The 57,337-nt window shown below is 69.1% G+C and carries 52 protein-coding genes, 1 tRNA gene and 1 riboswitch (2 of these 54 only partly in view); of the genes, 20 read left to right on the forward strand and 33 right to left on the reverse strand.

The features are described from left to right. The 3 genes from GV790_RS13255 to GV790_RS13265 form a co-directional block, all read left to right on the forward strand. A protein-coding gene (locus GV790_RS13255) for an aldehyde dehydrogenase family protein (protein ID WP_163813651.1) crosses the window boundary here: on the forward strand, positions 1-211 show its 3' portion. The gene continues 1,394 nt to the left of window position 1, outside the view; only the last 211 of its 1,605 coding nucleotides appear in the window; its start codon lies off the left edge, out of view; its stop codon occupies positions 209-211. After that, positions 212-1,045, forward strand: a complete 834-nt coding sequence (locus GV790_RS13260; RefSeq protein ID WP_163813652.1) for an SDR family oxidoreductase — start codon at positions 212-214, stop codon at positions 1,043-1,045. Between the two features lie 425 nt (positions 1,046-1,470). Beyond that, the gene (locus tag GV790_RS13265) at positions 1,471-2,355 is read left to right on the forward strand and encodes a LysR family transcriptional regulator (protein ID WP_163813653.1); all 885 of its coding nucleotides are present in this window, start codon (positions 1,471-1,473) and stop codon (positions 2,353-2,355) included. A gap of 15 nt (positions 2,356-2,370) precedes the next feature. Here GV790_RS13265 and GV790_RS13270 read toward each other — a convergent pair whose 3' ends face one another. Beyond that, positions 2,371-3,774 carry an amidase gene (locus GV790_RS13270; RefSeq protein ID WP_178127851.1) on the reverse strand — a complete coding sequence of 468 codons (1,404 nt, stop codon included), beginning with the start codon at positions 3,772-3,774 and terminating at the stop codon, positions 2,371-2,373. Positions 3,775-4,000: 226 nt separating this feature from the next. Between GV790_RS13270 and GV790_RS13275 the strand changes: the two genes are divergently transcribed. After that, positions 4,001-6,049: a serine/threonine-protein kinase gene (locus GV790_RS13275; protein ID WP_163813654.1), complete on the forward strand. Its 2,049-nt coding sequence runs from the start codon at positions 4,001-4,003 to the stop codon at positions 6,047-6,049. Between the two features lies 1 nt (position 6,050). On the opposite strand, the gene hpt is transcribed toward GV790_RS13275, so the two are convergent. The 4 genes from hpt to GV790_RS13295 all read right to left on the reverse strand — a co-directional run bounded on the left by hpt (position 6,051) and on the right by GV790_RS13295 (position 10,363). Next, the gene (hpt, locus tag GV790_RS13280; protein ID WP_163813655.1) at positions 6,051-6,611 is read right to left on the reverse strand and encodes a hypoxanthine phosphoribosyltransferase; all 561 of its coding nucleotides are present in this window, start codon (positions 6,609-6,611) and stop codon (positions 6,051-6,053) included. A gap of 103 nt (positions 6,612-6,714) precedes the next feature. Continuing rightward, positions 6,715-7,764 carry a tRNA lysidine(34) synthetase TilS gene (gene tilS / locus GV790_RS13285; RefSeq protein ID WP_163813656.1) on the reverse strand — a complete coding sequence of 350 codons (1,050 nt, stop codon included), beginning with the start codon at positions 7,762-7,764 and terminating at the stop codon, positions 6,715-6,717. After that, positions 7,761-8,885, reverse strand: a complete 1,125-nt coding sequence (locus GV790_RS13290) for a zinc-dependent metalloprotease (protein WP_228815228.1) — start codon at positions 8,883-8,885, stop codon at positions 7,761-7,763. Before GV790_RS13290 ends, tilS begins: the two co-directional genes overlap by 4 nt. A 14-nt stretch (positions 8,886-8,899) precedes the next feature. Beyond that, positions 8,900-10,363 (reverse strand): D-alanyl-D-alanine carboxypeptidase/D-alanyl-D-alanine-endopeptidase, encoded by a 1,464-nt coding sequence (locus GV790_RS13295; protein WP_178127868.1) that lies wholly within the window; start codon positions 10,361-10,363, stop codon positions 8,900-8,902. Between the two features lie 199 nt (positions 10,364-10,562). Between GV790_RS13295 and GV790_RS13300 the strand changes: the two genes are divergently transcribed. Further along, entirely contained in the window at positions 10,563-11,054 is a 492-nt protein-coding gene (locus GV790_RS13300; protein ID WP_014348688.1) for an inorganic diphosphatase, read from the forward strand. Positions 11,055-11,203: 149 nt separating this feature from the next. On the opposite strand, the gene GV790_RS13305 is transcribed toward GV790_RS13300, so the two are convergent. Then, positions 11,204-12,025, reverse strand: a complete 822-nt coding sequence (locus GV790_RS13305; protein WP_163813657.1) for a crotonase/enoyl-CoA hydratase family protein — start codon at positions 12,023-12,025, stop codon at positions 11,204-11,206. A gap of 102 nt (positions 12,026-12,127) precedes the next feature. On the opposite strand from GV790_RS13305, the gene GV790_RS13310 reads away from it, so the two are divergent. Both GV790_RS13310 and GV790_RS13315 read left to right on the forward strand, forming a co-directional pair. Continuing rightward, positions 12,128-12,601 carry a YbaK/EbsC family protein gene (locus tag GV790_RS13310; protein WP_163813658.1) on the forward strand — a complete coding sequence of 158 codons (474 nt, stop codon included), beginning with the start codon at positions 12,128-12,130 and terminating at the stop codon, positions 12,599-12,601. 126 nt (positions 12,602-12,727) lie between these two features. Next, positions 12,728-13,198 (forward strand): flavin reductase family protein, encoded by a 471-nt coding sequence (locus GV790_RS13315; protein ID WP_228807083.1) that lies wholly within the window; start codon positions 12,728-12,730, stop codon positions 13,196-13,198. A gap of 188 nt (positions 13,199-13,386) precedes the next feature. Here GV790_RS13315 and GV790_RS13320 read toward each other — a convergent pair whose 3' ends face one another. Then, a complete protein-coding gene (locus GV790_RS13320) occupies positions 13,387-14,706 on the reverse strand; it encodes an aminotransferase class V-fold PLP-dependent enzyme (RefSeq protein WP_163813660.1) in 1,320 nt (439 codons plus the stop codon). Between the two features lie 45 nt (positions 14,707-14,751). After that, positions 14,752-14,865, reverse strand: a riboswitch (SAM riboswitch). A 203-nt stretch (positions 14,866-15,068) separates the two neighbouring features. Between GV790_RS13320 and GV790_RS13325 the strand changes: the two genes are divergently transcribed. Both GV790_RS13325 and GV790_RS13330 read left to right on the forward strand, forming a co-directional pair. Beyond that, positions 15,069-18,995 carry a Pls/PosA family non-ribosomal peptide synthetase gene (locus GV790_RS13325; protein ID WP_163813715.1) on the forward strand — a complete coding sequence of 1,309 codons (3,927 nt, stop codon included), beginning with the start codon at positions 15,069-15,071 and terminating at the stop codon, positions 18,993-18,995. Continuing rightward, positions 18,992-20,341 carry a M1 family metallopeptidase gene (locus GV790_RS13330; protein WP_163813661.1) on the forward strand — a complete coding sequence of 450 codons (1,350 nt, stop codon included), beginning with the start codon at positions 18,992-18,994 and terminating at the stop codon, positions 20,339-20,341. The genes GV790_RS13325 and GV790_RS13330 overlap by 4 nt, the downstream gene beginning before the upstream one ends. A gap of 7 nt (positions 20,342-20,348) precedes the next feature. On the opposite strand, the gene GV790_RS13335 is transcribed toward GV790_RS13330, so the two are convergent. The 3 genes from GV790_RS13335 to GV790_RS31085 all read right to left on the reverse strand — a co-directional run bounded on the left by GV790_RS13335 (position 20,349) and on the right by GV790_RS31085 (position 21,253). Continuing rightward, positions 20,349-20,537: a hypothetical protein gene (locus tag GV790_RS13335; RefSeq protein ID WP_163813662.1), complete on the reverse strand. Its 189-nt coding sequence runs from the start codon at positions 20,535-20,537 to the stop codon at positions 20,349-20,351. Between the two features lie 76 nt (positions 20,538-20,613). Next, entirely contained in the window at positions 20,614-21,057 is a 444-nt protein-coding gene (locus tag GV790_RS13340) for a DUF2752 domain-containing protein (protein ID WP_163813663.1), read from the reverse strand. A 34-nt stretch (positions 21,058-21,091) separates the two neighbouring features. Further along, positions 21,092-21,253 carry a glyoxalase superfamily protein gene (locus tag GV790_RS31085; protein ID WP_228806764.1) on the reverse strand — a complete coding sequence of 54 codons (162 nt, stop codon included), beginning with the start codon at positions 21,251-21,253 and terminating at the stop codon, positions 21,092-21,094. A gap of 350 nt (positions 21,254-21,603) precedes the next feature. Here GV790_RS31085 and GV790_RS13350 point away from each other — a divergent pair, with 350 nt between their 5' ends. Both GV790_RS13350 and GV790_RS13355 read left to right on the forward strand, forming a co-directional pair. Beyond that, positions 21,604-22,656, forward strand: coding sequence for an alpha/beta fold hydrolase (locus tag GV790_RS13350; protein ID WP_163813664.1), 1,053 nt, complete (start codon positions 21,604-21,606; stop codon positions 22,654-22,656). A 157-nt stretch (positions 22,657-22,813) separates the two neighbouring features. Then, positions 22,814-23,734 carry an NADP-dependent oxidoreductase gene (locus tag GV790_RS13355; protein ID WP_163813665.1) on the forward strand — a complete coding sequence of 307 codons (921 nt, stop codon included), beginning with the start codon at positions 22,814-22,816 and terminating at the stop codon, positions 23,732-23,734. A 412-nt stretch (positions 23,735-24,146) separates the two neighbouring features. On the opposite strand, the gene GV790_RS13360 is transcribed toward GV790_RS13355, so the two are convergent. Further along, positions 24,147-24,503, reverse strand: coding sequence for an Rv2640c family ArsR-like transcriptional regulator (locus GV790_RS13360; protein WP_163813666.1), 357 nt, complete (start codon positions 24,501-24,503; stop codon positions 24,147-24,149). Positions 24,504-24,602: 99 nt separating this feature from the next. Here GV790_RS13360 and GV790_RS13365 point away from each other — a divergent pair, with 99 nt between their 5' ends. Then, on the forward strand, positions 24,603-25,076 hold the full coding sequence (locus GV790_RS13365) for an ArsI/CadI family heavy metal resistance metalloenzyme (RefSeq protein WP_163813667.1): 474 nt from the start codon (positions 24,603-24,605) through the stop codon (positions 25,074-25,076). A 14-nt stretch (positions 25,077-25,090) separates the two neighbouring features. Here GV790_RS13365 and GV790_RS13370 read toward each other — a convergent pair whose 3' ends face one another. After that, the gene (locus GV790_RS13370; RefSeq protein ID WP_163813668.1) at positions 25,091-25,618 is read right to left on the reverse strand and encodes a GNAT family N-acetyltransferase; all 528 of its coding nucleotides are present in this window, start codon (positions 25,616-25,618) and stop codon (positions 25,091-25,093) included. 11 nt (positions 25,619-25,629) lie between these two features. After that, positions 25,630-26,367 carry a helix-turn-helix domain-containing protein gene (locus GV790_RS13375; RefSeq protein WP_256673258.1) on the reverse strand — a complete coding sequence of 246 codons (738 nt, stop codon included), beginning with the start codon at positions 26,365-26,367 and terminating at the stop codon, positions 25,630-25,632. A gap of 322 nt (positions 26,368-26,689) precedes the next feature. Here GV790_RS13375 and GV790_RS31090 point away from each other — a divergent pair, with 322 nt between their 5' ends. Further along, a complete protein-coding gene (locus GV790_RS31090) occupies positions 26,690-26,887 on the forward strand; it encodes a hypothetical protein (RefSeq protein ID WP_256673259.1) in 198 nt (65 codons plus the stop codon). Here GV790_RS31090 and GV790_RS13385 read toward each other — a convergent pair. The 3 genes from GV790_RS13385 to GV790_RS13395 all read right to left on the reverse strand — a co-directional run bounded on the left by GV790_RS13385 (position 26,871) and on the right by GV790_RS13395 (position 28,616). Further along, positions 26,871-27,887 (reverse strand): asparagine synthase-related protein, encoded by a 1,017-nt coding sequence (locus tag GV790_RS13385; protein ID WP_163813669.1) that lies wholly within the window; start codon positions 27,885-27,887, stop codon positions 26,871-26,873. The two genes, GV790_RS31090 and GV790_RS13385, sit on opposite strands and share 17 nt — an antisense overlap. A gap of 117 nt (positions 27,888-28,004) precedes the next feature. Then, positions 28,005-28,080 (reverse strand) — tRNA-Thr (locus tag GV790_RS13390). 143 nt (positions 28,081-28,223) lie between these two features. Then, a complete protein-coding gene (locus GV790_RS13395) occupies positions 28,224-28,616 on the reverse strand; it encodes a winged helix-turn-helix transcriptional regulator (RefSeq protein WP_163813670.1) in 393 nt (130 codons plus the stop codon). A gap of 100 nt (positions 28,617-28,716) precedes the next feature. Between GV790_RS13395 and GV790_RS13400 the strand changes: the two genes are divergently transcribed. After that, entirely contained in the window at positions 28,717-29,616 is a 900-nt protein-coding gene (locus GV790_RS13400; RefSeq protein ID WP_163813671.1) for an NAD(P)-dependent oxidoreductase, read from the forward strand. A 4-nt stretch (positions 29,617-29,620) separates the two neighbouring features. On the opposite strand, the gene GV790_RS13405 is transcribed toward GV790_RS13400, so the two are convergent. The 3 genes from GV790_RS13405 to GV790_RS13415 form a co-directional block, all read right to left on the reverse strand. Continuing rightward, positions 29,621-30,853, reverse strand: a complete 1,233-nt coding sequence (locus GV790_RS13405; protein WP_163813672.1) for a DNA polymerase III subunit delta' — start codon at positions 30,851-30,853, stop codon at positions 29,621-29,623. 224 nt (positions 30,854-31,077) lie between these two features. Beyond that, entirely contained in the window at positions 31,078-33,960 is a 2,883-nt protein-coding gene (topA, locus tag GV790_RS13410; protein WP_163813673.1) for a type I DNA topoisomerase, read from the reverse strand. A 295-nt stretch (positions 33,961-34,255) separates the two neighbouring features. Next, on the reverse strand, positions 34,256-34,462 hold the full coding sequence (locus tag GV790_RS13415) for a cold-shock protein (RefSeq protein ID WP_011206895.1): 207 nt from the start codon (positions 34,460-34,462) through the stop codon (positions 34,256-34,258). Between the two features lie 500 nt (positions 34,463-34,962). On the opposite strand from GV790_RS13415, the gene GV790_RS13420 reads away from it, so the two are divergent. Then, on the forward strand, positions 34,963-37,272 hold the full coding sequence (locus tag GV790_RS13420; RefSeq protein WP_163813674.1) for a DEAD/DEAH box helicase: 2,310 nt from the start codon (positions 34,963-34,965) through the stop codon (positions 37,270-37,272). Positions 37,273-37,571: 299 nt separating this feature from the next. Here the strand turns inward: GV790_RS13420 and GV790_RS13425 are convergent, their stop codons facing one another. The 7 genes from GV790_RS13425 to ssd form a co-directional block, all read right to left on the reverse strand. Continuing rightward, positions 37,572-37,925, reverse strand: a complete 354-nt coding sequence (locus GV790_RS13425) for an Rv3654c family TadE-like protein (protein ID WP_163813675.1) — start codon at positions 37,923-37,925, stop codon at positions 37,572-37,574. Between the two features lie 293 nt (positions 37,926-38,218). After that, on the reverse strand, positions 38,219-38,551 hold the full coding sequence (locus GV790_RS13430) for a TadE family type IV pilus minor pilin (protein ID WP_163813676.1): 333 nt from the start codon (positions 38,549-38,551) through the stop codon (positions 38,219-38,221). A 35-nt stretch (positions 38,552-38,586) separates the two neighbouring features. Continuing rightward, the gene (locus GV790_RS13435; protein WP_195020914.1) at positions 38,587-38,787 is read right to left on the reverse strand and encodes a DUF4244 domain-containing protein; all 201 of its coding nucleotides are present in this window, start codon (positions 38,785-38,787) and stop codon (positions 38,587-38,589) included. A 138-nt stretch (positions 38,788-38,925) separates the two neighbouring features. Further along, entirely contained in the window at positions 38,926-39,537 is a 612-nt protein-coding gene (locus GV790_RS13440) for a type II secretion system F family protein (protein WP_195020488.1), read from the reverse strand. A 36-nt stretch (positions 39,538-39,573) separates the two neighbouring features. Beyond that, a complete protein-coding gene (locus GV790_RS13445; protein WP_163813677.1) occupies positions 39,574-40,365 on the reverse strand; it encodes a hypothetical protein in 792 nt (263 codons plus the stop codon). After that, positions 40,362-41,549, reverse strand: a complete 1,188-nt coding sequence (locus GV790_RS13450) for a TadA family conjugal transfer-associated ATPase (RefSeq protein WP_163813720.1) — start codon at positions 41,547-41,549, stop codon at positions 40,362-40,364. The genes GV790_RS13445 and GV790_RS13450 overlap by 4 nt, the downstream gene beginning before the upstream one ends. An 85-nt stretch (positions 41,550-41,634) precedes the next feature. After that, complete coding sequence (ssd, locus tag GV790_RS13455) at positions 41,635-42,735, reverse strand: septum site-determining protein Ssd (RefSeq protein WP_163813678.1); 1,101 nt, start codon at positions 42,733-42,735, stop codon at positions 41,635-41,637. Between the two features lie 357 nt (positions 42,736-43,092). Here ssd and GV790_RS13460 point away from each other — a divergent pair, with 357 nt between their 5' ends. Next, positions 43,093-43,932 carry an HAD-IB family hydrolase gene (locus tag GV790_RS13460; RefSeq protein ID WP_163813679.1) on the forward strand — a complete coding sequence of 280 codons (840 nt, stop codon included), beginning with the start codon at positions 43,093-43,095 and terminating at the stop codon, positions 43,930-43,932. A gap of 528 nt (positions 43,933-44,460) precedes the next feature. Here GV790_RS13460 and GV790_RS13465 read toward each other — a convergent pair. The 5 genes from GV790_RS13465 to GV790_RS13485 are packed head-to-tail and all read right to left on the reverse strand — an operon-like array spanning position 44,461 to position 50,473. Further along, positions 44,461-45,207 (reverse strand): oxidoreductase, encoded by a 747-nt coding sequence (locus GV790_RS13465; RefSeq protein WP_163813680.1) that lies wholly within the window; start codon positions 45,205-45,207, stop codon positions 44,461-44,463. 29 nt (positions 45,208-45,236) lie between these two features. Further along, entirely contained in the window at positions 45,237-46,946 is a 1,710-nt protein-coding gene (locus GV790_RS13470; protein ID WP_163813681.1) for a dipeptide ABC transporter ATP-binding protein, read from the reverse strand. Further along, positions 46,943-47,902, reverse strand: a complete 960-nt coding sequence (locus GV790_RS13475) for an ABC transporter permease (protein ID WP_163813682.1) — start codon at positions 47,900-47,902, stop codon at positions 46,943-46,945. The genes GV790_RS13470 and GV790_RS13475 overlap by 4 nt, the downstream gene beginning before the upstream one ends. 15 nt (positions 47,903-47,917) lie before the next feature. Further along, on the reverse strand, positions 47,918-48,844 hold the full coding sequence (locus GV790_RS13480) for an ABC transporter permease (RefSeq protein WP_163813683.1): 927 nt from the start codon (positions 48,842-48,844) through the stop codon (positions 47,918-47,920). Between the two features lie 24 nt (positions 48,845-48,868). Beyond that, positions 48,869-50,473, reverse strand: coding sequence for a peptide ABC transporter substrate-binding protein (locus GV790_RS13485; RefSeq protein ID WP_163813721.1), 1,605 nt, complete (start codon positions 50,471-50,473; stop codon positions 48,869-48,871). Positions 50,474-50,736: 263 nt separating this feature from the next. Between GV790_RS13485 and acs the strand changes: the two genes are divergently transcribed. The 4 genes from acs (at position 50,737) to GV790_RS13505 (ending at position 55,634) form a co-directional block, all read left to right on the forward strand. Beyond that, a complete protein-coding gene (acs, locus tag GV790_RS13490; RefSeq protein WP_163813684.1) occupies positions 50,737-52,695 on the forward strand; it encodes an acetate--CoA ligase in 1,959 nt (652 codons plus the stop codon). Between the two features lie 187 nt (positions 52,696-52,882). Beyond that, on the forward strand, positions 52,883-54,094 hold the full coding sequence (gene nhaA / locus GV790_RS13495) for a Na+/H+ antiporter NhaA (protein WP_163813685.1): 1,212 nt from the start codon (positions 52,883-52,885) through the stop codon (positions 54,092-54,094). 28 nt (positions 54,095-54,122) lie between these two features. Then, the gene (locus GV790_RS13500) at positions 54,123-54,662 is read left to right on the forward strand and encodes a phage holin family protein (protein ID WP_036532255.1); all 540 of its coding nucleotides are present in this window, start codon (positions 54,123-54,125) and stop codon (positions 54,660-54,662) included. Positions 54,663-54,698: 36 nt separating this feature from the next. Beyond that, positions 54,699-55,634: an alpha/beta fold hydrolase gene (locus GV790_RS13505; RefSeq protein WP_163813686.1), complete on the forward strand. Its 936-nt coding sequence runs from the start codon at positions 54,699-54,701 to the stop codon at positions 55,632-55,634. Between the two features lie 46 nt (positions 55,635-55,680). Here GV790_RS13505 and GV790_RS13510 read toward each other — a convergent pair whose 3' ends face one another. Then, positions 55,681-56,874: a MarP family serine protease gene (locus GV790_RS13510; protein WP_163813687.1), complete on the reverse strand. Its 1,194-nt coding sequence runs from the start codon at positions 56,872-56,874 to the stop codon at positions 55,681-55,683. Further along, positions 56,871-57,337: the 3' portion of an NUDIX hydrolase gene (locus tag GV790_RS13515; RefSeq protein WP_163813688.1), read on the reverse strand. 235 nt of this gene lie beyond the right edge of the window; 467 of the gene's 702 nt are visible here — the last part of the coding sequence; its start codon lies beyond the right edge, outside the window; its stop codon occupies positions 56,871-56,873. The genes GV790_RS13510 and GV790_RS13515 overlap by 4 nt, the downstream gene beginning before the upstream one ends.

Here is a 57,337-nt window from a genome sequence, read left to right on the forward strand (position 1 = left end):
GCCGAACGGTGTGCGCAAATACTGCCGCGCGCAGGCGATCACCAAACCGATCCTGCCCACGCAGGAAAAGGAACTGATCTGGTTCCCGTATCAGGTACCCAAGATCCTGTTCGCGCTCGGCGCGATGCGGGCGGCGGGTGCGCGCGGTCTGCGCCGGCTCGATGTGCCGGCGCTGCTGCGACTCAAGGGCGATTCGAAGGGTGCGGAGTAAATGGCAGACGCGATGAAGATTCGCGGCAAGGTCGTCGTCATCACCGGTGGCGCGCGCGGCATCGGGCTGGCGACAGCGACGGCGTTGCAGGCCCTCGGGGCCAAGATCGCCATCGGCGACATCGATGAGGTGACGGTCAAGGAGTCGGGCAGCAGCCGCGACTTCGAGGTGTACGGCCGCTTGGACGTCACCGATCCGGCCTCGTTCGAGGCCTTCCTCGACGAGGTGGAGCGCACCCTCGGCCCGATCGATGTGCTGATCAACAACGCCGGCATCATGCCCACCGGCAAGTTCGCCGACGAGCCGGATCAGGTGACCCGCCGCATCCTCGACATCAACGTCTACGGCGTGATCCTCGGTTCGAAGCTGGCGCTGGCGCGGATGCTGCCGCGGCGCAGCGGGCACATCATCAATATCGCCTCGCTGGCCGGTGAGACCCACATTCCGGGTCTGGCCACCTACAACGCCAGCAAGCACGCGGTGCTCGGATTCACCGATACGCTGCGCGAGGAGTACCGGGGCACGGGTGTCAGCTTCTCCTCGGTGCTGCCGACGTTGACCAAGACCGAACTCGGCTCCGGGGTCAGCACGCCGAAGATTCTGCGCCCGGCCGAGCCGGAGGAGATCGCCGATGCCATCGCGGAGCTGATCGCTGCGCCGAAGTCGAAGGTCAGGGTCACCGCCGTGGCCGGTGCGATCGCCCAGGTGGTCAATCTGCTGCCGGAATCCTGGGGCGATGGGCTGGCGCGGGCGCTGGGTTCCAACCGCGCCTTCCTCGATGACGTCGATACCGCGCAGCGCAAGGCCTACGAGGAACGCGCGCGCAACGTCTGAGCCGATTGTGGCGCGCGCTACGGCGCCGTGACCGTCCTCGTGACGGGCGCGGCGCCGTTTCGCGTTCTCAGCTGTGGGCGGATTTCGGCGCCCGGCAAACCTGATTGTGAGCAACATCACTGCATGTGCCCTGAGCGCCTCTCCTCGCCACGGGTCGCCGGAGCCGGAGACCCGATCAGGAACACTCGCGTACATGAAACAAGCTCTGACCTCGGCCACATCCGCCCTGGTCATCAGCCCAGGAAGACGACGCTCCAGCGTCCCGGGCCATGCATCCCGGGTACTCGCCGAATCCGATAGTGCGCAACACCATCACAGGCCATATGCTGTGACTAACAAACCTGTTGACCGTTTCGGGCCGAGATTCCGAACTTCCCGGTTTGATTAGGCTGGAAATCCGGCACCAATTCTGATAGCAATAGGCTATGGACCCGCATTTGCGCGACCTGCGGTATTTCGTCGCTGTCGCTGAGGAACTGCATTTCACCAACGCCGCACAGCGGCTGCACATCGCACAACCCACCCTCTCGCGCCAGATCCGCCAGCTGGAACGCCAGCTCGATGTGGTCCTGTTCGATCGCAATCAGCGCAGTGTGGCACTCACCGTCGCGGGCAAGGAACTGCTCGACGGCGCCCGCAAGATCCTCGAGCTCTGGGAAGTCACCAACTCCTCCCTGCAAGAGGCCGGCGAGGTGCTGCGCGTCGGCATCCAATCCACCCTCGGTCGCGGGCTGCTCAACGACCTGGAAAGCGCCAGCGGGCACCGGCTCGCCCTGCACGCCGCCTCCTGGACCGACCCGTCCAGCGGCTTGGCCGGCCGGCAGGCCGATCTGGCGCTGGTCTGGCTACCGCTACCGGATCCGAACCGGTACCGCTGGGAGGTGCTGCGCACCGAAGACCGCTGGGTGCTACTGCCGGAGAACCACCGGCTGGCCGATCAGGACACCATCGACTTCGCCGACCTGATGGACGAGCCGTTCGTGGCGCTGCCGCCCGAGGCGGGCGCGGTCCGCGATTTCTGGCTCGGCAACGACGGTCGCGGCGGGCGTCAGCCCAAGATCGGCGCCGAGGCCGCGACGCCCGAGGACAAGCTGGAGGCCGTCAGCCTCGGCCTCGGCGTATGCCTGCTCGCCGAGAACAACGTGCCGATGTACCGGTGGCCCGGTCTGACCGCCCGCCCCGTCACCGGGCTCGCCCCGTGCGAGCTGGCGGTGGCCTGGCGCGCCGACGACAACCGGCCGACCATCCTGGAATTCGCCGGCCGGGCCGCGCAGGGCGGGTTCGCCGGCAAACCCGCCCTTGCGGTCTGAACCACCGCGACCGAACTAGTCCTGCCCGGACGGCCGATCCGCGGCCGTCCGGGGCCACGGATGCTGCTGCTCCAGCTGAGCCGCCAGCCGCAGCAACGTCGACTCGCTGCCCGGCGGGCCCGCCAGCTGCGCCGCCACCGGCGTCCCGGACTCCGGATGCAGCCCCATCGGCACCGTCATCGCCGGCCACCCGACGAGATTCCACATCGGGGTGAACGGTGAATAGCGCGGGCTGTTGAGGAAATTGGTCAGCCAGCCCTTGGCATGCCAGGCCTTTGCCTGCGGCGGCGGCAGTGCCAGCGCCGGGGTGATCACCACGTCGAAGTTCTCGAAGAACTCGACCAACCTCGCCTCCACCCGTTCGACCTGCGCGGGCCGCACCAGGTTCAGCCGGACGATCAAGCGGCCGAGCGCCAGATGACGACGGGTGCGTTTCTGCAACAGCTGCGGCTGCGGCAGCTCGTCGGCCTCCGGGATCGCCAGCATCGGCCAGCGCAGCATCACCGCGGTCACCGCGTCGCCGTAGGGCAGTTTCACCGAGTCGACCGCGTGCCCGGCCGCGGCCGCCGCCGATCCGGCCGTGCGCGCGGCGGCGGTCCAATGCCGGTCCACCTTGATCAGCGGACTCGGCGCGTTGACGGCGAGCGCGACGCGCAACGGTGCCGCGGCGTCGACGTCGGCCAATTCCGGCCGCCCCGCCATCACCGACAGGGTGAGCGCCGCGTCGGCGACAGTCGTTGCCAGCACACCGTTTTCGGTCATCCCGGCCCACGAGTCCGGCCCGACCTCGGCCGGAACCACCCCGCGCCCCGGCTTGATCCCGACGACGCCGCAGCAGGCCGCCGGGATGCGCACCGAACCAAGACCGTCGTTACCGTGCGCGACCGGAACCAGCCCGGCCGCCACCGCCGCCGCGGCCCCACCCGAGGATCCGCCGCAGGTGCGCTCGGGATTCCACGGGTTGCGGGTGATGCCGTCGGGACCGTCGGTCATGCCCCACAGGCTCAGTTCCGGCACCGTGGTCAGCCCGACGACCACCGCGCCCGCCTCCCGCAGCCGGGAGACCACGGGATGGTCGGCGGTGGCCGGAGCCGGATCGGTGGCAAGCGATCCGTCCAGCACGGTCTCGCCCGTCACCGCGACATTGTGTTTGATCGCCACCGGCACACCGGCCAGCGGCAGCGCGTCCAGATCACGCTTCTCCAGTTCGGCCGCCTCCGCGCGCGCCCGCTCCGCACGCACCACGTCGAAGGCGTATACCTCGGCATTGCCCTCGTCGATCCGGGTCAGCGCGGCGTCCACCTCCGCTGTCGGCGTCGTCGATCCCTCCCGCACCCGGGCCGCGGTCGTGACGACCGGGCCGGGTGGAGTGATCGTGTCATTGCCCGCATGCGAATTCGCGGGCTCGTGTGCCCCCATCGGTGCCCTCCTGCCGTGGCCTGCCCGTCGTCGGGCCCGGCCGCGCTCATCCAGCTCGTAGCCCGACGCGACGTTGCCGAAACCGGGTGAGACACCGTTCCGGTGGACGTATCATTTCCGATTACCGGTCGCCGTCGATGGCGTCGGGTGTGGCGGAGTTTATCGGCAACCCCGTCGGCCGACCAGTGCATGTTTTACGGCATCCACCCAGCAACCCCTCGGGATCATGAGCGCCGAACCGGAAACCACCCCCGACTCCCCTCCCCCAGCGGAATCCTTTGCGGGAGCAGCCTCGCCGGACGTCGACGGCGAGGCGACCACCCAGGCCGATCAGCCGACCCGCACCACGGCCGCGCCCTTCGACATGGCCACCCAGGTCGACGCCGGGCCCGGCAGTGGTTCGGGCACCGGCCCCGGCACCGACGAGGCGCTGGACCGGATCGAGGTCGGCACCAGCATCGGCGATTTCGATCTGCTCACCGGACTCGGCAGCGGCGCCTTCGCCCGCGTCTTCCTGGCCAGGCAGCGTTCGCTGCAACGGCTGGTGGCGGTGAAGGTCTCCGCCGACCACGGCACCGAACCGCAGACGCTGGCCCAGCTCGACCACGACTACATCGTGCGGGTATTCGACCAGCAACTGCTCGAATCCGGCCGGGCACGCGGCTCCCGCCGGCTGCGGTTTCTCTACATGCAGTTCCTGCCCGGCGGCACGCTGCTCGGGGCGCTGCGCTGGGTGCGCGCCACCCCGCCCGAGGAACGCAACGGCAGGCTGCTGCTGGACGCGGTGGACACCGCAATGGAGGAAAAAGGCGAGATCCGGCCCACCGATTCCAGCGTGCGTGCCGAGATCGCCACCCTGAGCTGGCCGGAAACCGTGGCCTGGCTGGGTAGGCGGCTGGCCGAGGCGCTGGACTACGCCGCCTCGCACGGGGTGCTGCACCGCGACGTCAAACCGGCCAATGTCCTGCTCACCGCCGAGGGCGTGCCCAAGCTCGCCGATTTCAACATCAGCTTCAGCCGCAATGTGGAGGGCACCAGCCCGGTGTCGTACTTCGGCGGCTCCCTGACCTACATGTCGCCGGAACAGCTGGAGGCCTGCCATCCCGGCCGCGTACGCGGCGCGGGCGACCTCGACACCCGCGCCGACATCTACTCCCTCGGCGTGCTGCTGTGGGAGCTGCTGACCGGCGCGAAACCCTTCGACGACACCACCGCGGGCGCGGACGACCAAGGCGACGACACCACCCTCGAAGCCATGCTGGAGCGGCGCAGCACCGGCGTCGACGAGTCCGCCCTGGAGCGGCTGCCACCGGATTGCCCCGCCGCGCTGCGCCGAGTCCTGCTCACCTGCCTCGAGCCGGACCGGGACCGGCGCTGGCCCAATGGCGCGACGCTGGCCAGACAGTTCGACACCTGCCTCGATCCGAGGGCCCGCGAACTCGTGGACCCGGCCCCGGACAGCTGGCGGCTGCGGCTGCGGCCGTGGATGGTTCCGGTGCTGCTGCTCGCGCTCGGCGTGCCCAACGCGCTGGCCTCGCTGTACAACATCGAGCACAATCACCAGCTCATCGTCAGCAGGCTCTCGGAAGAGGCGCAGCGCAATTTCGTCATCATCACCGGCATCGTCAATTCGATACTTTTTCCGATGGGCATCGCGGTGGTGCTGTACCTGGCGCGGTATGTGCTGCGGGTGACGCGCGGGCTGCGCAAGGGCAAGCGCTACGACTCGGACACTCTGCGGCGCGCCAGACGCGACACGCTACGGCTGGGCGATCAGGCCGTCGCGGTCGCGTTCACGCTGTGGGTGGTTGCCGGGTTCACCTTCCCCATCGCGTTGCGGCTGACCACCGACGATCTGCCCGCGCGCGGGGTGTGGCATTTCCTCGCCTCGCAGGCGGTCTGCGGCGCCATCGCGGTCGCCTACCCGTTCTTCCTTGCCACCTTCTACCTGGTGCGTTGCGTCTATCCGATCTTCCTCCGGCACGGCGACGTCAGTTCCGAGGACGCGGGCTGGCTGCGCAACCTGGACAAACGCTGCAACGGCTACCTCGCGGTGGCCGCGTCGGTGCCGTTGCTCGCGGTGGCGGGGGTGACGTTCCTGCCGCCCACCGATATCGCGGAGGTGATCGTCGCGGTCCGGGTGCTGTGCGTGGGCGGCATCATCGCCTTCGTCGGCACCTACGTGGTGTTCCGCGCACTCGAAGCCGATCTGCGCGCCTTGGAGCGCGTGGTGTCACCGGGCGATCCGGTGACCAAACGCCTGGCGGCGGCCTAGCTCAGGATTCGCCGCCGTAGACCCTCGGATGCAGGGTGCCGATGTAGGGCAGGTCGCGGTAGCGCTCGGCGTAGTCGAGGCCGTAGCCGACGACGAATTCGTTCGGGATGTCGAAACCGACGTGTGCGACCTCGACCTGGGTGCGCAGCGCGTCGGGCTTGCGCAGCAGGGTGACCACCTCGAGCGAGGCCGGATTGCGGGTGGACAGGTTGCGCATCAGCCACGACAGGGTGAGACCGGAGTCGATGATGTCCTCGACGATCAGCACATTGCGCCCGGCGATGTCCTTGTCCAGGTCCTTCATGATGCGCACCACGCCGGAGGACGAGGTGGACGAACCGTAGGAAGACACGGCCATGAATTCCAGCTGGGTGGGGATCGGCAGCGCCTTGGCCAGATCGGTCATGAAGAAGATCGCGCCCTTGAGCACGCCGATCAGCAGCAGATCACCCTCGGGGGCGTCGGGCGGATAGCGCTTGGCGATCAGGTCGGCCAGTTCCCTGGTCTTGTCGGCAATCTGTTCCTCGGTGATCAGCACCGACGCGATGTCGTCCCCGTACACGTCCGCTGGTTCCCTTCCCTGCGTTGATCCGCGGTGCTCTTGCGGGCCGTCCGTGGTCACGCCGCATTTTCCGGCCGATCGACCGCTGTCGCCGCGGGGCCCGTCACTCGCGCTCGCCCGGGCGAACCCGATCGGTATGCGCGAGTGTCAGCCTGCCACGTTCACGCCCAGCAACCAACCTCGTGCCCGGTTCGCCGCCGCCGACCGCGACTGCGCCCTGGCCACGCCAGGCGGTGACCAGTTGATCGACCGCGTGTAAATGTTTGCCGGTCAGGGCTTTCGCGCCGCCGTCGAGCAGCCAGAACCGGATGGCTCTGCGGCGCAGGGCCGCGGGGGCAGTGGCGAGCGTCTCGCAGGACAAACTCACGTCATGAATGCCGGCCGGTTGCTCCCCCGCGTGGCTCGCCACCCGCAGCAGGTCGCGGGCCAGCTCGTCGAGCACCGCGTTGTCTTCGCGCAGCTGCTCGGCGGTGCGGCCCAGCGCCTCGGCGACGCCGCCGCCGAGTACCTCCTCCAGCAGCGGCAGCACCTCGCTACGCAGCCGGACCCGGGTGAATTCCGGCGAATCGTTGTGCGGGTCCGCATGCGGGGTGAGCCCGAGGTCGGCACAGCACTGGCGAGTGGAGGCGCGCCGCACACCGAGCAGGGGCCTGCCCCACGGCGGGGCGTACGGCGCCATCCCCTGGATGGACCGTGGGCCCGAACCGCGAGCCAGCCCGAGCAGCACGGTTTCGGCCTGATCGTCGAGGGTATGGCCGAGCAGCACCGGCAGGCCCTCGCGGGCGGCGTCCAGCGCCGCATAACGCGCCCGTCTGGCCGCCGCCTCCATTCCGCCCTCGCGGCCCACCTCGACCGGCAGGACATGCGCGGATCGGCAGCCCAGCTGCAGCGCGGTGGCCGCGGCCGTGGCGGCGACCGCGGCCGATCCCGGTTGGAGCCGGTGGTCGACGATCAATGCGTCGACGGCGTCGGCCTCGGCCACCAGCGCCGCCGTCAGCGCGAGCGAATCCGGGCCGCCGGACAGCCCCACCGCGACCTCGCGGCCGACGTCGTATCGGGTCAGCCAGCCGCGCACCGCATGCCGGAGTTCGAGCACCGCGGACGTCTCGGGTAGGCGCACCGCACCGGCCCGCACGGGCTCGAACGCGCTCATCCCAGGACGCGGCTGATCCACCGTTGCGGGTCTTCGATCTCGTCCGGACGCGGCAGCGTCTCGGCGTCGGTCCAGACAGCGTTGAAGCGTTGCATGCCGACGGCGTCGACGACGTGGTCGACGAAGGCCTTGCCGCGCACGTACTGGGCCACCTTCGCGTCGACGCCGAGCAGCGCGCGCAGCAGCCGCTGCACCGGGTTGGTCGGGCGTTTGCGGCGCTGGTCGAAGGCGGCGCGGATCTGTTCGACGGTCGGGATGACCGAGGGGCCGACGGCGTCCATCACATGGTCGGCGTGGCCCTCGAGCAGGGTGCCGAGCATCAGCAGCCGGTCCAGTGCCTCGCGTTGCGGTGCGGGCTGGGTGGCGCGCAGCAGGCCGACCACACCGCGGGCGGCGGGATCCTCGGGTGTGCCGTTGCGGCGGCGGTCGCGCACCTCGGACAGCAGACGGGCGAGCATATCGGCCATCGGTTCGTCGCCGACGTCACCGAGGACGTCGACGTTGGCGCGCATGTAGTCGGCCAGCCAGGGCGCCGAGGAGAACTGCACCCGGTGGGTCACCTCGTGCAGGCACACCCAGAAGCGGAAATCGCTCGGCTGCACCCCGAGGGCGCGCTCCACCGACATGATGTTCGGCGCCACCAGCAGCAGGGTGCCGTCGCGGCCGGTGAACGGATCGTATTGACCGAGGATCGCGGTGGACAGGAAGGCCAGCATGGCCCCGGCCTGCACGCCCGCCGGTTTCCCGGTGAATGCCCCGCGACCCTCACCGACCCCGGTGCCGGTGAGCTGGGCCATCGAATCGGCCGCCGCGCCGATCCAGCCCGGCCGGTCGACGATGCGCGCCTGCGGGACCGGTTCGTCGTCGAGCAGACCGGTCACCTGACGGACCGGTGCTTCGGCGCGCACCGAGGCGTCGGCGAGTTCGCTGACCACCTGTTCGGCGGAGTACCTGCTGGTCCGCGGCCCGGAAGGGACGAGCGCGGCGCCGGTGCGGGCCGCGATCCGCCAGTCGACGGCACCGGACAACCGGGTGCGCCCGCCGGCCTTGCCCGCCGTGTCGACGGCACCACCGCCCGATTCGACGGCACCGGAATCGCCGGGGCGTTGTTCGGTCGTCATAGGTCACCCACCCGTCAGGAGCATCCGCAATTACGCAGTGTGGCCGCGATGGCATCCAATGCGGGTCTGCTCACCTCCGGCGGCCGATCGCTCGACATCAACGCGAAGGTGAGGACTCGCCCATCACTGTCCAGCACATACCCGACCAACGTGCTGGCCACCGACAGAGTTCCGGTCTTGGCCCGGACCCAGCCCGCGCCATCCCGGTCCCGCACCACATAACGGCTGGTCAGCGAGCCGGTAGCGCCCGCAACGGGTAGATCATCGAGCAGCGGTGCGAGCTGCGCGGAGAGCGAGGGTTCGGTGCCGGAATCCCGGCCGGGGGACGCACCGGGACGCACCAGGCCGCCGGGCCGCAGGCCCGGGTTCGTGCTGGCCGGGGTGTTCGCCTGCTCGGTGATCTCGTCGTCGCGCGCGGCCGTCGCCAGGATCCGGTCCAGCACCTGCGCCGGGATGCGGTCGTCCACCGACAGGCCGCTGGTGTCGTGCATGCTGACGCCGGTCAGATCGAAGCCCGCCTGCTCGAGCGTCTCCTGGACCGCGGCGGCCGCACCGTCGAACGAGGCGGGCCGTCCGGTGGCCGTGGCGATTTCGCGGCCGATGGTTTCAGCGAGCACATTGTCCGAATGCACCATCATCGCGTGCAGCCGCTGCCCCAGCGGCGCCGAGGAGACGCTCGCGATCTGCTTCGAACCCGCGGGTGCGGTGCCGGGACGGACCCGTTCGGCGCTCACACCGAGTTCGGCCGCGAGCCGACGGCCGACATCGAGACCGGGTGAATCGGAACGGGGCGCGTATTCGACCAGCGGGTCGAGCCGGCCGCCGTCGAGCATCAGCGGCTCGATCGGCGCGATGGAACCGCCCGGGATATCGATCGGATCCCAGCCGCGCGCCATCGCAGGCCCCGAGTACAGCGAGGTGTCGACCACGATGGAGTCGACCGGAATCTGTGCCGCCCGAATCTGGTCGACCAGGTCCGACAGCTTCGGCCCGCCCGGGTAGTAGCCCTTGCCGTCGGGCTGCGCGGTGAGCGTCGGATCACCGCCGCCGACCAGCACGATCTCCCCCGGCGCCGAGCCGGCGACCACGGTGGTGTGTACCCGCTGATCCTCGGGCAAGGTGAGCAACGCGGCCGCGGTGGTCAGGATCTTGGCGGTCGAGGACGGCACCATGGGCTTTGCCGCCTCGGCGCTCCACAGCACCGTGCCGGTGTCGGCATCGGTTACCGAACCGGCGAAACCGCCCAGATCCGGATTCGACACCACCGGGGCCAGCGCCGCGGCCAGGCCCGCCGCACTCGGCGCGGGCGCGTCGTCGGGGGCGGGCGCGACCGCGGGGAACGGCCGCACCGGCACCGGAGGCTCGGCGATGGTGAGCCCACCGTGCCGGAACTCCTCGCTCCACGGCTGCACGGTCACCGCGACGCCGGTGCCCACCGCGAGCAACACCACCAGCGTGGTGATCAGACCGATCCACATCCGGCGCCGTCGCCGCGAGGCCAGCCCGCCGATGTTCTTACCCACCACGTTGTCCGCCGTCTCCTCACGCCCGCCACATCCGCTTGGCCCACACTATCCTCGTTCGGCTACCGTTCCCCCGAACGACCTGGCGCGTCGGCGGCCCGTCGGCCCGCTGAACAGCCGCAGTACACCAGAGGCACCGGAAGAAGGAGTTGGCGTGGAGTTCGACGTCACCATCGAGATCCCCAAGGGTTCGCGCAACAAGTACGAGGTGGACCACGAGACCGGACGGGTCCGGCTCGATCGTTTCCTCTACACCTCCATGGTGTACCCCGCCGACTACGGCTACATCGAGAACACCCTCGGCGAGGACGGCGACCCGCTGGACGCGCTGGTCCTGCTGCCCGATTCGGTGTTCCCCGGCGTCATCGTCGAGGCCCGCCCGGTCGCCATGTACAAGATGACCGACGAGGCAGGCGGCGACGACAAGGTGCTGTGCGTGCCCGCCGGTGACCCGCGCTGGGACCACATCCAGGACCTGAAGGACGTCCCGGAGTTCGAGCTGGCCGCGATCAAGCACTTCTTCGAGCGCTACAAGGACCTCGAGCCCGGCAAGTACGTCAAGGGTTCGGAGTGGGTCGGCCGCGCCGAGGCCGAAGCCGAGGTCGAGGCGTCCATCCAGCGCCTGAAGGACCAGGGCGGACACTGAGCGTCGCCGGGGCGGCCCGCTGAGACGTCGAGCGGTCGCACCATAGATCGACAGCGGCACATCACCGAGATAGCGCCCGACCAGGCGTCTCGGTGGTGTGCCGCTCGGCGTTCGGCAATGGACACGGTCCCCTCACCCGAACTGCTCGCTCAGCGGCCCTTGAACTGCGGGGCGCGCTTCTCGAAAACGGCCTGAATCGCCTCGGTCAGATCCTCCGACGGCAGGAACGCCGCGTTCCACGCCGACACGTAGCGCAGCCCTTCGGCCACCTCGGAGGCATTGCGCTGATACAGCACGTCCTTGGCGCCCTGCACCACCAGCGGCGGGTTGGCGGCGATCTCCCGCGCGGTGGCGTGCGCGGCCTCCAGGGTGGCCTGCTGATCGTCGAAGACGTCGTTGACCAGGCCGATCTTCTCCGCCCGCGCGGCGTCGATGTCCTTGCCGGTGTAGGCCAGTTCGCGCAGGTGACCTTCGCCGATGATGGCGGGCAGCCGGTGCAGCGAGCCGATATCGGCGACGATGGCGACCTTGGCCTCACGCAGGCTGAACTTGGCGTCGGCGCTGGCGTAGCGGATGTCGACGGCGGCGATCAGGTCCAGGCCACCGCCGATGCACCAGCCCGAGACCGCGGCGATGACGGGCTTGCGGCAGTCGGCCACCGCCGTCACCGCGGCCTGCATGCGGCGGATCTCGTGCAGGAAGTCGGTGCGCGGGGCGGCCAGCGCCTTGTCGGCGAGCAGCGGGCCGAAGGTGCCGCTCATCGCGGGCAGGTCCAGACCGTAGGAGAAGTGCTTGCCCGAACCGGTCAGCACGATCGCGCGGACCTCGGGGTCGGCGTCGAGGGCGGTGAAGATCTCGGGGAGCTCGCGCCAGAAGTCGGGGCCCATCGCATTGCCCTTGCCGGGGCCGGTCAGGGTGACCTGCGCGACGTGGTCGCTGGTTTCGACGGTGAAAGCCTGCCAATCAGTCATCTGTACAGCGTATACACGGCGGTAACGGCGGCGATACCGTGTGGGATGGAACCCGTTATCGCGAACCCGGCAGCCGGAAGCGGTTAGCTCTACCCTGGATTCATGCGCAGGTCACTTCCTCCGGTCGCCTGCCGGGTCGCGGACACCCTGATCGCCCGGGGCCACCACGGCGTCATCGTCACCCACCCGGATCGGCCCACCGCCGCGGCCGACGCCGCCCGCGCCCTCGGCGTCGACATCGGCGCCATCACCCTGGCCCGGCTGTACCTGCTCGACGATGATCCGGTGCTGCTGCTGGTCTCCGGCGGCCACGACGTGGACCTCGCCCACACCGGCGAACGGCTGGAAGGCACCCTCACGCCCGCCCCCGACGAGCTCGTCCTCGAAGTGACCGGCCATCCCGTGGATGCCGTCGCCCCCGTCGGCCATCCGACCAACATTCCCACCTGGGTCGACACCGCCCTGTCCCACCACCGCGAACTGTGGGCGGCCGGCGGTCATCCGGATGCGGTGTTCCGCACGACCTTTCGGGAACTGGTGCGTATCACCGCGGGTCTGCCGATCGACGTGGACTGAACCGCGTGTAGCGGCAGGCAGTAGTTTCGTCATGTGACCGACGCGCATGAACCGACCGCCGCGGAAGCCCGGCTGCGGGTGCCCGACGACCTGAGCGGCATCACCGCCGAGCAGTACCGCGCCTCGATGCGGCACTATCCGTCCGGGGTGACGGTGGTGACATTGTCGTCGCCGAACGGCCCGGTCGGGTTCACGGCGACCTCGTTCGCGTCGCTGTCGCTGGAACCGCCGCTGGTGTCGTTCAATATCGCGCACACCTCCTCGAGCCTGGCGGCGATGAGCGAGGCGGATTCGGTGGTGATCCATTTCCTCGGCGAACATCAGCGCCATATCGCGCAGCGGTTCGCGCGCAGCGCCGAGGAACGCTTCACCGACCGGTCGCTGTGGACCACGCTGGACACCGGAGAACCGGTCCTGCACGGTACGCCGATCTGGCTGCGCACCACCGTCGAGCAGCGCATTCCCATCGGCGATCACACCTTTATCGTCGGCCGGGTGACCCGCGTGCACGACGCCACCGAGGAGAAGCCGGCGGCCGCGCCGCTGCTGTATCACAACGGGCGCTACCACCGGCCCACCCCGCTGGACGAGGACTGATTCGGCGCGGTCACCTGCCCGGCCTGCTCTGACCGGCTGCTGGACCACGCACCGGCACCCAGCCGCTCCGCGCAGAGGGTGCCACGGAGTGACGGCAAGCGGCTGCGCCCCGGGGCCGATGCGATGGCGGCAGTGCTCGCACCGGGGCGTCCAGAATCCCGCAACACCTCGGTGGCCGGTGCCGGCGGTCAGCCGATGAGGCAGGGCGCCGCACCCGCATCCTCGGCGCCGGTGAACGACCTGGTTTCCGGGCTCGGATTCCACAGCCCGCTGGTGCAGGTGTAATCCCATGCGGGGCCGTCCTGCACGAGCGCGGCGACCGCCGAGACCAGCCGGTCCACGTCGGCGGAATCGGTGCCGAGGCCGATGCTCGCGCGCAGCGCGCCATCGAGCCCCAGCCTGGCCAGCAGCGGATGCGCGCAGAACCGGCCGTCGCGCACGCCGATGCCGTGTTCGGCCGACAGATACGCAGCCACCTGGCCGGGCGCGAAGCCGTCCAGGGTGAACGCGACGATGCCGACGGTGTCGGGGCTGTCGGACCACAGGCGCAGCAGCCGCACACCCGGGATCGCGCACAAGCCCGCGCGCAGCCGCTCGGCGAGCCGCCGTTCGTGCGCGATCACCCGCTCGGCGTCGATCTCGGACAGTGCGTCGCAGGCAGCGGCCAGGGCCGCGACACCGAGCACATTCGGCGAACCGGCCTCGTGCCGTTGCGGCGCGGGTGCCCACTCGGTGCCGTCGACGCGCACCTCACGCACCGCACCACCGCCGGCCAGGTACGGCGGCGCCGCATCGAGCCAATCCCGCTTACCCACCAGCACCCCCGCGCCGAACGGCGCGTACAGCTTGTGACCGGAGAAAGCGAGATAATCGATGCCGCACTCGCGCAGGCTGATTCGCCGATGCGGTGCCAGCTGCGCGGCGTCGACCAGGATGCGGGCGCCGCACTGGTGGGCGATCTCGGCCAACCGGGCCAGCGGCAGCACTTCCCCGGTCACATTGGAGGCACCGGTAACCGCCAGCAGCGCAGCCGGTTTCGCGCACAACTCGGCGACGAGCCGGCGAATCGTCTCCTCGACGGTATCGGCCGCGGCCACCACGCGCCGCCCACGCCGTTGCCAGGGCAGGAAATTGGCGTGGTGTTCAACATCGAGCACCACCGTGTCGCCGGGCACGCAGGCGGCGAGCAGGTTCAGCGAGTCGGTGGTGTTGCGGGTGAAGACCACCACCTGGTCGTCTGCCGCATCCAGGAACCGGGCCACCGAACCGCGGGCGGCCTCATAGCATTCGGTGGAGATCCGCGAGGCGTAGCCGGCGCCGCGGTGCACGCTGGCGTAGAGCGGCAGCAGCCGCTGCACCCGGTCGGTGACCTGAGCCAGCGCGGGCGCGCTCGCGGCATAGTCGAAATTGGCGTAAGTGCAGGTCCCGCCCTGTACGAGGGGTACCTGGAGGTCGTCTCCGGAGACCCTGGCGAGGGCGGCACAGGTCTGATCGAACACAGCGGTCATCACGTCATCCCATCGGCTGAGGGACCCGCGAAAGAGGATTCGTCGAGTCCGCGCTTGCCGCGCCCGGTCGGGCGTCGGCCCGGTCGTCACCCGGAGCACCCCACCGCGGAGGAGGGTTGCCGGCCAGCAAGCCGGGGCTTGACGCTGGCACTCATGACCTGTGGCGAGATTGGCAGACCGGCCGCGCCGCTGTCAACCCGTCCCGCGCTGCGGGTACCGTTGACTACTGGTCACCGGGGTGTTTTCCGTTTGCCCATTGGTAACCCTCGTATGAAACAACCGTCTTCGAGAATTAGTTGGTGAGGCCGTACCGCCGAACATGGTTACTGCCGGACAGTGCTGAGGAAGGTGGGCCGGACGTGATGCTCCAGCCGCAGATCGACACCGATGGTTCGGTCCAGGAGCTCGATCCGCTGCTACGTTCGACCCTCGCCCCACCTGCGCGAACGCTGGTCGACATCCTCGCCGAGACGGCACGTGCCCATCCGGACGCCCCCGCCATCGACGACGGCGATACCGCCCTCACCTACACCGAGCTCCTCGCCGAGATCGCCGCGACGGTCGAGCGCCTCGGCGCGGCGGGGGTGCGGCGCGGCGACCGCGTCGGGGTGCGGATGCCGTCCGGCACCCGTGAGCTCTACGTCACGATTCTCGCGGTACTGCACGCGGGCGCGGCCTACGTACCCGTGGACGCCGACGATCCCGACGAACGCGCCCGCCTGGTCTTCGGCGAGGCGCGGGTCACCGCGATCGTCACCGCCGCCGGGATCGAAGCGACCGAGCACGCCAGCACGGCAAACAATGGGCAACCCGACGGGCCGCAGCCGCCCTCCCCCGCCGACGACGCCTGGATCATCTTCACCTCCGGCTCCACCGGCACGCCGAAAGGTGTTGCGGTAACCCATCGCAACGCCGCCGCCCTGGTCGACGCCGAGGCCCGGTTGTTCCTCCGCGACGCCCCGATCGGCCCCGGCGACCGGGTGCTGGCCGGACTGTCGGTGGCCTTCGACGCCTCCTGTGAGGAGATGTGGCTGGCCTGGCGGCACGGCGGCTGTCTGGTCCCCGCACCGCGCGCGCTGGTGCGCACCGGCGCCGATCTCGGTCCGTGGCTGGTGCGGCACGAGATCAGCGTCGTCTCCACCGTGCCGACGCTGGCGGCGACCTGGCCCGCCGAAGCGCTGGAACCGGTGCGGCTGCTCATCTTCGGCGGCGAGGCCGTGCCGCCGGAGCTGGCCGAACGACTGGCGGGCGACCCGGAATCCGAACGCGAGGTGTGGAACACCTACGGCCCCACCGAAACCACCGTCGTCGCGTGCGCGGCGCTGCTGGACGGGAACTGGCCGGTGCGCATCGGTTTGCCGTTGGACGGCTGGGATCTGGCCGTCGTCGACGCCGCCGGTAATCCGGTGGGCGAGGGCGAATCCGGCGAACTGGTGATCGGCGGCGTCGGCCTGGCCCGCTATCTGGATCCGGCCAAGGACGCCGAGAAGTACGCGCCGCTGGCCTCCCTCGGCTGGGAACGCGCCTATCGCAGCGGCGATCTGGTGCGCAACGACAAGGCCGGACTGGTCTTCATCGGCCGCGCCGACGATCAGGTGAAGGTGGGCGGGCGCCGCATCGAACTCGGCGAACTCGACAACGCCCTACAGCATCTGCCCGGGGTGAGCGGTGCGGCCGCCGCCGTCCGCACCACCGCCGCAGGCAATCAGATCCTGGTCGGCTACCTCACCGGTACCCCACCCGATTACGACATCAAGGCCGCCCGCGCGCTGCTCGCCGAGCAACTGCCCGCCCCGCTGGTGCCGCGGCTGGTGGTGGTGCCGGAACTACCCACCCGCACCTCGGGCAAAGTCGACCGCGACGCCCTGCCCTGGCCGGTGGGCGGCAGCGACGAGACCGTCGACCACGGGCTCACCGGCACCGCCGCCTGGGTGGCCGAGCTGTGGAGTTCGATCCTCGGCGCCGAGATCACCGGCGCGGACGCTGATTTCTTCGATCTCGGCGGCGGCTCGCTCTCGGCGGCACAGCTGGTGACCGCACTGCGGCAACGGTATCCGCGCATCGCGGTCGCCGACCTGTACGACCATCCGCGGCTGGGCGCGCTGGCCGAACTCCTCGACGAGACCGCGCCGTCGGCCGCCGTCGTCGAACGGACCGTCCGCCCGACGCCGCTGTCCGCACAGTGCGCCCAAGTCCTCGCCACCCTTCCGTTGACCACGCTCACCGGCCTGCAATGGCTCACCTGGTTGGCCATCGCGGGCAATATCGCGAGCTGGGCGGGCGCGCTGCCCTGGCTGCCGCAGCTGTCGTGGTGGTGGACGCTGCTGCTGTTCGTCGTCTTCATCACCCCGCTGGGCCGGATGAGCATCTGTGTCGCAGGCGCCCGGCTGCTGTTGCGCGGGGTCGCACCCGGCAGCTATCCGCGCGGTGGTTCGGTGCATCTGCGGCTGTGGGCGGCGGTGCGGCTCTCGGAGGCCAGTGGTGCCGAGAACCTGTCCGGCGCACCGTGGATGGTGCCGTTCGCGCGGGCATTGGGCGCGAAGATCGGCAAGGGCGTCGACCTGCACACGCTGCCGCCGGTGACCGGCATGCTCGAACTCGGCGACGGGTGCAGCGTCGAGCCCGAAGTGGACCTGTCCGGTTACTGGATCGACGGCGACGTCGTGCATATCGGGCCCATCGTGGTCGGCCGCGGCGCGGTGATCGGCGCGCGCTCGATCCTGCTGCCCGGCACCAAGATCGGCCGTGACGCCGAGATCGCGGCCGGTTCGGCGGTGTCCGGGAAGGTCAAGCCGGATCAGGAGTGGGCGGGCTCGCCCGCGGTGAAGGTCGGCAAGGCCAGGCACCGCTGGCCCGCCGAGACGCCGAAACGCGCGATTCACTGGGTGCTCGCGTTCGCCATCAGCTCGATGGGCCTGGCCGCGATGCCCATTCTCGGGCTGGCCGCCGGTGGCGCGCTGATCGTCTGGTGGATCCGCGACACCACCACCATCGCGGGCGCACTCGGACGTGGCCTGCTCATGCTGCCGGTGGCCACCCTGGTGAGCCTGCTCGTCTACGCCGTGGCCACGGTGCTCGCGGTGCGGGTGCTCAGCCTCGGCCTCACCGAGGGCTACCACCCGGTTCGCAGCCGCGTCGGCTGGCAGGTGTGGGCCACCGAACGGCTGCTCGACGGCGCCCGCAACTTCCTGTTCCCGCTCTACGCCAGCCTGCTCACCCCCATCTGGTTGCGGCTGCTCGGCGCCAAGATCGGTAAGCGGGTGGAAGCTTCGACGGTATTGCTGCTGCCGAAGTTCACCACCGTCGCCGATGGCGCGTTCCTGGCCGACGACACCATGATCGCCAGTTACGAACTCGGCGGCGGCTGGCTGCGCATCGGCGAGGCGAAGGTCGGCAAACGCGCCTTCCTCGGCAACTCCGGAATGACCGCGCCCGGGCGCCGGGTGCCGAAGAACGGGCTGGTCGCCGTGCTCTCGGCCGCCCCGAGCAAGGCCAAGGCGGGCTCGTCCTGGCTCGGCAGCCCGCCCGTGCGGCTGCGCCGCGCCGCCGAAACCGCCGATACCGAGCGCACCTTCGATCCGCCGCTGCGGCTGCGAGTCTTCCGCGGCGTGGTGGAAACCTGCCGCCTGCTGCCGGTGCTCGTCACCTTCGCGATCGGCGTCGGCGTGCTGTTCACGCTGGCCTGGCTGGCGCAGAACATCGGCTACCCGGGCGCCGCGCTGCTCTCGGGTGTGGTGCTCATGGTCGCGGGCGCGCTGGCCTGCGCCAGCGCGATCACCGCCAAATGGCTGCTGATCGGCCGGATCCGCGCCGAAGAACATCCGCTGTGGAGTTCGTTCGTATGGCGTAACGAGGTGTCCGACAGCTTCGTGGAAACGGTGGCGGCACCGTGGTTCGCGCGCGCCGCGACGGGTACTCCGGTGCTGAATCTGTGGCTGCGTGGTCTGGGTGCCCGTATCGGTCGCGGTGTGTGGTGCGAGTCCTATTGGCTACCGGAGGCGGATTTGGTGACCCTCGGCGACGGCGCGACCGTGGAACGCGGTTGTGTGGTGCAGACCCATCTGTTCCACGATCGGATCATGTCGATGGACACCGTCACCCTCGGACCGGGCGCCACCCTCGGCCCGCACTGCGTCGCCCTGCCCGCCGCGACCATCGGCGCGGGCGCGACCATCGGCCCGGCCTCGCTGGTCATGCGCGGCGACACGGTGCCGCCGTCGACGCGGTGGTGGGGCAATCCGATCGCGCCATGGGCTGCGGCCGCCGATCCAGGGGCCGCCGGCCGATGAGAGGCAAGTTCTACGACGCCCCCATCGACGAGTACCTGCCGCAGAACGGAAACCGGGGCTATCGGGTCTCACGGTACGAACTCGACCTCACCTACAAGGTCGCCAGCAACCGGCTCGCCGGCCGTGCCGACATCACCGCGGTCACCACCGAGGTCCGCCCGCGCTTCGCTCTCGACCTGTCGCAATCGCTGTCGGTGTCGAAGGTCCTGGTCAACGGCAGCAAGGTCGCGAAGTACACCCATCAGCACGGCAAACTCGTCATCACCCCGCAGCAGCGGATCCCGGCCGGTGGGCTCCTCGCGGTCACGGTGCAGTACGCGGGCACCCCGCGCCCGGTGCGCGGCCCGTGGGGTGAGGTGGGCTGGGAGGAACTCACCGACGGGGCCTTGGTCGCCAGCCAGCCCAATGGCGCAGCGTCCTGGTTCCCCTGCGACGATCATCCGAGTTCCAAGGCCAGCTACCGCATTTCGATCACCACCGACACCCCCTACCACGCCCTCGCCAATGGCACCCTGCTGCGCAAGCAGACCAAGGCCAGCCAGACCACCTGGGTTTACGAGCAGTCCGAACCGATGTCGAGCTATCTGGCGACCATCCAGATCGGCCAGTACCGCAAACACCGGATCGGCCCCGCGCACGGACCGGTCCCCATGCACGCCCTGGTACCCGCCCGCCTGCGCGCGAACTTCGACCACGATTTCGCCCGGCAGCCGCAGATGCTCGCGGTGTTCATCGACAAGTTCGGGCCGTATCCGTTCGAGGCGTACACGGTGGTCGTCACCGATGACGAGCTGGAGATCCCGATCGAGGCCCAGGGCATCTCGATCTTCGGCGCCAACCACTGCGACGGCCGCCGTGGCGCGGAACGACTCGTCGCGCACGAACTCGCCCACCAGTGGTTCGGCAACAGCCTCACCATCCGGCAGTGGCGCGATATCTGGCTGCACGAGGGCTTCGCCTGCTACGCGGAATGGATCTGGTCCGAGGCCTCCGGCGGGCCGAGCGCCGACCAGCAGGCCAGGGCGGCGCGGCACAATCTGGCGCGGCAACCGCAGGACATCGTCGTCGGCGATCCTGGGCCCGCGCACATGTTCGACGACCGGGTCTACAAGCGTGGGGCGCTGTGCCTGCATTCGCTGCGGCTCGAGCTCGGCGATACCGCGTTCTTCGACATGCTGCGGGAATGGACCTCGCGCTATCGGCACGCCTCGGTGACCACCGAGGAGTTCACCGATCTGGCGGGGCACTACAGCTTGGTGCCGCTGCGCCCACTGTGGGACAGCTGGCTGCTGGCCGAGGCATTGCCACAGCTACCGCCCTCGGGTGGGCTGTCGACCGGCGCCTGAGCGTTGCTCAGAAGACCAGATAGCGGGTGGCGAGTTCCTCGACAAGCGGATCGTCCTCGGCCACGCTGTCGAGGGCGTCGAGGTCGGTCTCCACCGAGATCAGCCGGGGATCGTCCTGCTCGGAGTCCGAAGGTCCGTCCTCGACGAGCTGACGCAGCAGCTTGGCACGTACCCGTGCCTTGAGTGAATCGATCATGCGCTGTGTCCTTTCCGGCCGCTGCCCTATCTCCAGCTTGCCCCGTTTCGCCGGGGAGCGGGGGCGTTCGGGCTGCTCAGACCGGCGTCAACCAGCTACCCCACGGCGTATTGCGTAGCACTGTGTACACCGCGAGGAAGCCGAAGATCGACCACATGGTGAGGGCATTGATGCCGAAGTGCCGCATGGGTTTACCGCGCCACGCCCGGATCGCCCAGTCGCCCACCCATACCGCGAACAGCATCAGCAGCGGCAACGCGATGAGGTTGCTGTGCAGCGAATCGAGCACCTGCCCCTCGGTGAGGTTGTGTACTGCCCGCATACCACCACATCCCGGGCAGTACACCCCCGTCAGCGCATACACCGGGCAGATCCCCCACGATCCCTCCACATGCGGATCCCGCAGATGCACAGCCAGCACCGCGAGCACCCCGGCCCCGGCCACCGCCGCCGGCACCGCCAGGGCGCGCCACCTGGTCTGCGGCCGCCGGGCCACCGGTTCCGACTGCGTGATGTCCACGAATCTCACCGTAGCCGGGGCCGACGTGCCGCCGCTATCGAGACTGCGGCTGCGCGAATCGCAGCGAGTTGCCCGCGGGATCGACCAGGTCGAAGCCCGGCCCGCCGGGGCCGTCGTGCGGACATCCCGGGTCGGCGTACCGGTACTCCTTGGCCGCCAGCTCGGCATGCCAGGCGTGAATATCATCCACAGCCATCCACAACACGCTGCCGGGAGTGCCGTCACCGTGGTGCTCGCTAGGTCTTCGCCACATCGAACATGCGCAGCACGGGTATCGGCGGTGCCAGGCCGATCGGATCGGTCGCCATCGCCCCATGATCGCACCGGGCACCGACACCGTTCGGTTCGGTAACGACACGCACACATCAGCAAACAGGAGGCATATTTCGGCCCCATTTCGGGCATTTTCCCGGTAACGGCATTACACACCGGACCGACACCCGGTGTAGCGGACCGTCGCGGTAAGAGTTTCCGGCAAGCGGCGCTTGCACTTGCAAGCACCCCAGCTTGCATTTACCGTGACGGTAGACACAAAGGAGTGCTCTGATGCTGGTGAAGTCGATGAAGACGCTGGCGCAGGTCCGCCACGGCGCCCTGACCGCCCCCTTTCGCGCCGGACTGCGGTCGCGCACATTCCAGACGGCGTCGCTCAACGCGCCCACCGCACCGCACGAGGTCATCCCGGTAACCACCATCGACGGCGCGCGCCTGCGGGTGCACGCCTACGGCCCGGCCGACGGCGATCCGATCGTGCTGGTCCACGGCTGGAGTTGCAGCATCGAGTACTGGAACCCGCAGATCAACGCCTTCGCCGATACGCACCGGGTCATTTGCTACGACCAGCGCGGCCACGGCGAAAGCCAAGCCGGAACGCTGTTCCCCAGCGCCGACACCATGGCCGACGATCTCGCCGCCGTCCTCGACGCCACCCTGCGCCCCGGGCAGCGCGCGGTACTCGTCGGCCACAGCATGGGCGGTATCACCCTGCAAGCATGGGCCGCCCGGCACCCCGACCAGGTCCGCCGCCGCGCAAAGGCCGCCGTCCTGGTGAACACCACCTCGGGCAATATCCGCTACGACACCGACCTGTTGCCGCTGCTCAACAAGCCGCTGATGGTCGCCGAACGTCCGATCACGGTCTTCGGGGCCGGTGTTCGGATGCCCATCATCTTCGCCGAGACGCTGCTCACCGCGCCGGTCCCGTTCCCCGGCGGATGGGCGGCCCGCGCCGTGCTCAAGTCCCGCATCATGTCACCGACCGCCACCCCCGACCAGGTCGAATTCGCTCTCGGTATCGTCCGCTCCTGCCGCCCGCTCGCCCGTGGCAGGCACGCGGCCGCCCTCGCCGACCTCGAACTCGGTGACGCCGCCAGCAACCTCGCCGTCCCGACGACGGTGATCGCGGGCGAGCACGACCGCCTGCTGCCGGAACGGATGTCGCGCATCATCGCCGACGCCCTCGACCGTGCCGGCCACCTCGCCGACTACCACGTCTGGCCCACCGGACACCTCACCAATATCGAAGCGGCCGACCGGTTCAACGCAGAACTGGCTCGGATCATCCGCCGCACCGGCCTGCGCGCGGCAGCCGCGGGCTGAGCGGAGGTTCACCGAGATCCGGTCAACGGTGCCCGGTCTCGGTGAGCTCTGGGTTCCTCCGGCGCCGGCATGTACCGGCGCGGAATCCGCTCGGAATATCGGTGCGGTGCCTCTGTTGCACTCGGAGACCACGGAACCGATATCGAGAGGATGCTTCATGCGCGCCGCAACCTACGACCGGTACAGCTCCGATGTCGCCGACATTCGGGTGCAAGAGCTGCCGAAACCGAAGGTTTTTCCGGGAACGGCGCTGGTCGAGGTGCGAGCCGCGGGGGTGAATCCGGTCGATTGGAAGTTGATGACCGGCGGGCTCGACGGGTTGATCGACGCGATCTTCCCCGTCGTCCCGGGCTGGGATGTGGCCGGCGTCGTCGTCGAAACCGGCCCTGACACGCCGGAATTCGCCGTCGGCGACGAAGTGCTCGGTTACGCACGCAAGGACACGCTGCACGCGGGTACCTTCGCCGAACTGGTGGCCGTGCCCGCCCCCACCCTTGCCCGCAAGCCTGCGGAACTGTCCTGGGAGCAGGCCGGCGCGCTGCCACTGGCCGGCGGCACCGCACTGCGCACCCTCGACATCCTCCGGGTCGGCGCGGACGACACCGTCCTCATCCATGCCGCGGCCGGTGGTGTCGGCAGCCTCGGCGTGCAGATCGCCACGGCGCGCGGCGCGCGGGTGATCGGCACCGCCTCCGAACGCAACCACGATTTCCTGCGCGAACTCGGCGCCGAACCGGTGAGCTACGGCGACGGCCTCGCCGACCGGGTGCGCGAACTCGCACCCGACGGGGTGGACGCGGTCGCCGATTTCGTCGGCGGCCAACTCGACGTCACCACCCAGGTGCTCGCCACGAACGGCCGCCACGCCTCCATCGCCGATCCCGAGGTGGAAGCGCACGGCGGACACGTGGTGTGGGTACGCCCGGACGGCACCCAGACCCAGCGCCTCGCCGACCTCGCCGCAGCGGGTTCGCTCACCGTGCCGATCGCCCGCACCTACTCGCTCGACGAAGTACCGCAGGCGTTCACCGCGAGCCGAGAGGGACACGTCCGCGGCAAGATCGTCATCGTGCCCTGAGGGAGGTCGGTACCGGTTCGGGGTGGTTCCTCGGCCGGATCGAATGCGGCTCGGTAGGTACCGGGCCAGACCAGCGGCATGGCGGGTTCGACGCCCGGCACGGACGGCTCGACGCCCACACGACCGGCTGGCCATAATGCTGTCGGCTCGACAGGCCCGACACCGACTCGGCCGACCCAACACGGCTCGGCCGGTTCAATGGCAACGCAGCCGGGCCCGACAGCAGGGTGGTGGGCCCAGCGCCGCACTCGGCCGGCTCAACACCAGCACGACTGCCGAACACCGGCGCCGGCCCAGGTCAATTCCAGCGCGACCAGCTCAACCCCAGCGCGGCTGGCCATGCCACGCACGGTCGGCCCAACACCGCACGGACAGCCCGGAACCGGCACAGCCCAGCACCGGTACGGCCGGCTCAGCAGCAATTCGGATCGAGCACCACGCACAGTGCGGACAGCGCGTCGCGGCGCGCCTGGTGGAATACGCTCATCCCGCGCCGCTCGGACCGCACCAGACCTGCCTTCCGGAGCTGGCCGAGGTGATGGCTGACCGTCGATTCGGCGAGTCCGAGCGCGCGGGCCAGCTCGCCCGTGCTCTCCGCGCCATCAGCCGAGGTGAGCAGCAGTGACATCAGTTTGACCCGCGCCGGGTCCGCGATCGCCTTCAGGCGCAGCGCCACCTCGAGGGCGGCGGCATCGTCGACCGGGCCTGCGGCCACCGGAGCGCAACACACCGGCGCCGACATATCCACCAGGGGCAAAGTTTTCGGCACGAAATCCACCTTACGCCGGGTATTGACATATGTCGAAAAGGTGAGCAAGCTGATGCCTGTCAGCTCTTCGATATATGTCTCACAGGTGGAGGTTCTGTCATGTCCCGCATCCAACTCGCCCTCAACGTCGACGACCTCGAGGCGTCGGTGAAGTTCTACTCGACCCTCTTCGGCACCGAGCCGGCCAAACGCAAGCCCGGCTACGCCAACTTCGCGATCACCGAACCACCGTTGAAGCTCGTTCTCATCGAAAACCCGGGCCACGGAGGTTCCGTCAACCACCTCGGCGTCGAAGTGGAATCCACCGACACCGTCCACTCCGAAATCACCCGCCTCGCCGAGGCCGGCCTGTTCACCGAGGAAGAAATGAACACCACCTGCTGCTTCGCCACCCAGGACAAGGTCTGGGTAACCGCACCCGACAAAGAACACTGGGAGGTCTACACCGTCCTAGCCGACAGCGAAACCTTCGGCAAGGCCCCGGAATTGCTCGCCGACGACGAATCCCGCTGTTGCGGAACCACAACCACCGAAGCCGACGCCGCCTGCTGCTCCACGGCCGCGCGGACGTAGCGGGCCGCCGCACCTCAGACGCGAAGCCGATCGAGCGCGATCCGGTACCGCCGGGCCGGACCGAGCTCGGTCTCCTCAATCGCCTCGAGCACGCCACCGCAGCGCTCGATCGTCTTCGCCGAAGCGACATTTCCGGCCGCGCAGATCACCAACACCCGCCCCATCCCGAGCCCCCGCGCCTCATCGAGCATCCGGCCAAGAGCCCACGTCGTCAGCCCGCGCCCACGCGCCGAAGGCCGGATGCCATACCCGATGTGCCCCACCCGCAGCACGTCGTCTTCGCCCCCATGCCGTAGTGCGATCCCACCGAGCACCCGATCATCGTCGACGATCCACCGGTAGGTACACCGCGCCGCCGCGGGCATCACCCCACTCGACTCATCCAGCAGTCGCTGCACCCATGCCGCGAATCCGGTTGCCGACTCGACGTCATCGGACGGCCGCAATCCGAACCCGTCCTCATGCACCCCCGGCCCCCACTCGGCATGTGCCTCGAGCCACCCCGAACGCCATCGCACCGCAGGCACGACCAACTCCGGCATATGCCCTCAGCCTATGCCTCGACCGGCCGCTGATACGCGTCGAGAGTCGACTTGCTGGTATTCGACTCTTGGAGAACCAATTCCCATGGACCCGAGTTGATTTCGAAGTCCTTCCCGAATCCGATCCACTTCCCGGCCATCCGGTTGCCGGTCGGGTCGATGAGCAGTTGTACCGCTCCGTGGTAGCGAGCGCCACGGTAGTACCCGTCGACCGCGGTGCGTTCGGACCACGTGCCGGTCGCGACATTGCCGTCCACGGTGAGGTCCATCTCCGTGACCGACGGCGACGACCCGGGCAAGCTGCGCACGGTGATCTGGGTGTCGTGATGCAAGACCACGGCGTAATGGGCGACAGTGAACGTCGCGTCGCGTCCGGTCGAGTAGTACTCGTATCGGCTCAGCCACACTCCCGAATGATCGCCGCTCACCCGCGCCGCCGCTGCGGGAACGCTGTCGAAGGCGCCGACCGGCGACTCGACATCTCGGCTGTTGTCGTTGAGGCCACCGATTCCGCGCCCCGCCCGCACCGCCCCGAACCCGAGCGATTCGATCGGCAGCTTCATCACCCGTTCGAGCGCCTGAGCGTGACTCGGCCGGGGGTAGGCCGTCGCACCGGACTCCCAGCGCTGCACCAGCCGCTTGGTCGCGCTGACACATCCGGCCTCCCGCAGCGCCCGCGCCAGATCGTCCTGGCTCATCAAACGGGCCGTACGAGCGGCCCGCAGCGCGGTATTGGGTGTCGTTCGCATAGCTGCCACCGTAACCCGAATGACGCCGAAATGTCGCCCTATTTGCTGACCAGAAGACACCCGCCGCGTCGTCGCCAGGACATCCCCGAGCGAGCACTGTCAGCAGCATGCCCCGCCGCCGGGTGTCTGATCTCCGGCGGCGGGAGCGAGCCAACTACGGGACAGAGGGGTATTGGGAATGGACTGCACGCCGAAGGCAATCGGATTGGTGCGGCGCGGAGTACCCGGCGAAGACGGGGCCGATCTCGGTGCGCTCGCCGAACGGCACGGGTATCGGTTGGTTTTCACAGTCGGGCTCGACGTCCGGCCGCTGGTGGCGGCGATGGCGCTCGCGCAGCATTTGGGCGATCACGCGGCGACTGCCGTGGTCGTGCCGACCTTCGAGCACGCCGAGCCGTACCGGATGATCGTCACCGAACTGGCGACCCTGATTACTCCGGTGCGGGTCTACCGGCGCGGGCACCGCTGGCCGGCCGGTGGCGAGGAGGGCAGGCGGCGAGGGGTTATCCCTTCTCGATGATGGCCAGGTACAGGCGGGTGGCGACGGCTTCGGCGTCCTCGGTCATCGGGTCGGAGTAGGTCTGTGCGCCGGGGAGGTCGGCGGCGTATGCCCTTGCGGCGGAGACGAGGGCGCCCATCAGGCCGGATGAGCGTTGGATCGGTGATTTCGGCGACCAGGCAAGGTGTTTCGATTCCGCGGGCAGGGCAGCGTCGCAGGCCATGCGGAGGGCGAATTTGTCGAATGCGCGGCCATCGCGGGTGCCGAAGAGGGCGGATGGGGCGAAGGTCTCGGCGAGGTGCCACCAGCGGACCGTCTGGTAGACGTGGATCAAGCGGTCGGCGTATCCGTCCAACAGGGCTGGATAGAAGTGCGGGACGAGCCGGTCGTAGCGGAAGTTCGCCGCGGATTCGGCTCTGATCAGCCGGTCGAGTTCAGCCCGGGCTGCATGGGAGGCGGGCGGATGCGTCAACTGGCGACCGCCGCCGAATATGGCATCGGCGCCGCTTCCGCCCAGGATCGCGCCCAGGTCCGGGATCGTGTCGAAGACCCGGCGGGCCGCGACGAGCGGAATCCCGGCCGTGACCTCCCACAGTTCCGAGGTGCCGAGCCGCCCCATCACATCGCGCGAAAGCTCGATCACATCGGTGCCGCCGAGCCGGATCACGTGATGACGTAGCCCGAGCGCAGCTGCCGCGACCGCCGCGTTCGCCTCATGGTGCTCACCATCGGTGACGACGGTGACCGCCACCGGCTCGGCACCCAACGCAACGGCAACGGCTGCCACGTAGATCGAGTCGACCCCACCGCTGAGCAGCACGGCCGGGATACCGCCGAACCGTTCGAGCACAGCGGCGATGCGCGATCGGGCTTCTTCCGCGATCAGCTCACCGGCTTCGGCCGGATCGGTGATCGTGCGCGCATCGGGATTCGGTTCGGCGATGCCGTCGACGAGGTCCGAAACGTATTGCAGCGGTTCGGCGGTCTGCTCGGTCTGCTCGGTAGCGGTGCGAATGTCCACCGTTCAGTTGTACGGCAGCCGGCGATGTGACAATCCGTGACGAGAACGGTTCCGGGGCCTACCGCACCGGAACCGTCGTCGACATGAAGAATCAGCTGATCAGAGCTGGTCTCCGAGTGGAGCCGCCTGGGGGAATCGAACCCCCGACCTTTTCATTACGAGTGAAGCGCTCTACCGACTGAGCTAAGGCGGCGTGCCTTTCGGCGTCGCGAGTCTATCGTCTCGGCGGGCGGAACGCGAAAACGGGTGCTCGGTGGGCTGGTGGGGCGGGCTGCGAGGCCTGGTTCCGGGCTCGTCCGGGGCAGCGAGAGCCGGGTATCGGGCTGTGCGGGGGGCTCAGTGGGTCGGCTGAGCAAGCTGGTGGCCGGGGCGTGATGGGTCGGCGGGGCTCGAGTGCGGGGTGCCGCCCATGAGGTGTTCGCGGCCCCATGCCTCCAGGGGGAGCAGTGCGTCGTTGAGCAGTGCGCCGAGCGGGGTGAGCGAGTATTCGACGCGTGGCGGCACCTCGTCGTAGACCTCACGGTGCACGATGCCGTCGGCTTCGAGCTCGCGTAGCTGGGTGGTGAGGACCTTCTCGGTGACGCCGGGCACCGCGCGGCGTAGTTCTCCGAACCGGCGCGGGCGCTCGCTCAACGGCCAGAGGATCAGCAGCTTCCATTTACCGTTCAGCACCGACAGCGTGGCATCCAGTCCGCACGTGTAGGCGCCCGGCCTGCGCGTAATCGGCATCACTACCCCTCTCACCTGCCTGTTCACTTTCCCGGAAGTGCGTGCGCACTTCGATGTGCGTACTTGTCGGGCCTCCGGGACCGGGCAAAGACTATCCGCCATGTCCGACAACAATTCTCAGCAAGCAGTCACCGTCCTCGGTCTCGGCGATATGGGGACGGCACTGGCCCGGGCCTGGCTGTCCGCCGGATTCTCGGTCACGGTGTGGAACCGCAGCGTCCGCCCCGCGCCGGCGGGCGCGGTGGTCGCGGCGGATATCGCGGCCGCTGTCGCGGCGAATCGGCTCGTCGTTGTGTGCCTGCTCGACGACGCGTCGGTCCGCGCGACGCTCGACGGTGTCGACCTGACCGGTCGTGACGTCGTCAATCTGACAACCAGCACTCCGGCGGAGGCCCGCACTCTGTCGGAGTGGGTGGCCGCGCGCGGCGGGCGGTTCCTCGACGGCGGCATCATGGCCGTTCCGTCGATGATCGGTGTGCCCGGCTCGGGCGCGTACGTGTTCTACAGCGGCTCGCCCGAGCTGCACGAAGCCCATGTCAAGGCGTTGTCGGTGCCCGCCGGGGTCGAGTACGTGGGCGCGGACGCCGGGTTCGCCGCCCTCTACGACATCGCCCTGCTCAGCGGCATGTGGGGCATGTTCGCCGGCGCCGCGCACGCCTTCGCGCTGATCGGGAAGGAGGACATCTCGCCAGTCGAGTTCGCACCACGCTTGATCGCCTATCAGCAGGCGATGGCCGGCTACTCGTACGGCACCGCGGCCCAGCTCGCGAGCGGCGACTACACCGACGGTGTCGAATCGAATCTGGCGATGATGGTGACGACGAACGCGACACTGTTGCGCACCGCGGCCGAGCAAGGCGTCAGCGCGGAGCTCCTCGCGCCGTTCATGGCATTGATGGATCGGCGAGTCGCCGAGGGCGGAGGCCGGGAGTCCACCACCGGAGTGGTCGATTTGCTACGTCTACCAGACATTGCCGCGCAGCACAGCCGCCCCCGGTGACCATCTAGCCGGACTGCGCGGCGATCAGCGCCGCGACCATGGCTGCGAGGGCGAACCGGGGCTTGACGTTGAGGTCGAGCGCTTCGCGGCAGGCCAGCACCGCCTCGAGCGAGCGGAGCAGCCCTTCGGGTGGTACGCGGTCGGCGAGGTCGGTGATCTGGTCGGCCAGGTCGGGGTGGGTGAGCGTGATCCCGTCGGTGCTGGGTTTGCGGCGCGAACGGCCCATACCGGTGCCGGCGGCGAAGCGGACGGCGAGCGCGTCACGGTAGACGCCGGCGACGTCGATCAGGGCGCGGTCGAGGGCGTCGCGGCCGGTGCGGGTGGCGCGGGATTTCTGCCGGCGCTCGAGATCTTTGAGCACGCCCGCTGATCCCCGGGTGGCGCTCGCGGCGCCCTTGCCGGTGCCGCCCGCACCCATGGCGGTGGCGAGTTCTTCGCGTTCGCGCTCGTCGCGGTCGGCACTCATCTGCTTGGCTTCGTCGTCGGCGGCTTTCACCAGGTCGTCGGCGGCGGCGTAGGCGGCGCCGGGCCTGGACACCGCGGAGACCAGGGCGAGGGCGCGTTTGCGGTGCTCGCGTGCTTCGGCGTCGGTGGCGAGGCGGCGAGCGCGCCCCACATGCCCACCGCTGACCGAGGCCGCCCACTCGGCGGTCTCGGCGTCGAGCTGGTCGCGTTCGCGCAGGACCTGCGCGATCGCGGGGACCGAGGGCGTGACGAGATGGACGTGCCTGCATCGCGAACGCAGCGTGACCGAGATGTCCTCGGGATCCACCGAGGGAGCGCACAGCAGGAACACCGTGCGGTCCGGCGGTTCCTCGACCACCTTGAGCAGCACATTGCCGGCTGCTTCGGTGAGCCGGTCGGCGTCCTCGATCAGCACCACCTGCCAGCGGCCGGTGCTCGGGCGGCGCGCGGCGATCTGGACGATCTCGCGCATCTCCTTGGTGCTGATGCTCAGGCCCTCGGGGATGACCCGGCGGACGTCACCGTGGGTGCCTGCCATGGTGGTGGTGCAGGCATGGCAGTGGCCGCAGCCGGGTGTGCCGGGATCGGTGCACTGCAGCGCGGCGGCGAAGCACAGCGCCGCCACCGAACGGCCGGACCCCGGCGGGCCGGTGAACAGCCACGAATGCGTCATCGCGCCCTCGACGGACCCGGCGCGTGCGGCGATCGCGGCAGCAGTCAGCTCCGATTCGACCGCATCCTGGCCGACCAACCGATCGAAGACACCCGCCACGTCGTACACCCTAGCGGCCGGGACCGACACGTCGTTGCGGCGCGATCACCTGCGACGGTGCGCGATCGGTTTCCGGCTCTACTCGCCGCGCGAACAGTGTCGTCACGCCGTGCCCACTGGAGCGTTCTGCCGCGCCGCAATGCGAACACTGCCGACGCGCCGCACCGACACCTGCTGCCGGTGCGGGCGCGGCCAGGAGCCCGCGCATCGGCCCGCGCCGACCGCTAGTCCGAGCTCGCCTTGGCCGAGGCCTTCTTCGCCGGTGCCTTCTTGGCGGCCGTCTTCTTGGCGGCGGTCGCCTTCTTCGCGGCCGTGGTCTTCGCCGTCGTCTTCTTGGCCGCGGTCTTCTTGGCGGTCTTCTTCGCCGCCTTCTTCACCGGTCCACGCGCCCGGCGATCGGCCAGCAGCTCCGCCGCCCGCTCGTCGGTGATCGACTCGACCTCGTCACCCTTGCGCAGGCTGGCATTGGTTTCGCCATCGGTGACGTACGGACCGAAGCGACCGTCCTTGATCACCATCGGCTTACCGCTGGCCGGATCGTTGCCGAGTTCGCGCAGCGGGGCGGCGCTGGCGGCCTGCCTGCCGCGACGCTTGGGCTCGGCGTAGATCTTCAACGCCTCATCGAGCGTGATGCTGAAGATCTGATCCTCATCGGCCAGCGAACGGGAGTCGGTGCCCTTCTTCAGGTACGGCCCGTAACGCCCGTTCTGCGCGGTGATCTCCTCGCCGGAGGCCGGATCGGTGCCGACCACACGCGGCAGCGACAGCAGTTTCAGCGCGTCGTCGAGGGTGATCGTGGCCAGATCCATGGATTTGAACAGCGATCCGGTCCGCGGTTTCGGCGCAGCGGCCTTCTTCGCGGTCTTCTTCGCCGGAGCCGCCTCTTCCTCGGGTTCGGGCAGGATCTCGGTGACGTAGGGGCCGAATCGTCCTTCCTTGGCGACGATTTCGTGCCCGGAAGCCGGATCCACGCCCAGCGAACGACCCTCCTGCGGCGTCGCGAACAGCTTCTCGGCGACCTCGGGAGTCAGCTCGTCGGGCGGCAGATCGTCGGGCAGATTCGCCCGCTGCGAGATCGAATCACCTTCCGGATCATCCGGATTGGTGACCATCCGCTCCAGGTACGGCCCGTAGCGGCCGACGCGCACCACCACGTCACGGTTTTCGGCGTCGGTGAAGAGTTTGATCGAGTTGACCTCGCGGGCGTCGATATCGTCGAGCCGCTCGCCGACCATCTTCTTCAGCCCGCCCGACCGCGCGACCGAGCCGTCGGCACCGTGATCGCCGCCGAAATAGAAGCTGGACAACCAGTTTCCGCGCTGCTCACGCCCACCGGCGATGGCGTCGAGATCGTCCTCCATGGCAGCGGTGAAGTCGAAATCGACCAGGCGGCCGAAGTGTTCTTCGAGCAGCCCGACCACCGCGAACGCCACCCACGACGGCACCAGCGCGCTACCGCGCTTGTAGACGTAGCCGCGATCCAGGATCGTTTTGATGATCGACGAATACGTGGAGGGGCGGCCGATGCCGAGCTCTTCGAGCGCCTTGATCAGCGAGGCTTCGGTGTAGCGGGCCGGCGGATTGGTGCTGTGCAAGTCCGGGTTCAGCTCCACCGCGGTGACGCCCTGACCCTCTTCGAGTGCGGGCAGGCGCGATTCGGCGTCGTCGGATTGGCCGCCGGCCTCCTCGTCGACGCTCTCGACGTAGGCCTTGAGGAAGCCGGGGAAGGTGATGGTGCGCCCGGAGGCGGAGAACACGCATTCCTCACCGGTGCCCGCGACGCCGGTGATCCGCAGGGTGAGCGTGGTGCCCCTGGCGTCGGCCATCTGGGAAGCGACCGTGCGCTGCCAGATCAGCTCGTAGAGCCGGAACTCGTCGTTGTCGAGCCGGGCGTGCAGCTCACCGGGGGTGGCGAAGGTATCGCCCGCCGGGCGGATCGCCTCGTGTGCTTCCTGCGCGTTCTTGACCTTGCGGGTGTACTGCCGGGCCGTCGGATGCACATATTCCGAGCCGTAGAGCTGGGTGGCCTGCGACCGGGCGGCATTGATCGCCGACTGCGACAGCGTGGTCGAGTCGGTACGCATGTAGGTGATGTAGCCGTTCTCGTACAGCCGCTGCGCCACCCGCATGGTGCGCTCGGAGGTGAAGCGCAGCTTGCGGCCCGCCTCCTGCTGCAACGTGGAAGTCATGAACGGCGCGTACGGCTTGCGTGAGTAGGGCTTGGCTTCCGCGGAGGAAACGACCAGGTCGGCGCCGTCGAGCGCCTCGGCGAGGCGGCGCGCGTACGCCTCGTCCAGCACGACGACGCCGGAGTCGGCCTTCAACTGACCGTCGGAACCGAAGTCGCGGCCGGAGGCCACGCGCGCACCGTCGACGTTGACCAGACGCGCACCGAACGTGCGCGGATTGCCACCGGCCTCGCCGGTATCGCCCGCGTCGAGCTTGGCGGCGATATCCCAGTACTCGGCCGAACGGAACGCCATCCGCTCGCGTTCACGGCGAACGATCACCCTGGTCGCGACGGACTGCACGCGGCCGGCCGACAACCGCGGCATGACCTTCTTCCACAGCACCGGGCTGACCTCGTAGCCGTACAGGCGGTCCAGGATGCGGCGGGTCTCCTGCGCGTCGACCAGGTCGCTGTCCAGATCACGGGTATCGGCGGCCGCGGCCTGGATGGCGGGCTCGGTGATCTCGTGGAACACCATTCGCCGGACCGGGATCTTCGGCTTGAGGGTTTCCAGCAGGTGCCAGGCGATGGCCTCGCCCTCGCGGTCGGGGTCGGTGGCCAGGTAGAGCTCGTCGGCGTCCTTGAGCAGGCTCTTGAGCTCGGTGACCTTGCCCTTCTTATCCGGGCTCACCACATAGATCGGCTCGAAATCGTGGTCGACGTCGACACCCAGGCGCGCCCAGGGCTGGCCCTTGTATTTGGCGGGTACATCCGCCGCGCCGCGCGGCAGGTCCCGGATATGACCGACGGAGGCCTCCACCGTGTAATTACGGCCCAGATAGGGCGCGATTTTGCGGGCCTTGGTCGGGGACTCGACGATCACGAGACGACGCAGGGGACGGCCCTGGTCGGCTGCACCGCGGTCTCGTGTTGCCACCGGCGAATACACCTTTCCTTCTCGACCCGCGCGCCGCTGTTCGCGTCCGCACGGCTAGGGCAATAGTGGCGATGTCGTATATCGCTACCAGACACGTTTATACCTTGACGCTGCGCGTGGTCGAGTGGTTGCGATCGGAACCACCGAGCGTACGCGCTATCGCGGATCAGTATGCAGTGCCCCGGTCCGGCCGTCCCGCGCGGCGGGGGTGGAGACGGAGGAACCTACCCCAGATATAGCTCGTCCCTCACCGCCGTTACCGGTGGTGAGGGACGAGCTGTGGATGAATGCGAGCTCAGCTGAGCGCGCGAACTCCGGTGGCCTGCGGGCCCTTGGTGCCCTGGCCGACCTCGAACTCGACCTTCTGGTTCTCCTCGAGGGTACGGAAGCCGGACCCCTGAATCTCGGAGTAGTGGACGAAGACGTCAGCGGAGCCGTCCTCGGGCGCGATGAAGCCGAACCCCTTCTCCGCGTTGAACCACTTCACAGTTCCCTGTGCCATTCTGTTCCTCTTCTTTTCTTACCGGAACGGCGGACAACTGGGTTCGTCCACCGGGCCCGTTCCGACCGCTGTACTGTTGGTTCCCCCTGCAAGGAAAGCACCAAGTACATCGTTCGCAACATCGATCCTGCCGACGGTTTGGACTTTGGATCCGTCCCTCGAACACAGAAGCTTGCGACCAGGAACCAGTGAACCATGTCTTTGCGTAATTCAACAGCGGAGTTACCGACAATTTGCAAAAAACTTGATCTTGCGAATGCGCAGGTGAGGGACACATTGGGGGAATCCAGACTTCCGGTACGTTTGCCCCCCGATAACCGAGCGAGCATCTGGCTACCGGGCTGTGACCCAGGTCGCTATTGGGTATCGAATTGGCAGGTGACGCTCCCTGGACGCACACGTTTCACACTTTCCCGACACGCCGGAGGTCCGAACGAGTGAATCCGGCAGACCGGACCAGCCGGACCGCGACCGCGAACGGCGAAAGCTACGGGCGATCGTTGCTGAATCGTGTCCGAACGCCGGGCTCGGACGGGGACTCCCGGCTCACCCACGTGGCCGAACTTCCGGCTCGGGCGGGACGGGTCGGCGAATGGCCGGTATGGGTGCGTCAGGAAGTCATCACCGCATTCGCCGCAATCGGCATCGACGCACCGTGGTCGCACCAGGCCAGCACCGCCGAGACCGCGGCGAGCGGGCAGCACGTGGTGGTCGCGACCGGCACCGCGTCCGGGAAATCGCTGGGATACCAGCTGCCCGTACTCAGCGGTCTACTCGACGATCCCACCGCCACCGCCCTCTATATCGCCCCGACCAAGGCGCTCGGCGCCGATCAGCTACGCATGATCGGCGAACTCACCCATGAGGGCCCGCTGCGCGATATCCACGCCGCGACCTACGACGGCGATACTCCCGGCGAGATCCGGCAGTGGGTGCGGGCGAACGCGCGATGGATCTTCACCAACCCGGACATGCTGCACGTTGGCATGCTGCGCTCGCACAAGCGCTGGGCCAGGGTGCTGCGCAGGCTGCGCTATGTGGTGGTGGACGAATGCCACGCCTACCGCGGCGTCTTCGGCTCGCACGTCGCGCTGGTGCTGCGCCGCCTACGCAGGCTGGCCACCCACTACGGCGCCGACCCGGTGTTCGTGCTGTGTTCGGCCACCACCGCCGACCCCGCCGAGGCAGCATCGCGGCTGGTGGGAGCGCCGTGTGTGGCCGTCACCGAGGACAGCTCACCGCATGGGGCGCGCACCGTCGCCTTGTGGGAGCCGCCGCTGTCGACCGCCGTGACCGGCGAAAACGGCGCACCGGTGCGCCGGTCGGCCAACTCGGAGGCCGCTCGGATCATGGCCGACCTGGTGGTCGAGGGCGCGCGCACCTTGACCTTCGTGCGATCGCGGCGCGGCGCGGAAACAGCGGCGATGGAGGCCCGCAGGCTGCTGGCCGAGGTGGATCCGCAGCTGGTCGAACGGGTCGCGGCCTACCGCGGCGGCTACCTGCCCGAGGATCGGCGCGAGCTGGAAGCGGCCATCTCCGACGGGCGGCTACTGGCCGCGGCCACCACCAATGCGCTCGAGCTCGGCGTCGATATCGCCGGCCTGGATGCCGTGGTGATGTCCGGTTTCCCGGGCACCGTCGCCTCGTTCTGGCAGCAGGCCGGACGGGCGGGCAGGCGCACCCAGGGCTCACTCGTCCTGCTCGTGGCCAGGGACGATCCGCTGGACACTTACCTGGTCCACCACCCGGATGCACTGCTCGGCAGGCCGGTCGAGGCCACCATCACCGACCCGGGCAATCCCTATGTGCTCGGACCGCAGTTGCTGTGCGCGGCGCTGGAACTGCCACTGACCGACCGCGAAGCCGAGGCGCTGGGTGCGCGCCCGGTGCTGGCCGATCTCGCTGGTCGAGGACTGATCCGCCGCCGGGAGAACGGCAGTCCGGACACCGCGCGCTGGTACGTCACCGCCGATGCGCAGCCGCATGATGCCGTCGATGTCCGTGGCGGCATCGGGGCGCCGGTCGCGATCGTCGACGGCGAGTCCGGCCGGCTGCTCGGCACCGCCGACGCCGGTCGCGCCCTGTCGACCCTGCACACCGGCGCCGTCCACCTGCACCAGGGCGAGACCTATGTGGTGGATGAACTCGACCTCGACGGTGGGGTCGCATTCGTCCACGAAGGCGATCCGGGCTGGACCACCAGCGCGCGCCAGACCACCTCCCTCACCGTCGACGCATTCCTCGACCGACGCGTCCACGGCGCGGTCACCGCGGCATCGGCGCAGGTCACCGTCACCAGCCAGGTGGTCGGATACCTGCGCACGCTGCCCACCGGCGAGGTGCTCGACCTGGTGGAACTCGATCTGCCGCCGCAGACCCTGCCCACCAGGGCCGTGCTGTACACCGTGACGCCGGACCTGCTGGCACACGCAGGCATCACGGCAGCCCAGATCCCCGGCGCCCTGCATGCCGCCGAGCACGCCGCCATCGGGCTGCTCCCGCTGGTGGCGACCTGCGACCGCTGGGACATCGGTGGCGTCTCCATTGCCGAGCATCCCGACACCGGGCTGCCGACGGTGTTCGTCTACGACGGTCAGCCCGGCGGCGCGGGTTTCGCCGAACGCGGCTACGCCCAGCTCGAGCGCTGGTTGTCGGCGACGTCGGCGGCCATCGACTCGTGCACGTGCACGGCGGGCTGCCCGTCTTGCGTGCAGTCACCCAAGTGCGGCAACGGCAACAGTCCGCTGGACAAGGCCGGTGCGGCCCGGCTGCTGACCGCGGTGCTGGCTGCGCTGCGAGCCGGCAGGTGACAGCCGTCCGCCCGAACGGTGATCTTGCCGCCGCCGTGGCGTGACCGTCCGGTCATCTGCGGCGGCGATGGCCGGGGTGAAGCCCGGTATGTGCGCCGAGTAACCGGGTTCGCCAGCGCTGTCCGAATAAAGAGGACGGTTCTCATGTTAACTGGTGCATAGCCATGACCTCTCACGTATCCATATGCGGATCTGTTCATCCCTTTTCCTCGAGTGCCCGGAGAATTAACAGCAGCGCCGTATTAATTCATCGATAAGAAATGGGAATACTCGCCGTTAACAAAATGCTGGCCGTGCCATCACTGCTGTTCTTCGACCGGTCCGGCGCGTGCCATGGCACGTACTGTTCGGTCGCCTAATAGACCCATTGGTACTTTTCCTTCCACGGTCACTACGACATCCCACTCGGCGACCTCGCATCCGCGAATCGTCATCCGCATCCGACGCGCGATCTCACCTCCCTCGGTGCACGCCTGCGCCGCTCCGTGGGCCAGGGCGCCGGCCGCCGCCAAGGCCGCGAGATCAGCGGCTGCCTGCGCCCGATGGCGCGCCACCACCCCGGCGCCCACCTGACCCACCAGCATCGTCAGCACCAGCAGACCGGCCAGTGCCAGCGCGGCGAATACGGTCGCGACGCCCGCCTCACCCCGCATCCGAGTGGACCTGTTCGTATCGTCACCGGCCGCGCCGAGACACCCAGGCCGAGGCATGAGCGCAATGCCACGCCCCGCGGTCCGGGCCGAGCTCCGTTCCGCACCGCGCGGGCCACGACCAGTGCGCGCTCGGCACCGCGCCGGACCAAGCTGCGGGCGTCCTGATACCGACGCGGGCGGCGAGCGATCAAGCCCGACCGGCCGGTCACCCCGTGGCCGCGGGCCGGGCCGCGAGGTCCGCTGCCGGCACGGGCCGCGGCGTAGCATTCGCCCGGCCCGGGGTTGACGATCGCTCACAGTTCCGCACCCGGTTCGGGCGTTGCGACGGCTTCCGCACGTAGTTCCAGGAGCGGCAGTAGTGGCGTCCCGGCGGTGACTGTGGCCAGAATCCGCGTTCCCTCCCGGCGCACCGAGATCTCTGCGCCGGGTGGGGCAATGGCGCGAGCGGCGGGAACGGCGTTGGCGGCGTCACCGCGGGCGGTGAGGCGGGCGGCCTCGCGGGCGGCGTCGACGCAGCGGACCTGGGTCGAGGCCGCCAGTAGCGCACCGATGCACGCGACGACCGCCACGACTATCGCCGCCACAGCGATCGCCGCCTCGACGGTGACGGCGCCGGTGTCGTCCACGAGAAGCGGTGCGCTCCAACGCCGCCCGCCCCGCGCTAGACGTTCGTGTCGAGCGCGCGGTCGATGATCTTGGTCAGCGCGTCCACGATGCTGTCGCCCGTCACCACCGCGTACAGCACGGCTCCGAAGGCCGCGGCGGCGATCGTGCCGATGGCGTATTCCGCGGTACTCATCCCGCTGTCGTCGGCCATCAGGTGCCACAGCCGGGTCCGCACCGACGCGCTCCATGAGCGCATCCGGTGCGTCCCGGTGGAGCACGCGCCGTGCATACCGTGCCGCGCCGCCCTCTCGATGGGCATCTTGTTCCCCTCTCCTGCGAGCCCACGCGGCGAGTCCGCGCGGGAACGTCTCCGATGCCGAGCCCGCCGGCGCTGTCATAGCAGGCCGCCACCGAGCACCCGGCCGGCGAGCCCGATGATCACCGGGACGATGCCGAGGCAGATGAATGCGGGCAGGAAGCACAGCCCGAGCGGCCCGCCGATCAGCACACCGGCGCGTTCGGCCCGCGCGGCGGCCGCATCCTGGACCGCGCCGCGGCGCTGCTCGGCCAGTTCCCCCACCGCCACCGCGAGCGAGGAACCGGAACGGGCCGACCGCCGCGCGAGTCGCGCCAGAGCTTCGATCTCCCCTGACCCATCGGTCGCCTCCCGCGCCGCTCGCTCCCAGGCAGCGGCCGCATCGGCTCCGAGTGCCAGCAGATCGGCGGCCCGGCGCAGCGGCCCGGCCAGCGCCGGTGGTGCACCCGGAACCACGGCGTAGACCGCCGAGTCGATGGGCATGCCCGCGCGCAGGCAGGCGGCCAAGAGGTCGAAGACCGAGGCGGCCGCCAAAGGGTCGATTCCTCGCCGTCGCCGCGCGCGCGTGAACCCGCGGCCGGCCGAGGGCTTCTCGGCCGAGTTCAGCCGACGCGTCACTACCAACCGCCCCGGTAAGAGCAGCATCGCGACAGCCAGCAGCATCGCGGCGACCGCGGCCGGCGATCCCATCGGTTTCCTCCTGGTACACAGCACGATCCGGATGGTTCACAGCAGCACCCTTCGTGTGATCTCGTCCGACCACAGCAAGCCGGCGCAGGCCAGGGCGGTGCCGAGCGGGAGCAGAATCGCGCCGGCGGGAGCGGTGAACAGCACCTGCAGTGGCGCGGCGCCCATGAGCTGGCCGAGTCCGACGCCGAGCAGCGGCAGCCCGGCCAGGACCGTCGCCGTCGCCCTGGCACCGGCCAGTGCGGCGGTCGTGCGGCCTCGGAAGCGGATACGGCCGATCAGGTCGGTGCGTGCGGCGCCGAGCAGCTCTGCCAGGGCGAGACCGTGGTGTTCGGCGACGCGCCAGGCCTCCGCGACGCGGTCGAGCTCGGCCGCGATCACCGATTCCGGTCGGCACAGCCCGTCCGCGCCGGATCCGCCGAGCCTGCTGCGGGCGGCGCCGACCGCGAACACTTGCGCGGCAATGCCTTTCGCATCGCCGGCGGCGGTCTCCGCGGCGACGCTCGGATGCGCACCCACTCGCAGCTCGCCGATCACCGACTCGAGTGCGTCGAGCAGATAGCCGCATTCAGCGGCGTGGCGGCGATCTCGCGCGGTCCGCCGCCCACGGAAGATCAGCGTCGCGGCGAGTAGCACCGCCGCTGTCAGCGGACCGATCCCGAGCAGGAAAGCGCACGCGCAAGCCAACGGTGCCGCGAGCCGGACGATGGCGCCGCGATGCCTTTTCGGGCGCTTCCGTCCCGCGCCGAACAGGTCACGGAACCGCCGCTGCGACATCGCTGGCGGCGCCAGCAGCAGCGCGAACACCAGGCACACCAGTGCACCGATCATCGCCCGAGCCGTTCGTTCAGCAGCTGCCGTAGCTGGCCGGCCGCCGGCGTCGGGGCACTGTCCGCGCGCCAGGACGCACTGATGCGGACATGGCCGGTGTCGTCGCGGTGGACCAGTCCGATTTCCTGGAGGCCGCGGCTGCCGTCTGCTCTGCGGTGCACGTGCAGGATCACCTGGACCGCGGCGGCGAGCTGACTGTGCAGGGCGGCTCGGTCCATACCCCCGAGCGCCGCCAGCGCTTCCAGCCGCGCGGGCACTTCGCCCGGTGCGTTGGCGTGCACAGTGCCGGCTCCACCGTCGTGTCCGGTATTCAGGGCGGTGAGCAGGTCGACGACCTCGGCGCCGCGCACCTCGCCCACCACGATCCGGTCGGGCCGCATGCGCAGGGCTTGGCGCACGAGTTCGCGCACCGTCACCTGGCCGACGCCCTCGACATTGGCGGTGCGGGCCACCAGCCGCACCACATGCGGATGTGGCGGGGCGAGCTCGGCGGCGTCCTCGACGCAGATGATGCGTTCGGCCCTGTCGACCGTGGCCAGCAGTCCGGACAGCAGCGTGGTCTTACCCGCGCCCGTGCCACCGACCACGAGGAACGCCAGCCGGGCCGCGACGATCCGCTCCAACAGCGTCTTCGCCTCGCCGGGGACGGCCCCCATCGCGACCAGCGCGTCCAAGCCCTGCGTCGCCGGGCGCAGGACCCGCAGCGACAGGCAGGTGCCACCGTGCGCCACCGGAGCCAGTACCGCATGCAACCGCACGCCGAACGATTCGCCCAGTACCGCGTCTCGGCCGGGCAGGGTGGCATCCACCCACGGTTGGGCATCATCGAGGCGCCGGCCCGCGGCCGAGGCCAGTCGTTGCGCCAGTCTGCGTACCGCGGCCTCGTCGGCGAAGCCGATCGACGTCTTCTCGATCCCGCGGCCCCGGTCGATCCAGACCTCGTCGGGCGCGGTGACCAGCACATCGGCGACATCCCTGTCGTGCAGCAGCGGCTCGAGCACGCCCGCACCGGTCAGTTCGGTCTGTAGCAGTCGCAGCGCACGCAGCAGATCGGTATCGCCGAGCACCCCACCGGCTTCGACCCGGATCGCGGCAGCGACCTCGGCCGGGTCTGGATCTCCGGCGGCTCCCGCCAAACGCTCGCGCACCCGGTCCAGCAGCTCCGCTGTCACCAGCGCTCCCATCGCTCCCCCTTCGGCCATTCGAATCGACACCGCAGCGGCGATCGCCGCACGACCCGCCGAGACAGGGAATCGGCGGCCCCGCAATTCATGTCGCCGGCTCCCCTGGTACGCCGAGCACCATGAGCACGGCGTCGGCAGCCTCCCGCAGCGGCCCCCGTCCGACCGAGAGCCCGCCCCGCTCGAGTCGCGCGGGCAGCCCGGGCTGAGCGCGTACCGCCGCCAGCAGCGGCAGGTCGAGCACCTCGGCGATCTCCGGTCCACGCAGGCCGCCGGGCGCGGGCCCGCGAACGATGAGGCCACGGTTCGGATTTCGCCGGCCGATGTGCGCCGATACCGCTTCCGCGGCGGCGACCGCGCGCACACCGGCCGTGACGACGAGGACCACCAGATCGGCCGCGTCGAGGACCTGTTCGGCATGTGAGGATCGCTCGGCGGAGAGATCGCAGACGACGAGATCGCCTGCGGCCCGGCCCGCTTCGATGACGGCGTGCATGGCGGCGGTGCCGATCACCGATCGGGCGCTGCCGCCGCGGCCACAGGACAGCACCGCCAGGCCGGGGGCCGCCGACGGTAGTGCGCCGTGCAGGGCGGCGGCCGATATCCGGCCGTCTTCGACGATGAGGTCGGGCCAGCGCAGCCCAGGAGCCTTCTCGATGCCGAGCAACATGTCGAGTCCGCCGCCGAGCGGTGCGCCGTCGACCAGCAGGGTGTTGCGGCGAAAGCCGGTGCGCGCCGAGCGCAGCGCCAGCGCCGCCGACAGCACCGAGGCACCCGCGCCGCCGCATGCCCCGGTGACGGCGACCACTACCCCGCCGCCGGCGCGGTGTTCTCCGCGTTCGGCGAACGTCTCGATGAGCCCGACCGCGGCGCCAGGTAGCGCGATGACGCGTTCGGCGCCGATGGCTGCCGCCGCTTGCCAGTCGAGGAGCTGCGGCTCACCGTCGGTGACGGTGACGACGCCGCCACGCCGTAGATAGCCGGCTTCCGCGCATGCCACCGCGGCCGGGGTGTCGAGGATCACCAGCGGTGCGCCGGCCCACGCGTGCCTGCCGACCGGCATCGTGCGTTCTTCGACCTGGCGTTCCGCGGCGGCCGCGACGCGCCTGACCTCTTCGCGTAGTCCTGGGGTGCCGATGATCGCCAGCGCCGGCGCCACCGGCAGCTGATCGGTCGCTTCGAAGTCCATGCAGGTCAGCGTCGCGGACCGGGACGGCGCAGAACAGGGCCGTTTCCCGGAATGTGGATAACTCGCCTGCTGTGGACAACTTCGGAAATCAACTGGTCAGCGCCGTACCGGGCACCATGAGAAATCGACCTGCCCGGAAATAGAGGACGGCCCCAGCCGGGGGGGGAGGAGGCTGGGGCCGTCGGGTTCAGCCCCGGGGGGTCGGGCTGAACGCGCCTGGAACATGTCCAGGTGCCAGCAATACTACACCCAAGGTCCGGCGCAAGCGCAAGTCCAATGTTGAAGAAGTTTCGCCGGGACCCATCGCCCTCCGGCGGGCGCACCGGACCACCCACGGCAGCGCCTATCCTTGACCCCGTGACGGCCAACGGCGAGCAGACCGGACATCCGCACCACGGCAGCGAGCGGGCCGGTCGGGTGGCGGCATTCTTCGACCTCGACAAGACCGTGATCGCGAAGTCGAGCACCTACGTGTTCAGCAAACCGTTCTTCGCGCAGGGCCTGTTGAATCGGCGGGCGGTGCTGGAGAGCAGCTACGCGCATTTCATGTTCCTGCTCTCCGGCGCCGACCACGATCAGATGGAGCGGATGCGCGCCCACCTGACCAGCATGTGCGCCGGGTGGGATGTCGAGCAGGTGAAATCCATTGTGGCCGAGACCTTGCATGAGCTGGTCGACCCGCTGGTCTACGCCGAGGCAGCCGATCTGATCGCCGATCACAAGATCCGCGGCCACGATGTGGTGATCGTGTCCGCCTCCGGCGAGGAGATCGTCGCGCCGATCGCCGAAGCACTCGGCGCCGATCACACGGCCGCCACCAGAATGGTCGTGCAGGACGGTAAGTACACCGGCGAGGTGGAGTTCTACTGCTACGGCGAAGGCAAGGTCACCGCGATCGAAAAGCTCGCCGCCGCAGAGGGTTACGACCTGTCGCGGTGTTATGCGTATTCGGATTCGATCACCGATCTGCCGCTGCTCTCGGCGGTCGGCCACCCGACGGCGGTGAACCCCGATCGCGCCCTGCGGCGCGAGGCGGTGGCGAGGAGCTGGCCGATCCTGATCTTCTCCAACCCGGTGTCGCTGTGGTCGCGGTTCCAGGCACCGTCCTCCACCACGGTGGCGGCAACGGCGGCGGTGGGAGTGAGCGCGGTGCTCGCGGGTGCGATCAGTTACCGGCTGCTGCGCCGGCGCCGCTGACGAACCCCTCCCAACCGGGTACACCCGAGCCCCACGGCCGGCGCCGGGCAGGCCGGTCGGTACGCCCGTACAAGATCGCGAACTGTGCCGCGACCAGGGATTCAACCACGAAACACCGGGAGACACGCCGATAATTCGATGTTTTCCGACCCCTTGCTGTGAGTGCGCTCACAGTGTAAAAATGAAGGCACGGAAGGACGGAAGGCCAGGACGGAGTCGGAAGAGAAGGCTCAGCCCCCCATCCCACCCTTCCCAGCACGGACGCCAGGCACCCACGCGGAGCGCGCCGCGACAAGGGCAAAAGCGTTGTGGGCCTGCGACATTCGAGCTGCCGACGGCGAGCGCCTCGCATAATTGCGGGGATGAGCCGCGGTGGATTCGGATCACTCGCCGAGGCCGAAGAACACAACCCACTCAGCACGCTTGGTAACCGGGTTGTCCGTGCTAGCGGGCGGTGAGGTCGGTGACGACAACGCCGCCCGCTTCGATATGTCCGGACCTATCCCTACAGACCCGATATAGCTCCCCCTAACCAGAGGCGGCGTCGGCGATCGACGTCGCCTCTCGTGCGCCATCCTCCAGCGCACCGCAGCACAGGATCACCCAGCTGCCGACTCCCTCGGGAGTGCCCGTCCCGAACGCCGCGGCCGCATCCAGATAGGCCTGCCGCCTGCGCAGCCAGAACACCTCGGGCACGCCGAGGCTGTGCGGGTCCAGGCCGCTCGATACCGCGACGAGCCGAGACGCCGCCCGCGCGACGATCCCGTCGGCGGTGCCGAACGGCTTCAGGGTCAGCAGTTCGCCGTGCACCACGGCCGCGATCACCGGGGCGGGCGCCGACGATCCGAGCACGGTCTGGGCGAGCAGGTCCAGTCGCTGCGCTACCCCGCCGTCACCGCGCGGCCTGCCGAGTTCGGCCTCATCGGCGACCAGATCGGCGGCGGCGAGCAGATGGAGCCGGGCCAGGGCTTGGAGCGGAGCGCGCTGCCAGGTGCCGACGAGATTGCGCAGCGCGTCCCCGTCCAGGGCCTGCCCGACCCGCAGCGAGCCGGCCAGAATCGGATCGCTGACATTGCCGTCGGCGGGCAGTTCGACGCTTCCGCCGTCGATGGCGGCCGACGAACGCGCGGCACGCACCGCCGCCTCGGCCGCCGTCGTCGGCCAGCCGCGACGGTTGCTCTTGTGCCGGTGGACCTCGGCGAGCGCATCGCGGGCCTTGTCGGCGGCGGCGCGCACACCGGGCAGATCGACGAGGGGCTGCAGCGGATCGGTCACGATTGATGAGGCTACTGGCGTGTACTCGGTCAGCTCACCAGTAGGTCCCGGCCCGGAATGGCGTCGAGCAAGCGGCGGGTGTAGTCCTCGCGCGGGTTGTCGAACACCTCGTCGGTCGGCGCGGCCTCGACCACTCGGCCCGCACGCATCACCAGGACCTCGTCGGCGATCTGCCGGACGACGGCCAGATCATGGGTGATGAACAGATACGACAAGCCGAGTTCGGCTTGCAGGTCGCTGAGCAGTTCCAGGATTTGGGCCTGGACCAGCACGTCGAGCGCGGAGACCGCCTCATCGCAGACCAGGAGTTCGGGCGAGAGGGCAAGAGCGCGGGCGATGGCGACGCGCTGGCGTTGACCGCCGGACAGCTCGTTCGGGTATCGCGACAGCACATCCGCCGGTAGCGCCACTTTGTCGAGCAGGTCGCGCACGGTGGCGTCGCGGTCGGCGCGACGACCGATGCCGTGGGTGCGCAGCGGCTCGGTCAGGGTGCGATGGATCGAGTACATGGGGTCGAGCGAGCCATAGGGATTCTGGAAGATCGGCTGCACCCGGCGCCGGAACGCCAAGGGTGATTTCCGGCTCAGCTCGGCCACGTCGGCACCGTCGAAGGTCACCGTTCCCGACGTCGGCTCCAGCAACCCGAGCACCATCTGGGCGACCGTGGACTTGCCCGACCCGGATTCGCCGACGATGGCCGTGGTGGTTCCGCGCCGCATCCGGAAGCCGACGTCGTCGACGGCGAGCAGTTCGGTCGACTTCCACGGCACCGATCCTCTGATCCGGTACCGCTTCGTGAGTCCGTCGACGACCAGGATGTCCTCGGCGGCAACGGTATCCACGTCGCGGGCACCTTCCTCGGCCACCTCGATCGCCTGACGCCGCACCTGTGCGCGTGCTACCCGCACCGAGCGCCGCCGGGCGGCCAGCGACGGCGCCGAGTCGACCAGGCGACGGGTGTACTCGTGCTGTGGATCGCGCAGGATCTCCAGCGCCGGACCGGATTCCACCACCCGGCCGCGATACATCACCACCAGATGTTCGGCCCGTTCGGCGGCAAGACCGAGGTCGTGGGTGATCAACAGCATCGCAGTGCCCAACTGCGCGGTGAGTTCGCCGATGTGATCGAGGATCTGCCGCTGCACGGTGACGTCCAGGGCGGAGGTCGGTTCGTCGGCGATGAGCAGATCCGGGCGCCCGGACAGCCCGATCGCGATCAAGGCCCGCTGGCGCAGGCCGCCGGACAGCTCGTGCGGGTACTGGTTCATTCGGTGTTCCGGGTCGGGGACGCCCGCCTCACGCAGTAACTCGGCGGCCTGCACACGCGCCTGTTTGCCACGCGCGATCCCATTGGCGGCCAGGGTTTCACCGATCTGGAAGCCGATCTTCCACACCGGGTTCAGATTCGACATCGGGTCCTGCGGAACGAACCCGATACCGTTGCCGCGCACCCCGATCAACTCCGATTCCGGTGCCGCCGCCAGGTCACGGCCGGCGAAGCGGATCTCACCGGACACCACTCGACCGCCGCTGGGCAGCAGCCCGATCACCGCATGGGCGGTGGTCGACTTGCCGGAGCCGGATTCCCCGACGATCGCCACGGTCTGGCCGGGGTAAACCGTCAGATCGACACCACGGACGGCATCGACCCGATCGTCTCCCGAGCCGAAAGCGACGTGCAGATCGCGGATCTCGAGCAGCGGCGCGGCCGGTTCGCCGGTTGCCTGCGCGGCGTTCATGCTCGCCTCCTGCGGGATTTCGGATCGAGGGCATCGCTGAGCGCGTCGCCGAGCATGATGAAGCTGAGCACGGTCAGCGCGAGTGCCGTCGCGGGATAGAACAGGATCAGCGAACCACCGCGCAACTGCTGCTGCCCGGTCGCGATATCGGCGCCCCAGGACACCTCGGTCGGCGGCAGGCCGACCCCGAGGAACGACAGCGTGGCCTCGGTGACGATGAATACGCCCAGCCAGATGGTGGTCACCACGATGACCGGCCCGAGTGAATTCGGCACCACATGCCGCAGCAGGATCCGGAACCGCGACACCCCCAAGGCCCGCGCCGCCAGCACGTATTCGCTGTTCTTGGCCGCGATCACCGCCCCGCGCGCGATCCGCGCCACCTGCGGCCAGGTGAATCCGGCCAGGATGACGACCACCAGCGCGATCGTCCGGCGCTCCGACAGCTGCATGACGACGATGGCGGCGAGCATCAGTGGAACCGCGTACACGATCTCGGCGACCCTGGAGATGATCGAGTCGAGCAGCCCGCCGTAGAAGCCGGCCAGCGCACCGAGCGTCGCCCCGATCGCGACGAACAGCAGCGCCGCGCCGACCCCGGTCAGCACCGATGCGCGCGCCCCGTAGACGGTGCGGGCGTAGATGTCGCAGCCTTGCAGATCGAACCCGAACCAATGCTGTGAACTGGGCGGGAGCAGACTGTTGTCGACTACGCAGTAGCGCGGGTCCTGGTCGGTGAACAGGCCGGGGAACAGGGCAAGCAGCAGCACCAGCACGATCATCGCGACCGATACCAGGAACAGCGGATTGCGGCGCAGCCCGCGCCAGGCTTCACTCCAGAATCCGCGCGGTGTTCCTGCCACCCGCACCCGGTCGACGGCATCGACCTCGATCTCGTCGGCCGGCGCGACCCAGCGCTGCTGTCCGGGGCGGGCCCGAGCACGTTCGTCGGACATGCTCACACTCCCTTCTCACGCATAGCGGATCCGTGGGTCGAGCGCCGCGTACAGCAGGTCGACGATCAGGTTGGCCAGCAGGAACACCACGATCAGCACGGTCACGAAGGAGACCACCGTCGGCGCCTCGCCGCGCACCACCGCCTGGTAGAGAGTGCCGCCGACGCCGGGGATATTGAAGATGCCCTCGGTGACGATGGCCCCGCCCATCAGCGCACCCAGATCGGCACCGATGAAGGTGACCACCGGGATCAGCGAATTGCGCAGGATATGCACCACCACGACCCGGCGCCGCGGCAATCCCTTCGCGGTGGCGGTTCGCACGTAGTCGGCGTCCCGGTTCTCCACCACCGAGCTGCGGGTCAGGCGCAGTACGTAAGCGAACGACAGTGCGCCGAGCACCATCGCGGGCACGATCAGCCGCGCGAAACTCGCGTCGGCGCCGACGGTCACCGGCGCGATACCCCATTCGATGCCGAACAGATACTGGGCGAGGAACGCGAGCACGAACACCGGCACCGCGATCACGATCAGGCTGGCGACCAGCATCGTCGAATCGAACAGCCTGCCCTTGCGCAGTCCGGCGATGACGCCGAAGAACACGCCGAACACCGTCTCGAACAGCACCGCGAGCAGCGCCAGCCGGAAGGTGATCGGGAAGGCGCGCGCGAGTTCTTCGCGCACCGGGCGGCCGGAGAAGGAGGTGCCGAGGTCGAAGGTGAAGATGCCCTTCAGGTAGTACAGATACTGCACGATGAACGGCCGGTCCAGGTGGTAGCGGGCCTGCAGCTGGGCTTCCAGGGCCGGGGTCAGCGTGCGGTCACCGGCAAGGGCGGCCACAGATCCGCCGGAGACCTTGAAGATCAGGAAGTAGATGAGCAGCGTGGCGCCGAAGAACACCGGAATCATCTGCACCAGCCGCCGCACGATGTACCAAGCCATACGCTCTCCTCACTCTCCGGCGGCTCAGCGCAGCTCGATGTTCTCGAAGTCGGCCAGGCCGTTCCAGGCGAAGGCGACATTGCGGACCCGCTCGGAATAGCCCGCGGAGTTGACGTAGTCGAAGACCGGGATGGTCGGCAGGTCACGCAGCAGCACCGTCTGCGCCTCGGCGACCAGTTCCCAGGACCGTTCCTCGGTCGGCGCGGCCTCCGCGGCGGCGATCAGCGCGTCGAATTCCGGGTTGCGGTAATCGAAATCGTTGGTGGCCGAGTTGCTCAGGAACCCGGGTTCCAGGAACTGCAGCATGGTCGGGTAATCGCCCTGCCAGCCGGACCGGAACGCCTTGCCGACGGTCCGGCTGGTGACCTGATCGCGCAGCTGTTTGAAGGTCGGCAGGGCGGCGCCGACCGCTTCGATGCCGAGGGTGTTCTTGATGCTGTTGGCGACCGCGTCGACCCAGGCTTGATGGCCGCCGTCGGCGTTGTAGGCGATCTCGAAACGTCCACTCCACGGCGAGATCTCGTTCGCTTGCGCCCACAGCTCGCGGGCCCGTTCCGGGTTGTAGTCGAGGACCTCGGAGCCGGGCAGATCCGGGTTGTAGCCCGGCAGCACTCGTGAGGTGTAGTCGCGTGCCGGCGTGCGGGTGCCGCGAAAGATTTTGTCGCCGATGCGTTCCCGCTGGATCGCCATGGAGATGGCGTGCCTGCGCAATCTGCCCTCTTCGCCGTCGAAATGCGGCAGGCCGGGCTGCGTGCCGATCCACTGGTTCTGCGCGGTGGGCGCGGACACGGCGCGCTCGCCCAGATCGTCGTCGGCGACGGTGAGCGCGCTGGGCGGGACGGTGTCGAGCACGTCGAGATTGCCGGCAAGCAGATCCGAATAGGCGGCGTCGAAATTGGAGTAGAACACGAAGGTCAGGCCCCTGTTCTTGGCCGGACGCCCGCCCCGGTAGGTCTCGTTGGGCACCAGGTCCAGCTTCACATCGTGCTGCCAGGCGTCACCGTCGGCGAAGCGATACGGGCCGTTGCCGATCGGGCGCTGACCGAACGCCTCGATATCCTCGAACGCCACCTCGGGCAGCGGATAGAACGGCGCGTACGCCAGGCGGGTACGGAAGTCGATGGTCGGCGCCTTCAGATCGACGGTGAAGGTGAGCTCGTCGAGCACCCGCAACCCCGACATCGTCTGCGCGCGAGGCGGATCGGCCTGCACATCGTCGAAGCCGACGATCGGCTCGTAGGTGTAGCTCTGCAACTGCGCATTGGTGATCAGCGCGCCGAAATTCCACGCGTCGACGAACGAGTGCGCGGTCACCGGCGAGCCGTCGCTGAAGGTCCAGCCTGGTGTCAACCGGATCAGATAGTGCTGCTGGTCGGCGGTCTCGATGGACTGGGCGACCTCGTCGTGCAGGCGGCCGTTCGCGTCGATGCGGCGCAGCCCGGCGAAGAGCCGGTCCACGATCCGGCCGCCGCCGTTCTCGTTGGTATTCGACGGAACCAGCGGATTCTGCGGTTCGCTGCCGTTGACCGCGATGGAATCACCCAGCGCCGGCGTGATGGTGCAGGCGGGCACCGTCGCTGCGCACAGCAGGGCGAGCACCAACGTCGCGAACCAGGCCGGAATCCGCATCTGCACCCCCGGAATCATCGTCGTCTGACGGTTCGGCCGCGGCGGTTTCGGGTCGACGCGGTCGAACCGGCCGTGCGCGGAGCCCCGCCCGCCGATCAGAAGCCGACGATAACCAGCGCGGCACAGATTTGTCAGGCGACCGGGCCGCACTCGTGCCTGCCGATTCGGTGCCCACCCGATGGACAGGGTGGCAGCGGCGTGGGTCACAGTTGACTACTGTCGAAACCGGCCGCATGCGCAGGTGATGTGAAGGAAGTGACGAGATGACCGAAACCACCGCCGATCACCAGGACTCGTACCCGCCCAGCGCGGCATTCGCCGCCGCCGCGAACGCCGACGCCGAGATCTACCGCCGCGCCGAAGCCGATCGCGAGGGTTTCTGGGCCGAGCAGGCGCAGCGCCTGCACTGGCATGAGCCGTGGAGCCAGGTACTGGACTGGTCGGACGCTCCGGTCGCGAAATGGTTCGCCGACGGCAAGCTCAATGTCGCCTACAACTGCGTCGACCGGCACGTGCGCGACGGCCACGGCGACCAGATCGCCATCCACTGGGAAGGCGAGCCGGGCGATTCCCGCGCCATCACCTACAACGACCTGCTCGCCGAGGTCAGCCGGGCGGCGAACTACCTGACCGAACTGGGTCTGGAGACCGGCGATCGGGTCGCCATCTATATGCCGATGATCCCCGAGGCCATCGTGTCGATGCTGGCCTGCGCGCGGCTCGGGCTCACCCATTCGGTGGTCTTCGCCGGGTTCTCCCCCTCGGCGCTGCGCCAGCGCGTCGACGACGCGCGCGCCCGGCTGATCATCACCACCGACGGCCAGTGGCGGCGCGGCAAGCCCGCTCCGCTGAAGGAGGCGGTGGACGAGGCGCTCTACGCCAAGGGCGATGTCCCGCACAGCGTCGAACATGTGCTCGTCGTGCGCCGCACCAATGTCGAGGTGCCGTGGACCGAGGGCCGCGATCTGTGGTGGCACGAAACCGTCGCGAACGCCTCCCCCGAACACGAAGCCGAGGCCTTCGACGCCGAACACCCGCTGTTCATCCTCTACACCTCCGGCACCACCGGAAAACCCAAGGGCATCCTGCACACCTCCGGCGGCTACCTCACCCAGACCGCCTACACCCACCACTACGTCTTCGACCACAAACCCGGCGCCGACGTCTACTGGTGCACCGCCGACATCGGCTGGGTCACCGGCCACAGCTACATCGTCTACGGCCCCCTCGCCAACCGCGCCACCCAGGTCGTCTACGAAGGCACACCGAACTTCCCCGATGAGCACCGGCACTGGCAGATCATCGAAAAGTACGGCGTCACCATCTATTACACGGCGCCCACGCTCATCCGCACGTTCATGAAGTGGGGTCGCGAGATCCCCGACGCCCACGATCTGTCCTCGATCCGGGTGCTCGGCTCGGTCGGCGAACCGATCAACCCGGAAGCGTGGCGGTGGTACCGCGACGTCATCGGCTCCGGCAGCGCACCCATCGTGGACACCTGGTGGCAGACCGAGACCGGGTCGATCATGATCTCCCCGCTGCCCGGCGTCACCGCTGCCAAACCCGGTGCGGCCATGACCCCGCTGCCCGGCATCTCGGCGAAAGTCGTCGATGAAGAGGGCAACATCGTCCGCCCGGCCGGCGATTCGGCCGTCGTCGGCTACCTCGTGCTCGACCAGCCGTGGCCGTCCATGCTGCGCGGCATCTGGGGCGATATGGAGCGCTACCAGGCCACCTATTGGCAGCGCTACGCCGAGCAGGGCTGGTATTTCGCCGGTGACGGGGCCAAACTCGACGCCGACGGCGACCTGTGGGTGCTCGGCCGCGTCGACGACGTCATGAACGTCTCCGGCCATCGCATCTCCACCGCCGAGGTGGAATCGGCCCTGGTCGGTCACGCCGGCGTGGCCGAAGCCGCCGTGGTCGGCGCCAGCGACGAGACCACCGGGCAGGGCATCGTGGCGTTCGTCATCCTCACCGCCGAAGCCACCGACACCGGCGCCGAACTGGTGAACGAACTCAAGGCAGAGGTGGCACGGGAAATCAGCCCGATCGCACGGCCACGCGAGATCCATGTGGTGCCGGAGCTGCCCAAGACCCGCAGCGGCAAGATCATGCGCCGACTGCTGCGCGACGTCGCCGAGGGCCGCGAACTCGGCGATACCTCGACGCTCGTCGACCCGAACGTCTTCGAAGCGATCCGGGCCTCGCGCGCCTGAGCCGAACCGGCAGATTTCCGGCAGGGGCGGCAGGTTACGCCCGGTGGATTCGATTGTCACCGGGCGTAACCGTTAGAATTGCGTAAGGTGTGCCGGGAAGTCTGGTCGGCGCGTGGTCGTGTACGTCGAATCCCTCGCGGTTCGCCGCGCGTCTGCGGTCCCTGACCGACCCGACGAGAGGTTTCCCGTGATCACAGCGGCGCGCTCGGAGCTGTCCAGGTATCTGCGCACCGAAACCGTCGGCGGCTCATTGCTTCTCATCGCGGCCGCGGTGGCGTTGCTGTGGGTGAACTCGCCGTGGGGCGCCGGCTACGAAACGATGACCGATGCGGTGCTGCCGATTCCACCGCTGCATCTGGAACTCACGCTGGCCGACTGGACCAAGGACGGGCTGCTCGCGGTCTTCTTCTTCGTCGCGGGGCTCGAGCTCAAACGCGAACTCGTGGTCGGCGAGCTGGCCGACCGCAAGCGGGCCGCACTGCCGATCATCGCCGCCGTCGGCGGAGTGATCACACCGGCGATCATCGCCTACGTCATCGGATACGGCGTACCCGGCATGGACCGCGGCTGGGCCATCCCGGTCGCCACCGATATCGCGTTCGCGCTGGCGGTATTGGCCATGACCGGTTCCCGGATCCCCGCCAGCGCGCGGGTCTTCCTGCTGAGCCTGGCCGTGGTCGACGACCTGCTGGCCATCATCCTGATCGCGGTGCTGTTCACCGCGGGTCTTTCGCTGCTGTGGCTGCTCGCCGCGCTCGCCTGCTTCGCCGGCTGGTGGCTGGCCCAGCACCGGCGCATCCGCACTCCGCTGGTGTATCTGCCGCTTGCTCTCGTGGCCTGGTACGCGCTCCACGAGGCGGGTGTGCATCCGACGCTGGCCGGCGTCGGGATGGGACTATTGACGCGAGTCCGCAAAGATCCCGGCGAATCCGAAGCGCCTGCCACCCGATGGGAACACCAGGTCCAGCCGATCTCGGCGGGGCTGTGCGTGCCGCTGTTCGCGCTGTTCGCCTCCGGAGTCCCGTTGAATTCCAGCGTGTTCGGGCAATTGTTCACCGACCGCCTACCGCTGGCCATCATCGCCGGTCTGCTGCTGGGTAAGACCATCGGCATCATGGGCTGGAGCTGGGCGGCCATCCGGCTCGGCGTCGCCAAACGCCCCGCGCACCTCGGTTATCGCGATATGTTCGCCCTGTCGGTGCTCGGCGCGATCGGCTTCACCGTTAGCCTGCTCGTGGCGGAACTCGCGCTGGAGGACGAAACCGCCGTGGAATTGGCCAAGGCAGCGATCTTGGTGACCTCTATGGCAGCCTCACTGGCCGGTTCGGCGCTACTGTTGCGGCGTGGGCGTGTCCACCAGGCGCGGCGGGACGCGCGTGCGCTAGAACGAGAACAATGAAGCCTGGACAGGGAGAAGGGTCGACCAAGTGAGTGTCACACAGGGCGGTAACGGACGCGACGCGCATCGAGACGGCTCTCCGCACGACCCAGGACGCACCGTGACCGCGATCCCCCTGTCGGAGGTCGACCCGACCGCCTCGGCCAGCTTCGGCACCCTGGTGCGCGATGCCACCGAGCAGGTCTCCACGCTGGTGCGCGCCGAGGTCGAACTGGCCAAGGCCGAGGTCACCGGCGAGATCAAGAAGGGCCTGCAGGGCAGCGTCTTCTTCATCGTCGCGCTGACCATCCTGCTGTTCAGCAGCTTCTTCTTCTTTTTCGCGGTCGCGGAAACCCTCGACATCTGGCTGTACCGCTGGGCGGCGTTCTGGATCGTGTTCGCGCTGATGGTGATCGCGACGGCCACCTTCGCCTTCCTCGGCTACCGCAAGGTCAAGAAGCTGCGCGCGCCCGAGAAGACCATCGACTCGCTCAAGCAGACCCGTTCGGTGCTGCCCAGCGGGCTCGGCGCGCACGGCAAGCACGAGCTGACCGCCGACAAGATCGCGATGGACAAGCCCGCCCGCTGAGACACGCCCGGCCCTGGCCTACTACGCTCGGTCGGCGTGGCGTCGAACTTCCTGCCGGACCCGTCCAGCGTCCGTTATGAGGGTCCGTGGACCCATCGCGACGTTCACGCCAATGGCATCCGCTTCCACATCGTGGAGGCCGCGCCGGAACGCACGGACGCGCCGCTGGTGGTGCTGCTGCACGGATTCGCCGACTTCTGGTGGTCGTGGCGGCATCAGCTGACCGGGCTGTCGGAGCTCGGCTACCGCGCCGTCGCGGTGGATCTGCGCGGTTACGGCGACAGCGACAAGCCGCCACGCGGCTACGACGGCTGGACCCTGGCCGGCGACATCGCTGGACTCATCCGCGCGCTCGGCCACACCGAGGCCACCCTGGTCGGACACGCCGACGGTGGCCTGGTGTGCTGGGCGACGGCGGTCATGCATCCGCGCCTGGTGCGGGCGATCGCGGTGATCGGATCCCCACATCCGGCCGCGCTCAAGAGCGCGATTCTGCGTGATCGGGCCCAGCGCTCGACCTGGCTGCCGAACTTTCTGCGCTATCAGCTACCCAGATACCCCGAACACCTGCTGACCAGGGGTGACGGCGCCGAGATCGAGCGCCTGATGCGCGAGCGGGTGGGTGCGTCCTGGTCCGGGAGCAGCGAATTCACCGACACCGCGCGCCGGATGCGCTCGGCCATCCAGATCCCCGGAGCGGCCCACTGCTCGCTGGAGTATCAGCGCTGGGCCTTCCGTAGCCAATGGCGGCCGGATGGCCGCCGGTTCATGGCGATCATGCGCAAACCCATCGACATTCCGGTGTTGTCGATGCGTGGCGAGCAGGACCGCTACGTGCTCACCACGACGATCCATCGCGGCCATCGGCTCTCCCCCCGACGCACCGTCGTCACCATCCCCGGCGCGGGGCATTTCGCGCATCAGGAGAACCCGGAAGCGGTGACCACCGAGTTGGCGAAACTGCTGGGCTGAGGGCGGACGTGCCCGGCAGCACCGTCGCCGCCGGGCACTACGTCGATCAACTCAGCACGCAGGGACCCGTCGCGACCGCCGATTGCGATGCGTCCGCCGCGTCGAGCTGGCGGCGGACCTCCTGCAGGGTGAGCACATAGCCGGTGTCGTCATCGGTGACGGCCGCGCCGAACACCACGCCGAGCACATTGCCCTCGGTATCCACCAGCGGCCCACCGGAATTGCCCGCCCGCACCTGACCGCGCACGGTGTACACCTCGCGCTCGATGGTGCCGTCGCGGTAGATGGTCGGGCCGGTCAGATCCAGCGTCTCGCGGACGCGGGCCGCGCTCGCGGTGTAGCGCCCGCCGCCCGGATAGCCGAGCACGATCGCGCTGTCGCCCGAGCGGGCCGGAGCCGCGGCCTCCGGGATCTCCGGAGCGGTGAGACCGGGGACCGACAGCACCGCCACGTCGGTGGACGGATCGAACAGCACCACTTCCGCTTCCAGCGGGCCGGTGGCGGTATCCACGGTGACGCTGGTGGTGCCCGCGACGACGTGCGCGTTGGTCATCACCCGCTCCGGCGAGATGACGAAGCCCGAACCCTCCAGCGCCCGCTGGCAACTCGGCGCGACACCGCGGATGCGCAGCACGCTCTGCTGCAGCCTGGCGGCCACCGGGCTGCTCAGCACGCTCGGGTCCGGCGGTTCGACGGCGGCGATCGGCGCGCGGCCGAACGGCCCGATGACGTCCGGCAGGCCCGAGGTGTTCAGCAACTTGGAGAACTCGTTGGGCAGCTTGCGCAGCCAGTTCGGCGCCACATCGTTGACGTCGGCCAGCACCCGCGAACCATTGATCGCGGTCGCGATGGCCGGCTGCGAGGAGGTGGCCAACGGCAAGGCCAGCAGCCACGCCGTCACCAGCACGGCCACCGCCTGCAGCACCGCCCCCACGACGCTGTCGACGGTGCGGGTGAAGGTATGGCGCATCCCGCCCCGCGCGGCGCGCCCGAGCACCATGCCCGCGACCTCGCCGACGATCACCAGCACCACGATCAGCAGCACGCCGGCCAGTACCCGGCTGCGGCCCTCACCGATGTGGATCAGGATGTGCGGAGCGATCAAGATGCCCGCGACGGCGCCGAGCACCACGCCGAGGAAGGCCAGCGCCGAGGCGACCGCACCCTGACGCCAGCCCGACGAGGCGGCCAGCAGCGCCAGGATGACGACCGCGATATCGAGCCAGGTCGATGCGCTCACAGCGTCATCCCCACCGCGGCCAGTGAGCTCTCCAGATCACGCACGTCGGTGCGGTCCCATTCCCGTTCCCAGCCGAGCGTGCTGAACAGTCCGGCGAGGATTCCTCCGGTGAAGCCCCACACCAGCATCCCGTCCACCTGGAAGGCCGGGCTCTGGTAGCCGAGGCTGCCACGGACCAGGAACCGGTTCGCCGGATCGAGCAGATCGGACAACGACACGCGCACCACCCGTTCGGTTTCACTCTGGTCGACCACGCGCACCTCGCTCGGCGTGCGCCAATACGCCACCACCGGTGTCACATCGAACCGGGACGGCGGCACGAACAATTTCGGCAGCACCGCGACCGGCTCGACGCCGTCGCGGTCCAGTCCGGTTTCCTCCCAGGCCTCGCGCAGCGCGGTATCGATCGGACCGGTGTCACCGGGATCGACCGCGCCGCCGGGGAAGGCGACCTGCCCTCGAT

Source organism: Nocardia cyriacigeorgica (genome assembly GCF_010858045.1).
In the GTDB taxonomy this organism is placed as follows: Bacteria; Actinomycetota; Actinomycetes; order Mycobacteriales; family Mycobacteriaceae; genus Nocardia; species Nocardia cyriacigeorgica_E.

Bases quoted from the DNA above. Each gene is read 5' to 3' on its own strand.
- GV790_RS13260 (WP_163813652.1), top strand. From the start codon at position 212: ATGGCAGACGCGATGAAGATTCGCGGCAAGGTCGTCGTCATCACCGGT.
- GV790_RS13265 (WP_163813653.1), top strand. From the start codon at position 1,471: ATGGACCCGCATTTGCGCGACCTGCGGTATTTCGTCGCTGTCGCTGAG.
- GV790_RS13270 (WP_178127851.1), bottom strand. From the start codon at position 3,774: ATGGGGGCACACGAGCCCGCGAATTCGCATGCGGGCAATGACACGATC.
- GV790_RS13275 (WP_163813654.1), top strand. From the start codon at position 4,001: ATGAGCGCCGAACCGGAAACCACCCCCGACTCCCCTCCCCCAGCGGAA.
- tilS (WP_163813656.1), bottom strand. From the start codon at position 7,764: ATGAGCGCGTTCGAGCCCGTGCGGGCCGGTGCGGTGCGCCTACCCGAG.
- GV790_RS13290 (WP_228815228.1), bottom strand. From the start codon at position 8,885: ATGACGACCGAACAACGCCCCGGCGATTCCGGTGCCGTCGAATCGGGC.
- GV790_RS13295 (WP_178127868.1), bottom strand. From the start codon at position 10,363: ATGTGGATCGGTCTGATCACCACGCTGGTGGTGTTGCTCGCGGTGGGC.
- GV790_RS13305 (WP_163813657.1), bottom strand. From the start codon at position 12,025: ATGACTGATTGGCAGGCTTTCACCGTCGAAACCAGCGACCACGTCGCG.
- GV790_RS13310 (WP_163813658.1), top strand. From the start codon at position 12,128: ATGCGCAGGTCACTTCCTCCGGTCGCCTGCCGGGTCGCGGACACCCTG.
- GV790_RS13315 (WP_228807083.1), top strand. From the start codon at position 12,728: ATGCGGCACTATCCGTCCGGGGTGACGGTGGTGACATTGTCGTCGCCG.
- GV790_RS13320 (WP_163813660.1), bottom strand. From the start codon at position 14,706: ATGACCGCTGTGTTCGATCAGACCTGTGCCGCCCTCGCCAGGGTCTCC.
- GV790_RS13325 (WP_163813715.1), top strand. From the start codon at position 15,069: ATGCTCCAGCCGCAGATCGACACCGATGGTTCGGTCCAGGAGCTCGAT.
- GV790_RS13330 (WP_163813661.1), top strand. From the start codon at position 18,992: ATGAGAGGCAAGTTCTACGACGCCCCCATCGACGAGTACCTGCCGCAG.
- GV790_RS13335 (WP_163813662.1), bottom strand. From the start codon at position 20,537: ATGATCGATTCACTCAAGGCACGGGTACGTGCCAAGCTGCTGCGTCAG.
- GV790_RS31085 (WP_228806764.1), bottom strand. From the start codon at position 21,253: ATGGCTGTGGATGATATTCACGCCTGGCATGCCGAGCTGGCGGCCAAG.
- GV790_RS13350 (WP_163813664.1), top strand. From the start codon at position 21,604: ATGCTGGTGAAGTCGATGAAGACGCTGGCGCAGGTCCGCCACGGCGCC.
- GV790_RS13355 (WP_163813665.1), top strand. From the start codon at position 22,814: ATGCGCGCCGCAACCTACGACCGGTACAGCTCCGATGTCGCCGACATT.
- GV790_RS13365 (WP_163813667.1), top strand. From the start codon at position 24,603: ATGTCCCGCATCCAACTCGCCCTCAACGTCGACGACCTCGAGGCGTCG.
- GV790_RS13370 (WP_163813668.1), bottom strand. From the start codon at position 25,618: ATGCCGGAGTTGGTCGTGCCTGCGGTGCGATGGCGTTCGGGGTGGCTC.
- GV790_RS13375 (WP_256673258.1), bottom strand. From the start codon at position 26,367: ATGCGAACGACACCCAATACCGCGCTGCGGGCCGCTCGTACGGCCCGT.
- GV790_RS31090 (WP_256673259.1), top strand. From the start codon at position 26,690: ATGGCGCTCGCGCAGCATTTGGGCGATCACGCGGCGACTGCCGTGGTC.
- GV790_RS13395 (WP_163813670.1), bottom strand. From the start codon at position 28,616: ATGCCGATTACGCGCAGGCCGGGCGCCTACACGTGCGGACTGGATGCC.
- GV790_RS13400 (WP_163813671.1), top strand. From the start codon at position 28,717: ATGTCCGACAACAATTCTCAGCAAGCAGTCACCGTCCTCGGTCTCGGC.
- GV790_RS13415 (WP_011206895.1), bottom strand. From the start codon at position 34,462: ATGGCACAGGGAACTGTGAAGTGGTTCAACGCGGAGAAGGGGTTCGGC.
- GV790_RS13425 (WP_163813675.1), bottom strand. From the start codon at position 37,925: ATGCGGGGTGAGGCGGGCGTCGCGACCGTATTCGCCGCGCTGGCACTG.
- GV790_RS13435 (WP_195020914.1), bottom strand. From the start codon at position 38,787: ATGCGCTCATGGAGCGCGTCGGTGCGGACCCGGCTGTGGCACCTGATG.
- GV790_RS13440 (WP_195020488.1), bottom strand. From the start codon at position 39,537: ATGGGATCGCCGGCCGCGGTCGCCGCGATGCTGCTGGCTGTCGCGATG.
- GV790_RS13445 (WP_163813677.1), bottom strand. From the start codon at position 40,365: ATGATCGGTGCACTGGTGTGCCTGGTGTTCGCGCTGCTGCTGGCGCCG.
- GV790_RS13450 (WP_163813720.1), bottom strand. From the start codon at position 41,549: ATGGGAGCGCTGGTGACAGCGGAGCTGCTGGACCGGGTGCGCGAGCGT.
- ssd (WP_163813678.1), bottom strand. From the start codon at position 42,735: ATGGACTTCGAAGCGACCGATCAGCTGCCGGTGGCGCCGGCGCTGGCG.
- GV790_RS13470 (WP_163813681.1), bottom strand. From the start codon at position 46,946: ATGAACGCCGCGCAGGCAACCGGCGAACCGGCCGCGCCGCTGCTCGAG.
- GV790_RS13475 (WP_163813682.1), bottom strand. From the start codon at position 47,902: ATGTCCGACGAACGTGCTCGGGCCCGCCCCGGACAGCAGCGCTGGGTC.
- GV790_RS13480 (WP_163813683.1), bottom strand. From the start codon at position 48,844: ATGGCTTGGTACATCGTGCGGCGGCTGGTGCAGATGATTCCGGTGTTC.
- GV790_RS13485 (WP_163813721.1), bottom strand. From the start codon at position 50,473: ATGCGGATTCCGGCCTGGTTCGCGACGTTGGTGCTCGCCCTGCTGTGC.
- acs (WP_163813684.1), top strand. From the start codon at position 50,737: ATGACCGAAACCACCGCCGATCACCAGGACTCGTACCCGCCCAGCGCG.